Raw genomic sequence first — 51,588 nt, 5'->3', positions numbered from 1 at the left:
AAAGTGGAGTCTGAACGCGAACGGGTAAGAAAAACTGGTTCCAAGCAATATCTTAGTGCGATTCGATAAAAATTACACTCAAGACTCTTGCGAACATGAATCAGGTTTTGTTAACCATATCACGTCAGGGTTCGAATCAGTTGTTTAAGGCGTTATTCCGCGGCGCTGCATTAGCGCGCCGACCTGACGCCCAGAGCGGCGATAGAGGGGACTGGCATGCGCGTTTTGTTAATTGAGGACGATAGCGCGACTGCGCAGTCCATCGAATTGATGCTCAAATCAGAGAGCTTCAATGTCTATACGACGGACCTTGGAGAAGAGGGTGTCGATCTCGGCAAACTCTACGACTACGATATAATTCTCCTTGATCTCAACTTGCCGGATATGTCCGGCTACGACGTGCTCAAGCAGTTGCGCGTCTCCAAGATCAAGACCCCCATTTTGATCCTGTCCGGCCTCGCCGGTACAGAAGATAAGGTCAAGGGTCTCGGCGTTGGCGCCGACGACTACATGACCAAGCCATTCCACAAGGACGAACTGGTCGCCCGCATCCACGCGATCGTCCGCCGCTCCAAGGGCCACGCCCAGTCGGTCATCAACACCGGCGATCTCTGCGTTAATCTCGACACCAAAACGGTGGAAGTCGGCGGACAGCGTGTTCACCTGACGGGTAAGGAATACCAGATGCTGGAGCTTCTCTCGCTCCGCAAGGGTACCACCCTCACCAAGGAAATGTTCCTCAACCACCTCTACGGTGGCATGGACGAACCCGAACTCAAGATCATCGACGTGTTCATCTGCAAGCTGCGCAAGAAGCTGAGCGTTGCGACCGGCGGCAAGAACTACATCGAAACCGTCTGGGGCCGCGGCTATGTGCTGCGCGAACCCGACGAGCAGGAATATTCCGAGATCGCATAAGCTTCTCGGCTCCCAATACCGTCACACCGAACCCCGTGCAGCCTCTCCTGCGCGGGGTTCTGGTTTTTGGGGCATCAGTTGCCGGATTCTTGCAGCACCGCCACGGCATCGATAATGCCGTCGGACTGGCGAAATGTGAGTTCCTGCCAGATCTGGGACTGCGCGTTAGCGGGATCGGGCGCCAGGTTGATCGAGCGCATCCAGCCGTAGTCGTCGGGTTGGCTGGTGCCGTAATTGGGAATGATCACGTCCATGGGCAGACCGATGCCCATGATCCCGAGTTCGACTGCCACCGCGGCAGGCCAGTCCGTGCATTGCGCCGAGGCGGGCGCAGTATCGCGGGCGTCAAGGCCAATACCCGTCACCTTACCATCGCCCATTTCGCCATCCGAATAGAGCCAAAGCGTTTCCGCGCCGCGGCTGAAGCAGGCCCAGGTTGCCGCTTCGCCAGCCTCGCCCCAATCGTGCGAAGCGCCGCCAAGCGCTGCCGCAATCTCGGCGATCGGCGTTTGTTCTAGCACGATACATGCTCGCCGACGGTGACCTGGTAGACCTGTTGGACCTTGCCCCATGGTTCGGGGGCATCAGGGCCGCTCCGCGACACGGAGTCGATCCAGGTTCCGGCAATCGGCGAATCCTCGGCGAAAGCAGGCACGATTGCGGTGGTGAGCAGCAAGCAGGTAACGGCGATATGCATGAAAGTCCCTCCGGTTTTCGATGCGCCAAATAAGCCATGCCGGATGAACCAAAGCTGACGGGTTTCTAATCTGGAAAGTTTCTTTTCGGTGCCCTGTCGAAACTGCCCCGCCTCATTCGTTGTGTCAGCAGAAGCGCCGGACAGACTGGCGCCGCCACCGAGGAAACCGCCATGCGCAAGCTCTTTGCCCCGCTCGTCGTCGCCAGCATGCTGGCCGTCACCGCCGCCCATGCCGAAACCGTCCCGGTCAATGGCATGAACATCTATTACGAGATCAGCGGCGAGGGCGATCCCCTGGTCGTGCTGCCCGGCGCCTATATGACCATTCCCGATATGGGTGCGATCATCCCTATGCTGGCCAAGACCCACAAGGTCATCGCCATGGAATTCCAGGGCCATGGCCGCACCGAGGATATCGATCGCCCCATCACCTATGAAAACCTGGCCGATGACGTCGCCGGGCTGATGGACGCCCTCGATATCCCCAAAGCCGATATCTTCGGCTATTCCATGGGCGCTGGTGCCGCCATCCAGCTGACCATCCGCCATCCCGAAAAGGTCGACCAGCTGGTCAGCGCCTCGGCCGGCTACGACATTTCAGGCATGCAGCCGGCCTACACCGCCTTCATCCCGCAAATGAAGCCGGAAATGTTCATCGGCACGCCGATGGAAGACGCCTGGAAAAAGCTGGCGGTCAATCCGGACGGTTTTCCTGCCTTCGTCGACAAGATGATCGCGCTCGAACACGAGCCGCTGGCCTGGGAAGCCGGCGTCAAGACGATCAAGAGCCCGGTGCTGGTCATTGCTGGCGATAGCGACGTCATCACCCTTGAGCATGAAGTGGCGTTCTTCAAACTGCTCGGGGGTGGCGTGATGGGCGACATGGGCGCGCCCTTGGCCGCTTCCCGCCTCGCCATCCTGCCCGCGACGGCCCATACTGCCGTCATCAACCAGCCCGAACTGCTCCATGCTTTCATCGAGCCGTTCCTGCAGGGTGAAACGCCGAAATCCTTCATGGGCATGTAACCCCAGCCTCAGGAGACAGCGCCATGCGCTTCATGATCCTCGTCAAAGCCTCGCGCGAAAGCGAAGCCGGCATTATGCCGCCGTCCGAACTAATCGCCGCGATGGGGCGCTATAACGAGGCCCTGATCGACGCCGGTATCCTGCTGGCCGGCGATGGCCTGCAGGCCTCCTCCAAAGGCGCCCGCATCAAGCTGGAAGACGGCAAGGTCATCGTCACCGACGGCCCCTTCGCCGAAACCAAGGAGCTGCTGGCGGGCTTCTGGCTGATCCAGGTCAAGGATAAGTCCGAAGCCCTCGAATGGTGCAAGCGCATCCCCCTGGCGGAGGGCGAGGAGGTGGAGTTGCGCCTGGTGTTCGAGGCCTTCGATTTCCCAGCCGACAGCGTCACCAAGGAGCATCTGGAGGCGGAACAGGCCTGGCGCGATGCCAATGAGAAGCCGATCACGCGCTAACGCATGCCCGCGCGAACAAAAAAGGCCGCCCCTTGGGGCGGCCTTTCGCATTCTGTGGCTGGATCGCTTAGGCGTCGGCGCCGGCCTGGTGGCGGGCAGCGTCCTTGACGGCGTCCTGCACCTTTTCGAAGGCGCGCACCTCGATCTGGCGGATACGCTCGCGGCTGACGTCGTATTGCTGGGCCAGCTCTTCGAGCGTCGACGGATTATCCTGCAGGCGGCGAGCCTGGAAGATCGCGCGTTCGCGTTCGTTGAGCACTTCCATAGCGCCGTTCAGCAGCCCCATGCGCTCATTGTATTCTTCGCTGTCGCCCAGGCGCGTTTCGGCGCTCGGCGTATCGTCAACCAGCCAATCCTGCCATTCGGACGAGCCTTCGTCGGCGCGCATCGGCGAGTTGAGCGAGGCATCGCCCGACAGACGGGCGTTCATCGACACGACTTCCTCGGCCGTCACGTTGAGCGTGGTGGCGATCTGCGCGATCTGGTCCGGATGCAGATTGCCATCATCGAGCGCGGCGATCTGACCCTTCACCTTACGCAGGTTGAAGAACAGGCGCTTTTGCGCGGCGGTGGTGCCGATCTTGACCAGCGACCACGAGCGCAGGACATATTCCTGGATCGCAGCGCGGATCCACCACATCGCATAGGTGGCGAGGCGGAAGCCCTTATCGGGCTCGAAGCGTTTGACGGCGTGCATCAGGCCCACATTGCCTTCCGAAATGACTTCGGAAATGGGCAGGCCATAGCCGCGATAGCCCATGGCAATTTTTGCCACGAGGCGGAGATGAGACGTGATCAGGCGCTGGGCAGCGCCCGGATCGGCGTGCTCCTTGTAGCGCTTGGCCAGCATGAATTCTTCATCCGGCTCCAACATCGGGAACTTGCGGATTTCCTGGAGATAGCGGCTGAGCCCGCCTTCGGCGGATAGGACGGGTAGATTAGTCTGGGCCATTAAACGCACCCCTTTCTGGCTCCCCCGCATTCCGCGGGCGGAATGTTTCGCGCCTGTCCGAGAGCGGCACAGGGGACGAAACGGACCTATATGTAGGCAGCAATCCGGCAATTGTAAGGGCTGCCGAACCTCAACAAACGTTACAAATCGGATAAGGTTCCACACCCTCGTGGTTCGAGGCTCGTGAAGAACTCGCACCTCACCATGAGGGCTACTGGGTAGTCGCAATAGTTCAGTAGTCCTCATGGTGAGGCGGGAGCGTAGCGACCCTCGAACCACGAGGGCGTGGCACAATCTATCGCGCAAACGCCTTGTCGAAATCCTCCAGTGCCTCCTCAAGCGCCTCCAGGTCGGGCGGCAATGGGGCTTCGAACATCATTTCCTCGCCTGTCGTCGGGTGCTCGAAGCCGAGTTCGGCGGCGTGCAGTGCCTGGCGGCCCAGCGCCACGATCGGGCCGGCGACTTCGGGAGGCAGGCGGTTGATTTTGGTGGCGTAGCCAGGGGCATAGACCAGGTCAGAGACCAGCGGGTGGCCGATATAGGCCATGTGAACGCGGATCTGATGCGTGCGGCCGGTTTCGAGCTGGCACTGGATGCGGGTGATATCCCAGCCCTCGCCGCCGAAGCGCGCTTCCACGGCGTAATGGGTGATGGCCTCGCGACCGTCCTTGCGCACGGTCTGCTTGAGGCGATTGTTCTGGTCGCGGCCAAGCGGGGCCTGGATGGTGCCCTTGCCGGTTTCGGTCGTGCCCCAGACGAAGGCGATATAGGCGCGGTGCAATGGTCCGGTGCGGCCGTGATCGGCGAACTGGGAGGACAGGTGCTGATGGGCTAGGTCGGTCTTTGCTGCCACCATGACGCCGGAAGTGTCTCGGTCGAGGCGATGCACGATCCCGGGGCGCTTGACGCCGCCGATACCCTGCAGGCTGGCGCCGCAATGGAAGATCAGCGCATTGACCAGCGTGCCGTTCGGGCTGCCGGGGGCGGGATGGACCACCATGCCGACCGGCTTATTGAGGACGATGAGCTGGTCGTCCTCGTACAGGATATCGAGCGGAATATCCTCGCCCTGGGGCTCGGCATCTTCTGGGGGCGGCGCGATAAGAGTGATTGTCTCGCCGGCCTTGACGCGATATTTGGGCTCGCTGACGGTTTCACCGTCAATGGCCACGGCGCCGGTGAGGATCAAGTCCTTGAGGCGGCTGCGGCTGAGAACGTCGTGGGCCTTGGCCAGGACGGCATCGAGCCGCCCGCCGGCCTGTTCGGCATCGACGACGACTTCGACTTCATCACCATCGATTTCCTCAATGGGTAGGTCCTGCATGAGCGATCCTCAAAATTCCGGGCCAAACGGGCCAGACGCGGATGTACCACTATCGCCCGAAGCGAAGGCCATCCTGAAAAAGGCGCGCCGCTCGTTCGCAATATCGATCGGCATCCTGTTGCTGGGCTTTATCGCGATTGGTTTCGCGCTTGTCTATCGCGTAATGCGCGATAGCCCGCCGCCTGAGGTTGCAGCGAGCATCAGCACGCCGGCTGGAGCTGAGGTGATTTCGGCGGTAGTGGCGGATGGCACGGTCAACGTGACCTACCGGATTGGGGGCGTGGTGACGCTGGCGCTGTTCGACCAGAAGACTGGCGAGTTGACCCGCACCGTGGTGATCGGGGCGGCCGCGCCATAGGCTGCGCGTCGTATGGCGGTCTAGCTTTTCACCCACTGTTCTTCCCGCGGGCTTGACCCGCGGGCCATTGGCCGCTTGTGCCACGCTGATAGCGGCCCGCGGATCAAGTCCGCGGGAAGGTCGGTGGGTGGGAGGGTTCGGGCCAGATCGGAACGCCTTAGCGGCCCTGGATTTCGCGCAGCGCGGCCATGCGGTCGGTGACGCTACCGCCTTTGCGTTTGCCCGGCGGGGGCGGCTTGGGCAGTTCCTCGGTGGTTTTGCCATCGGCGGCAAAGCGCTGCACGCGGTCGAACAGGCTTTCCTCGGGGCCCGCCACCACCGGCTTTTCGCTTTCGCTGGCATAGACCAGGCGGCTGACACTGGCAGCGATGTCGTTCAGCCGGTCGCGTAGCTTGGCTTCATCCATGCGATCGGTGTCCCAATCGGCCAGCAATGTCGTCTCGACGCCCGCCACCTTGGTGCGCAGAACTTCGAGTTCATCGTCGAGGTTGAGCTTGTCGGCCAGCAACTGGCTGGGCTGCCCCCCCGCTTTCTCCACTGCCTCGCCGGTTTCGGCCAGAATGGCGTTGAGGCGGTTTTCTGCGCTGGCGAGACGCGCTTCGGCGGCGACGAGGCTATCGGCACTGGCTTTCTTGGAGCCGACGCCGCTGCGCATGGTCTCAAGTTCTTCGTTGCGAACCGATAGTTCGCGCTCGCGCATGCGCAGGCGCTGCGCCAGATCGGTATTGTCGCGCTCCAGTTCCGCCAGGCGGGCACGGATCTCGGCTTCGCGGGCCTCCAGCTCGGTGACCACGACGCCGTGCTGGTCGCGTTCGGCCTTGAGCGCCCCCAGATCAGCACGCTTGCGGTCGACATCGGTAATCTGGTCGGCCATCCGCTTGCGCAGCGTGTCGATGGTCATTTCCAGCTTGCGGGTGCTGAGCGCGAACTCGGCGCGCAACTGGTCCTTGTCGGCGCGGAACTCGGCCATGGTGATGGGGGTGGCAGCCTCGATGCGACGCTTGGTCAGGCGCACGGCGCGTCGCCACACCGCGGGCATGATGATCAGCGCCAACAGGCCCGCAGCGAGCAGGCCGAGCGCGAAATACATGATGTTCTCGATGCCCATCGACCGAACTCCGGAACCGCCCTGCCGCCAAAGCCTTGCGGGTAAACCCTATCTGGCAGCAATGGCGCAAATCCGCCATCCTCAACCCACCAACATTCCTAACGCGTTTGCGCGGGCCAGTCACGATAGCGCTGGGACGCTGGGCCCCGGCTACTGCGTTTTTACGATCAATTGTTGTAGTTTTCGTCCCTCAGAAGGGGTTCCAGGTCGGCTCGGCGGTGAATTTGAGATAGCCGACATTAAAGCCCAGCCGCGCGCCGACACCCGAGCGGATCGGCACCAGCACAATATTGCGGTTCTTGATCACCGTCATGCCCAGCCCGCCGATGATATAGGCGGAGCCATCGACGCCGGCAAAACGACCGTAGATTTCCTGAATCTGGGAGAGGTTGTAGACCAGCATCATCGATTTGGAGCCATCGCCGCCAACATCGAAGCCGAGGCTTGGGCCCTGCCAGAACACCGGGATCTCGCCAGCATTGCGGGTGTAGAGCGTGCCTTGGCCGTAACGGGCGCCGGCGAACAGCGCGCCGCCGGCATCCTCGCCCAGCACATAGCCATTAGGGAGGCCGAACTGGCTCACCGCGCGTTCGATCAGCGAGGCCAGGCCCTGCGCCACCGAACCGAAAAAGGCGCTACCGGTATTGACCAGTTCCTCGCCCGAATAGGTATCGCCGAGCGATCCCTGGGCAAAGGCAGCGGGCGCCGGAGCGAGGATCGCCGTCAGCACGGCAAGAACGAGAGCGAAGCGCTTGAACATGATTGTCCTCCGGGGCAGCACGGTGGTTACGAGGACCTTAAGCTTTGGATTGTAGCTTAAGTGTGGGACGCGCGCACCGATCACTGCTGGCAATCATGAAGCAAATCTATAAACAAATCTTAACCATGCTTGCCTTTGTTCTGCCGCTATTGAGTATGGCTGGACCGGCCCAGGCGCAGTCGATCGTCACCACGATCATCACCGATCCACTGACCGGCGTCGCCATCGACGGCATGGACCCGGTCTCCTATTTCACCGAGCCCGCGCCGCTGCTGGGTCGCGGCGATTATGAATTCTCCTGGAGCGGAGTGGTCTGGCATTTCGCCACCGCCGCCAATCGCGATGTGTTCGCCAGCGCGCCCGAAATCTATGCCCCGCAATTCGGCGGGCATGGCGCCATGAGCGTCGCGCGCGGCTTCGTCTCCGATGCCGATCCGAGCATTTACGCGGTCTACAAGGAGCGGCTCTATATGTTCTATTCGGCCGGCAACCGCGAAGCCTTCCTGCTGGCGCCCGCCGAGGCGGCGACCAAGGCCGAAGCGAACTGGCCTGCCCTGTCCAAGGTATTGGTCCGGCAATAGCTCCGGGCAGTCTCGCGCCAATTTGCGAGCATCACTGCCCGCAGCCAGAAAAATAGGTCTATTTTTACCGATGAGGCTCTAATGTCGGTGTCACTGATTCCCGCGCCTTCCTCGGCGCGCGCTCTTACGGAGACTGCATAGATGGCCGATATCATCGAGCTCAAGGCAACCGATCTCGCGGCCATGTTGTGCTCCCGGGTCTGTCACGACCTGATCAATCCGATCGGGGCGATCGGCAATGGGCTCGAAGTTCTGGCCGACCCCAGCCAGGGCGACATGAGCGAAGGCGCGCGCGACCTGATCGCCAGCGCCGCCAAGCAGAGCCGCGCCAAGCTCGAATTCGCCCGCCTGGCCTATGGAGCCTCCTCGACGGCCGGCACCGATATCGATACGCGCGAATGCGAACGCGTGGCGCGCATCCTGTTCGAGATCGAAAAAGCCGATCTGGAATGGAACGTGCCGCTGATCTTGATGCCCAAGCACAAGGCCAAGCTGTTCATGAACATGCTGCTGATCGCCGCCATGTCGGTGCCGCGCGGCGGCCAGGTAACGGCCAGCATCACCGGCGACGCGGGCAGCGAGAAGTTCGAATTCACCAGCAAGAGCGACCCGGAAAAGCGCCAGAAGACGCTGATCCCCGCCGGTTGCGTCGGGCTGCTGTCGGGCATGCCCGACGAAGGCTCGGTCGATGCCCGCGGCATCCAGCCATTCTATACCGGGCTGCTGGCGCGCATGACTGACATGGACATCACCATCGGCATCGAAAACGAAATGTTCTACCTGACCGCCGTGCCGAAGCCCGTGGCGGTCGCCGCCTGATCACCCGATCAGCAGCTTGACCGCATCGATGATGCTTTGGCGCTGCCGCGCAATATCGGCGGCGCCGGGCGGCTGGTGAGAACCGGTGGCCCACATATTGGCAATCGCGAGCACCATGCTGAGCAGCTCATAGGCTGAAAACCGCGTGGGCAGGCGGCCGGCAGCCTGCTCCGCCTCGATCGCCGTAATCTTGCGAATGTTGGAACTGGCGATCGCTTCGATCGGCGACGCATCGGTGCCGCGCTCGAGCCGGGACCAAGTGGTCAACCGCTGCACCGTGGGGTGCAGCCGGTGATGATCGAACTGGCGCGCGGCATAACCCGGCAGATCGTCTGCGGTGAATGGCACCGCATCGATGGTGAGCACGACTTGCGCATCGTAGACCGCCGCAAACAGGCCGTCCTTGCTGCCGAAATAGCTGTAGATCAAAGACTTATTGGCACCCGCCTCGGCGGCGATGCGATCGACGCGCGCGCCCGCAATGCCACGCGCAGCGAATTCTTCCGTCGCAGCAGCAAGCAGTTTCTTGCGGGTTTCGGTGGCATCTCCGGCCATAGTTCACTTTCCAACTAACTGGTTGGTTGACAACGCTTGTGCAGCTCACTATCTCACGGCTGTACAACCAACCAAATAGTTAGTTGGTAATTTTGTCGCCGTATTGCCAGTGGCAGGACGACGATTGGCAGAGCGCAGGACGCTCAGCAAGGAGAAATACCATGAGCAAAGTCTGGTTCGTAACCGGCAGTTCGCGCGGCTTGGGCCGTGCCATCGTCGAAGCCGCGCTCGCCGCAGGCAACAGGGTGATCGCCACGGCGCGCAAGCCCGAACAATTGGCCGATCTGGTGGCGCGCTATCCCGACACAGTTCGCGCTCTGGCGCTGGACGTAGCGGACAATGAAGCGGTCAAGCGCGTGGTCGCCGAGGCACACGGCCTGTTCGGCCAGTTGGATGCCGTGGTCAACAATGCCGGCTATGGCGATATAGCGGCGATCGAAGACGTCACGGACGCCGATTTCAAGGCGCAGATCGATACCAATTTCTACGGCACCGTCTATGTCACCAAGGCGGCGCTGCCGTTCCTGCGCCAGCAGGGCCATGGCCATATCATCCAGATCACCTCGATCGGCGGGCGGCTGCATTCGATCGGCCTGGCCGGCTACCAGAGCGCCAAGTGGGCGGTCGAAGGCTTCTCGGGCATCTTGGCGCAGGAAGTGGCCCCGCTTGGCATCAAGGTGACGATCGTCGAGCCGGGCGGTTTCCGCACCGATTGGGCGGGCTCATCAATGACCATTCCACCGGTCAGCGCCCCCTATCAGCAGACCGTCGGCGTGCGGGCCGATCTAATGCGGTCGGGCGCCTTCAAGCCTGCTGGTGATCCGGAGAAGGCCGCGCAGGTGCTGCTGCAGGTGGTCGAACTTCCCGAACCACCGCTGCGCCTGATCCTGGGCACGAGCGCCTACGAGATGGTCACCGGGTTCGAAGCCGACAAGGCCGCGGCCGACAAACAGTGGCTGCACCTGATCAACGCGACCGAAGCGCAAGACTGAGATCGGCGCCATTGCACACGCAATGCTAACGTTTCCGTAGGCAGTGGCGGGGCATAATACCTATGCGTCCGCCTCTGCCGAAAGTGCAAGTCCATGAAATCCTGCCTCATCGTCGATGACTCCACCGTCGTCCGCACTGTGGCACGGCGCATCATGGAAGATATGGATTACATCGTCGACGAGGCCGAAGACGGCCAGGAAGCCTTCGACAAGTGCCGCCAGGAAATGCCGGACGCCATCCTGCTCGACTGGAACATGCCCATCATGAGCGGGCTCGAATTCCTCAAGCTGCTGCGCGCTTATGTGGGCGGCGACAAGCCCCGCATCGTCTATTGCACGGTCGAGAACGATATCGGCGCCATCGCCATGGCGCTGCGCGCTGGCGCCAGCGACTACATGATGAAGCCGTTTGATCGCGCGATTTTAGAATCCAAGTTCGAAGCGGCTTAGGATTCGCCCCCGGCTCGACACTCCATCCAACTACCACCCACCGACCTTCCCGCGGGCTTGACCCGCGGGAAGGTCGGTGGGTGGGAGAGATTGAGGCTGACCCCGGCTTTCGGGTGAGGTTCGGCGGTTGGCGATCTGCACCTAATCCGCCAGCAACTCCGCCCGCGCACGCAAAAACGCCTGTTCGCGCTCGTTGTGCGTCAGGCCGGCGGCCTTTTCGAATTCGGCTTTGGCCTCGGCGCGCCGGCCCAGCTTTTCCAAGAGGTCGCCGCGAACCACCGGTAGGAAATGATAGCTCTTGAGCGCCGGCTCGTCCTTGATCGCGTCGATCAGCGCCAGAGCGGGACCGGGGCCTTCCGCCATGGCGACGGCCACCGCACGGTTGAGCTCGATCACCGGCGAGGGCGTGACTTCGGCCAGCCTGCCGTAAAGCGCGGCGATGCGCGGCCAATCGGTGTCTTGGCCCTTGTGCGCCCGCGCATGACAGGCGGCAATGGCGGCCTGGATGGCGTAAGGCCCCTCGGCGCCACCCAGGCGTTCTGCTTCGGCCAAAGCCGCAAGGCCGCGCCGGATCAGCAACTGGTCCCAGCGGGAGCGATCCTGATCGAGCAGCAACACCGGCTCGCCTTGGGCATCGGTGCGGGCTTGGGTGCGCGAAGCCTGGATTTCCATCAGCGCCACCAGCGCATGCACCTCGCTCTCCTCCGGCGTCAGCCGTGCCAGGACGCGGCCCAGCCGCAGCGCCTCGTCGCAGAGCTGCGGGCGCATCCAATCGCTGCCGGCGGTGGCCGAATAGCCCTCGTTGAAAATCAGGTAAACCACGCCTAGCACCGAAGCGAGCCGCTCGGCGCGCTCGGCCCCGCGTGGCACTTCGAACGGCACGCCAGCCTCCGCAATGGTGCGTTTGGCGCGCACGATGCGCTGGCCGATCGTGGGTTCGGCCACGAGGAAGGCCCGGGCGATTTCCTCGGTCGTCAGCCCACCCAACAGCCGCAGCGTCAGCGCCACGCGGGACTCAGGCGGCAGTACCGGATGGCACGAAGTGAAGATCAGCCGCAGCAGATCGTCGCCCACATCATCGTCCAGCGCCTCATGCAGTTGCTCGATGTGGTCGGGCGTGTCGGTCTCGATGCCATGGCCGACGTCGACCAGCTTTTCGGCGGCCATCTTGCGATGGCGGAACATATCGATGGCGCGGCGCTTGGCGGCCTGCATGAGCCAGGCGCCCGGATTGTTGGGAACGCCCGACTGCGGCCAGGTCTTGAGCGCGATCACCAGCGCATCCTGTGCCAACTCCTCGGCGGTGGAAATGTCGCGCACCACCCGCGTCAACCCCGCGATCAGGCGAGGCTGCTCGATTTTCCAGACCGCGGAGATGGCGCGGTGGGTTTCGGCTTCGGCTGCGGTCTGGCTCGTCATTCCAACTCCCCCAGCAAGTCCCATAACCGCTCCTTGCCCAGGATCAGCAGCCATGGCGTCTTGTCCTCCGGCTCAATTTCCACGCGGCCACCCGTCGCCGCATTGGATGTGCCGATCAGCCCGCCCGGCTCCAGCACCAGCCCATCCAGTGGGTAAAACAGCCCCGTCGAGCGCACAAAGCCGACCCGCACCAGTGGATGGATCGATACCCGCTCGCCGGCCGCGGCCTCGAAGCCGCACGGGCCCACCGAGGCGAAGGCCACATCCACCTCATCGACCAGCATCAGCTTGCGCTCGGGCGCGAATTGCAGCACAGCGCTCAGCGCCGCCAGCGTGTGGTCGAGCCGCTTGCCGGTCATGCCCAGCGCCAGCGTCACCGGCGCCCGGGTCGAATAAATCGCCTTCTGGAAGTCCGTGGTGATCTGTTCGGGAATATGAATCACCCGCGTCCGGCTCTCCCAGGCAGCACGATCCGACAGCGAATCAAGGTCGCCGATAATAGCTGCAGGTACCAGCCCGGCCGCGCCGATCGCATCGCCGCCGCCATCGGCGCCCACCAGCATGACGCCGATTTTCGCCAGCGCCCGCAGCAGGGCAGCATCGACGTTACCCCCGCCCACGATGGCGATCGGCCCGTCAAACACCAAAGGCAGCCCGTCCGCTGCGTCCACGGAAGTCTCTTGCACTGTCACAAAGCTCTCATTAAGTGTGGGGCGTCTCGCTGGGGTGTTCCGGAGAAATCCGGAGCTGAGAGTTACCCATTGAACCTGAACCAGGTCATGCTGGCGGAGGAAGTTCGAGATGGCAAGGGGTGCCTTCTCGTACCCACGCCATTGACATATTCCCTTCTCACATGGCCGCAACACCTTGAAGGGAATGACCCATGGTCAAATTCACCCGTCTGGCGCTTGCGGTCCTAACCGGACTGTTCGCCCCCCCCGCCATCGCCCAAGAGGCGCCGGTGCTGACGATCTATACCTATGACGGCTTTGCCGCCGAATGGGGCCCCGGCCCCGGTCTCAAGGCCGGCTTCGAGGCCACCTGCGGCTGCACTGTCAACTGGGTCGCCGCCGACTCGTCCATCGGCACGCTGCGCCGGGTCCAGCTCGAAGGCGACACCACCCAAGCCGACCTGATCGTCGGTCTCGATACGTCGATTGCCGGGGAAGCCCGCGCCACCGGGCTATTCGCCGATCATGGCCTCGATCTCTCCGGCCTCGACCTGCCCGATGCCTGGACCGACAAGCAGTTCGTGCCGTTCGACTACGCCCATTTCGCGTTCGTCTATGACAGCGACACGGTCAAGACGCCGCCAAAGTCGTTCGAAGAGCTCATCGCACTGCCCGACAGCTTCAAGATCGCCATCCAGGACCCGCGCTCGGCCACGCCGGGACTCGGCCTCGTGCTCTGGGTCAAGGCCGCCTATGGCGACCGCGCCGCCGAGATCTGGAAGGGACTGAAGCCCCATATCCTGACGGTGACGCGCGAGTGGAGCGAAAGCTACGACCTGTTCCTCAAGGGCGAAGCGGACATGGCGCTGAGCTATACGACCTCACCGGCCTACCACATCGTCTCCGAGCATGATGACACTATCCACGCCGCGCAGTTTGACGAGGGTCACTACGCCCAGGTTGAAGTTGCCGGCGTACTGAAGTCGTCCAAGCATCAGGAATTGGCTAAGCAGTTCCTCGCTTATCTCAGCTCCGTCGATGGTCAGAAGATCATCCCCAATACTAACTGGATGTTCCCGGTCGTGAACCTAGGCGCTGATCTCGATCCGGCCTTTGCGTCCTTGCCCCAGCCGAGCAAGACCTTGCGCCTGAGCGACGAGGATATTGCGGCGCATTCGAAGGAATGGATCGACGAGATGCTGAAGGCGATTCAGTAGGGCTAGCGTCGATGCGCCAAACCACCCCCCCACCCTGTCCCTCCCCCACAAGGGGGGAGGAGACCCTCCCATTCAATCTTCGTGGCCGCGGCCTCCGGGCGTGCGGCTCCGTCCTCTCCCTCCCCCTCGTGGGGAGGGGTCAGGGGTGGGGGGCGTGGCATACTCGAACTCGTGTGGTCACTCCATGACCTCCCTGCCCCCGCGCCCCCTCCGCATCGCCGCCGCCGCCATCCTCGCGCTCGCCATCGCGGCGCTGATCGCTGTGGTGCTCTATTCCATCTTCACCACTGCCACCGGCGCCTCCGGGTCCGCCTCGCGCCTCGATATCCCCCACCTGGTACGCATGACCACCATCCAGGCGGGCCTCACGACTGTACTCTCGCTTATCGTCGGCATCGCCCTTGCGTGGAGCCTCAATCGCCTGCGCTTTCCAGGCCGAGATCTGGTGGTGGGGCTGTTCTCCTCCGCCATCGTTACTCCCGGCATGATCGTTGCCTTTGGCCTCCTCACCATCTGGGGCCGCAACGGCTGGATCAACCAGGCGGCCGAAGCCCTCACCGGCCACACTCTCGGCAACCCGGCCTTCGGGCTGTCCGGCATCTTGTTCGCCCATGTCATCCTCGATGGCGCCTTCGCGGCCCGCATCCTCTTGGCGCGGCTCGACGCCATCCCACAGTCACGCCTCAAGACCGGTCAGAGCCTGGCGCTCACCGCCCGCCAGCGCTTCGCCATTGTGGATTGGCCGGCCATGGCCGGCACCATCCCCGGCCTTGCCGCCATCATTTTCCTTCTCGCCTTCACCAGCTTTCCCATCGTGCTGCTGCTTGGCGGCGGGCCGGCGAACCAGACGCTGGAAGTCGCCATCTACGCCGCCGTGCGCCAGGATTTCGACCTGCAGGGTGCGGTCATGCTGGCGCTGACGCAGATTGGCGTCTGTTCCATCGTCATCCTCGGCGCCTCGGCACTGGCACCAGTGCCCACGAGCCTCGGCGCCTCCATCGCCCCAAGCTGGCGCGACCCTCTCGCCGCCCGCGCGCTACAAACCGTGGTGCTGATCCTCTGCACGCTCGGCTTCGTGCTGCCCCTGCTGACAGCGCTGATTGGCGGCTTCAGTGCCGGCATTCCCCCTGTCATCGCCACCGCCAGCTTCTGGCACGCCACCGCCGCCAGCCTTGTCATCGGCAGCGTCTCGGCGCTTCTGACCCTGGCGCTCGCGCTGATCCTGACCCTGGGCCGCAGCGCCACCAGCAATGGCGCCGCGCGCACCGCCCTCGGCATTCCCAGCTATGCCTATCTGGCGGTCCCAGCCGTGGTGTTGTCGCTCGGCTTCTTCCTCGCCGTCCGCAATCTCGGCGTCGCGCCGGCTGTTGCGGCGCCGTATGTGGTTATTCTCGGCAATACCATGCTGTCGCTGCCCTTCGCCGTGGCGACGCTCGGCCCGCCGCTCGACGCCATCGCGCGCAGCCGTGGCAAGCTGATCCGCTCGCTCGGTCTCTCCGGCTGGCGCCAGTTCGCGCTGGTGGAATATCCCCTGCTCGGCCGCGATATCGGGGTGGCGCTCGCGCTGGCCTTCTGCTTTTCGCTCGGAGATCTGGGGGTTATCGCGCTGTTCGGCACGCAGGATTTTCAGACGCTACCGCTGCTGATGTTCCGCGCGCTCGGCGCCTACCGGGGCAATGACGCCGCTGCTATCGCCGCGATCCTGCTGGTCGGCACCATCGTGGCCTTTGTCGCCCTGCCCAAATTGTTCGAAAGGCTCGCCTATGTTGCGCGCTGAAGCCCTGAGCTTCGCCTATCCCGGCCAGGCCACGCCGTATGTGTTTTCGTTCGACGCCCTGCCCGGTCAGATCACCGCGATCTCGGGCGCCAGCGGCTCGGGCAAATCCACATTGCTGGATCAGCTCGCTGGATTTCTTGCTCCCAGTTCGGGCACGTTGACGCTCGACGGCATGGATTTTCTGCCGCTGCCGCCGGAACGCCGTCCGGTTTCGCTGCTGCTGCAATCGGAAAGCCTGTTCGAACATTTGAGCGCTGCCCGCAATATCGCGCTCGGCCTGCCGGCCAACACGCCGCGCGCCGTCATCGACCAGCGCGTCGCCCAGGCCCTCGCAGAAGTGGGTCTGACCGATATCGGGCCGCAACGCGCCGCCACTCTGTCAGGTGGGCAGAAGCAGCGCGTCGCGCTCGCTCGCACGCTGCTGCGCGATCGTCCGGTGCTGTTGCTGGATGAACCATTCTCGGCGCTCGACGACGAGACTCGTCAAACCATCCGCGCCTTGGTCAGGACCCTAACCGAGCGGCATGGCTGGCATACGATCCTGGTTAGTCACCACCAAGATGATGTTGCCGCCATTGCCAGCCGGCGCTACCGGCTGGCCGATTATCGGCTGACGCAGGCTTAGGGTGCGGGCGCCGGCGCGGGCTTGGCCCAGGCCGCAAACACCTTGTCGAACAGTGCCTGCGCGGCATCGTCTTTCTCGAGCGTGATGATGGCGTTGCGCCCGGTGCCGTAGATCACCGCTAGGTCCATCCATTTGCGGTGCTCGAGCAGGTCGGTATTGGTCGCCGCATCACTGGGCGAGGCGCTGAGTGCGAACAGGAACGAATTGCCCACCACCCGCGCCGATGCACCCACCAGCGGCGTGCCAGGCACCAGTTCTTCGTTCTTCAGCAACACGCCTGGCAGGCCCGCAATTGTGCCGCCAACGAAGGTGTCGTTGACGCTAAAATCGACTTCCATCAAATGGCTGGCCGGCAGGCTCGGATCGGCATTCTTGCGAATGGTCATCGAGATACCAAGATTGCGCGCCGGAATATTGGCCTTGCCGACCAGGGTCGGCAGCCCGACTTCGTCGACGCCTTCGGTCCAGTCGATGGTGCCCGAGAACGGCACGGCGCCGGTGCGCCCGTCAGGTGAGGCTTCCAGCAGCAGCGATTGGCTGCCGGCCAAAATGGCGGGGTCGACCGATGCGGTCAGGTCCGTGCTCGGCGCCACGGCGGTGTCTTCGTCGGGCAGGCGTTCTTCGCCCTTGACCTCTTCGCCGCCCAATTGCGGCAAGGCGGTCTGGTTGGCGCTGGGCACCACCGGCGTCGGTGTCGGCTCCAGGCGATCCTGGATTTCCAGGCCCTCAAGCGCCGTCGTCGGCTCATCGGTGCCGCTCGTGGTCGCCGTATTGCCGGGACCGGCGGCATTGTCGGCGGTCGGCGCCGGCGCTTCATTGGTATCCAGCGTCGGCGCAGTATTGTCGGTCGCCGGCGCCACCTGGGCGACCTGCAGGGTCGTCGTGGCCCGTCCGAACATCTGGTCGAGATCCACATAGCCCTCGCGCCAGGCCCAGAATCCGCCACCGCCCACACCGGCCAGCAGCAGTACGAACACGACGAGGAAAATCGTCAGCCCGGCGCCACTCCGTCCACCTGAAGGCGCTGCGGCAAAACTCACATCGCTAGCATCGTCATCCGCCTCGACAGTGCCGTTGCGAACGGCAGCGCCGGGCGCCCTGGCCACCGGGTCGGCCAGTGGTGCGGTGACTTCGCCGCGCGCTTCGCGATCCAGCGTTTCGATGGCGCGTTCAATGACGCCCTCGGCCTCGCGCGGATCGGGCTCGACCTCAACTTCACGGACGCTCGACAATGCGGCCTCAACCGGCGGCGCATCGACGACGGCCAACGGCATGGCGACCTGCTGGCGCGCCAATGCCTGGTTGCCCAGGCTCGGCTCCATGCGCGACGTCACCCGTACGGTTTCGGACGAATTGGCTGCCAGGGGCGTCGGTTCGCGGCGCGGCGTAAAGCTGGGCGCCTTGAGAGGACTATCGGCCTGCCGCGCAAGACCACTGGAAATCGAAGAGGTCGGCCCGCTCTTGGCGGCTTCCGCGCGCGCCACGATCGAGGGCAGCGGGCGCTCCTCCCGGACTTCCGGCTTCGGCTCGGCTGGCTTTGCGGTGATGCTCACCACGCTGGCCGAAGCCGAGGCGGCGGCCTGGTTGATGATATCTTCGATGCTGCCAGCCGCCGCGGGAGCTTCGGTCGGCTTGGGCACTTCGACAGATTTCGGCGGTTCTACGGGCTTGGGCGCCTCAACCACCGGGGGTGGCGGCGGGACCACCGCCACTGGTGCGGGCTCTGCTGCCGCCGGTGGCGCCACGGGTTCAGGCGCGGCAGGGCGCGCGCTCATATTGATATCGCGGCTCAGCGAGATCACCGCCTCGCTGGCTTCCTGCTCAACCTGGCGGATGCAATCTTCGAGCTGCAGCCGGTGCTGGGTGATATCGCGCGCCGGCAATGGCGGCGTGATGGCGCGCAATTGCCCGACAAGGGCTGCGCGCGCCTTCTCGTAAACCGCACGTCGTGCGGCCCCGTTATTCTCCGGCAGCGCCGAGATTGCCCGGCGCAACAGCTCTTTGTAGTCCGCCATAGGTTACTTGCTACTCACGATTGCGGATATCTTGTAACAAAAAATCTCAATCTTGGAATGGGTCATGCACCAGAATGGTATCCAGCCGTTCCGGGCTCGTCGACAGCATCGCCACGGGGGCCCCGATCAGCTCTTCAATATAGCGCACATACTTAACCGCCTGCGCGGGAAGTTCGGCCCAACTGCGCGCTCCGGCGGTCGTTTCGGACCAGCCTTCGAGCACCTCGTAAATCGGCTTAACGCGCGCTTGTGCCCCCATTGAGGCAGGCAAATAATCAATCCGTGATCCATCGAGTTCGTACCCGACGCACACCTTAATCTCTTTAAGCCCATCCAGCACGTCCAACTTAGTCAGCGCAATGCCCGAAATGCCCGACGTGCGCACAGTCTGGCGCACCAGCACCGCGTCGAACCAGCCGCAGCGGCGTGGCCGCCCGGTATTGACGCCCACTTCCTTGCCGACGGTGGCCAGATGGCGGCCAACTTCGTCATTGAGTTCGCAAGGGAACGGGCCCTCGCCGACGCGGGTCGTATAGGCCTTGGTGATGCCCAGCACATAGCCAATTGCAGTCGGCCCAAGGCCCGAACCCGCCGCCGCCTGCCCTGCCACGGTGTTGGACGAGGTCACGAACGGATAGGTGCCGTGGTCATTGTCCAGCAAGGCGCCCTGCGCACCTTCGAACAGGATACGGGCGCCCGCCTTGCGCTTTTCATCGAGAATGCGCCACACTTGGTCCATGAAGGGCAGTATCTGGTCGGCAACCGACGTCAGTTCCTCATAGATCGCATCGGCATCGATCTCGATCAGCCCCATGCCGCGACGCAGCGCATTGTGATGCAGCAGCAGCCGCTCGATCTTGGGCATCAGCGTCTCGGGTTCGCTGAGATCGATCAGGCGGATCGCGCGGCGACCCACCTTGTCCTCGTAAGCCGGCCCGATGCCGCGCTTGGTGGTGCCGATCTTGAGCCCTGCATTGGAGTCCTCGCGGATCGAATCGAGTTCGCGATGCAGCGACAGGATCAGCGGGGCGTTATCCGCGATGCGCAGCAGTTCGGGCGTAATCTCGACGCCCTGCGCGCGCAACTTGGCCAGCTCGATCACGAAATGGTGCGGATCGACGACCACGCCATTGCCGATGACCGAGAATTTGCCCTGCACCAGCCCCGAAGGCAGCAGCGCCAGCTTGTAGCTCACCCCGTCGATGACCAGGGTGTGGCCGGCATTGTGACCGCCATGGAAGCGCACGACGACGTCGGCGCGCTCCGAAAGCCAGTCCACGATCTTGCCCTTGCCCTCGTCGCCCCACTGCGAGCCGACGACAACCACATTTGCCATGCGCTTAATTCCCCAAGATCGGCACGGCCATGACGCCTCGACCCCTTTGGGTCGCTTGGCGTATAAGCCGTCACCATCGTTGCTTCGTCCGCTTAGGACATTTGATCGCGGCCGAATAACTGCTAAGTCCGACTGTCCTTACATCACCCGAGCGACGATGACAAAGCCGGTGGCCACCCAAAATCGCGGCATAACCGCCCGGCTGCTCGACCAGCCCTATCTGATGCTGATACTGGCCCCATTATTCTGGGGCGGCAATGGCGTTGCGGCCAAGCTGGCGATCGGCGAGATCGACCCCTTCCTGCTGCTGGCGACGCGCTGCCTGGGCGCCCTTTTGGTCATTCTGCCCTTCGCCTGGCCGCATTTGCGCCGGGACTGGCCCGTGGTGCGGCGCCATTGGCCGCTGCTGATGGCCTATGGAGCAATCGGCTACGCCTTGTTCAATGTCTTTCTATATGTCGGGCTGAAAACCACCACCGTGGTCAATTCATCGATCGAGCAGGCCGCCCTGCCGATGATGATTCTCGGCGCCAATTTTATCGTTTTCCAGGTGCGCGCCCGCGCCTTGCAGGTCGCCGGGGTCATCATCGCCATCAGCGGGGTGATTCTCACCGCCACCCATGGTGATCCCACACGCCTACTCAGGCTCGACATCAATATGGGCGACGCCTATGTCATCGTCGCCTGCCTCACCTACACCATCTATACGCTGGCGCTGAAATACCGCCCCGACGTGCATCTGATGAGCTTTCTCGGCGTCGCCTTCGCGGGCGCCGCCGTCACCGGACTGATCACCTTGCAACTGTTCGGTGGCGGGCTTTCCCAGTTCGCCAATCTCGCCCATGCCTCACCCAAGGTTTGGGGCGTCCTTGCCTATGTGATGATTTTCCCGTCCATGTTCAGCCAGATCTTTTATGCCCGCGGCGTCGAACTGCTCGGCGCCAACCGCGCCGCCCCCAGCCACAATCTGATCCCGGTTTTTGGCACCCTGCTCTCGGTGCTGATCATCGGCGAGCATCTGGAACTCTACCACTACCTCTCCGCCGCCATCATCATCGGCGGCATTGTGCTGGCGGAATGGTCGGCGCGGCAGCCAAAATAGCTGTCGCCCACTACCTTGGGCAGCGGGCGACACGTTTGGTGCAGGACTTGGTATGTCCTATGGGCGGCGCCGAGGGTTAGTTGTCCCCGCCGAACAGGCCACCGAAGTCCTGTCGAGACAGCCACTCAACCACCGTGCGAGCCGGCGGCAGATCCTCGACGGCAATGGCGTTGCCATCGGCATCGACGGCCTGGCCGTTCTCATCCACCAGCGGTGCGCTCACCGAACCGGTCGTGCTCTGCCCGGTCGAGATTGCCGGCAGGTCTTCGAGGGCAATGGCATTGCCATCGGCATCCACCGCCTGGCCATTCTCGTCCACCAGCGGCGCGCTCGCCGAACCGGTCGTGCCCTGTTCGGTCGAGATTGCCGGCAGGTCTTCGAGGGCAATGGCATTGCCATCGGCATCAACCGCCTGGCCATTCGCATCAACCAGCGGTGCGCTCGCCGAACCGGTCGTGCCCTGTTCGGTCGAGACGGCCGGCAGGTCTTCGAGGGCAATGGCATTGCCATCGATATCGACCGCCTGGCCATTCGCATCGACCAGCGGTGCGCTCGCCGAACCGGTCGTGCTCTGCTCGGTCGAGACCGATTGCTGCGCGCTCTCATGCGGCTGCGCGACGGGACCGGCGCTTTCCTGGGTATGCTCGCTCTCGCCGGTCGGAGCACTCGACTGTGCCTCATGACCGCCGCCGTCATGGCTAGGTCCACCATGGTCATTGGCAAGGCTGGCCTGAGCCAGCGTGAGGGCGAGGCACGAAGCGGCCAGAATGGTAAGGGTCTTCTTTTGCATGGGTCGTCTCCTTTTTTGGTTCGACCCGCTCACCATGCAACATGCCGCCTGACAGGGCCGTGAGCCCGATGTCAGCTTGCCGTCAGCTTGCCGTCAGCTTGCCTGGAGTAGATGATCAGCCATGCGCGCGCGTTCAAAAATCTTGGTTCTGCTTTGCCTGGCCACGGCCCTTGCCGGGCCCTTGCCGGCTCTTGCGCAACCGTCGGGCGGGGGCGGACCCGGCGACGGTGGCTCATCACCTCCCGCCTCACCCGCTGGGCCTGCCGCGCCTGCCGCATCTCCGGCGCGCCCCACCCCCGCGCCGCATGAAACAGCGCTGGAGGCGGTGCAAAGCAGGCGCGCGCTGCCGCTGGGGGAAATCGTGTCCCGCAACGGCATCGTTGACCAGCTCATCGATGCACAGTTCGTTCTGGCGGACGGCCAACTTGTCTACCGCTTCAAACTGTTGTCGGCTTCCGGCCAATTGCGCGTGCTCTATTTTCGCGCCGATACCGGCGCCGCTCTGGAAGGAGAATGACCTGCGCATTCTGGTTGCCGAAGACGATCACCGCATTGCCTCGACCCTCGGCGAGGCGCTGACCGGTGCGGGCTTCATCGTGGAGCGCGAGGCCGATGGCGAGGAAGCCTGGTTCCGCGGCGACACCGAGGCGTTCGACGCCATCATCCTTGACCTCGGATTGCCCACGCTGGACGGCCTCACCGTGCTCAAGCGCTGGCGCCGCGCCCAACGCAACGCGCCGGTGCTGATCCTGACGGCCCGCGGCGACTGGCGCGAGCGCGTGGACGGTATCGAGGCCGGCGCCGACGATTACCTCGTCAAGCCCTTCCGCATCGAGGAACTTCTCGCCCGGCTGCGCGCGCTGATCCGCCGCTCTGCTGGCTTTGCATCCTCGCAGGTCGATGTCGGCGATCTCACCTTCGATTTCACCGCCATGCAGGTCTTCCGCGAAGGCGTAGCTATTCCCATGCCGCCCCAGGAGTATCGCCTTGTGGCCTTCCTTGCCCATCGGCGCGGCCGCGCCGTTTCGCAGCTGGAAATCACCGAACACCTCTATGCCCAGGACTACGAGCGCGATTCCAATGCAGTCGAAGTGCTGGTCGGCCGCGTCCGCAAGCGGCTGGGCAGCCATGTGATCGTGACACGCCGGGGCTTCGGCTACGCCATTGGTGAACCCAACTGACCCCGGTCTCCATTCGCCGTCGGCTCCTGGTGCTGGCCGCCCTGTGGATTGGCCTGGCCTTGCTACTGGCTGCAATAGGCATCGGCTATCTCTTCGTGCGGACGGTCGAGCAAAACGTGCGGATGGAATTGTCGGCAGGAATCAGCCGCATCGCTGCGGTCATCGATACCGACGCGGCGACGCTGGCGCTGTCACAAAGCCCGGGCGATCCGCGTTACGACATCCCGCTGAGCGGCTATTACTGGCAGATCGACCCCATCCAGAGCGGCGCATCGCTCCGTTCGGCCTCCCTGTGGGACGCCGTGCTCGCGCCGCGCATCGGGCCCGGAGAAAACCAGCAATTCGCTCGGCTCGCTGGCCCCAACGGGCAAACCCTGTCGGCCCTGACGCGACAGATCGATCTGCCCGGCGGGGTCAGCTATCTGGTGACTGTGGCGGCGGATCGCGGTGTGATCGATCAATCCATCAAGCAATTCGGCATGGCGCTGCTCGTCGGCCTCGCTTTGCTCGGCGCCAGCCTGATGGGCGCGGCCTATCTGCAGGTGCGCCTGGGCCTTGCCCCGCTCGATAGCGTGCGCATCGGCGTTGCGGCAGTGCGCCGTGGCGACGGCTCAGCCATGCTGGGCGTTTATCCAAGGGAAGTGCAGCCGCTGGTCGCCGAGATCGACGCCCTCCTGGCAAGCCAGGCCAGCTCAGTCGAATTTGCTCGGCACCGCGCCGCCGATCTGGCGCATGGCCTGAAGACCCCCCTGGCCGTCCTCGGCAATCTGGCCGAAACCCTGCGCAGCAACGGCGACGGCGATATAGCCGACAAGGTCGATACCCTTGCCGGCGAGATGCTCGAACGTATCGACTATCAATTGCATCTGTCGCGCCTGCGGCACCGCACCCGGCAGCACGTGCTGCGCGCCTCGCTAGAGACAGCCCTGCAGCGCACCCTGGCAGTGGTCGAACGCACGCCCCAGGGAGAAAAGCTCGCCTGGACCGTCAATGCCGATCCGCTCGACGTGGACATCGACGTGAACGACCTGATTGAACTGCTCGGCGTAGTGCTGGAAAACGCCGCCCGCTGGGCCACAGATTCAATCCTGGTAACTGCCCAACGGGTCGATGACATGGCCGAAGTCACCGTTCGCGATGACGGCCCGGGGCTTGATGACGCCCAGCTATCGGCATTGGGCCAGCGCGGCCGGCGCTTTGACGAAAGCGGCAGCGGTCACGGGCTCGGCCTTGCCATCGCCAGTAACATCGTCGCCCTCAACGGCGGTTCGATGGTTTTCGAGCGCCCCGAAAGCGGCGGACTGCTGGTGCGGTTGCGCTTACCACTGGCCAGCGCAATCCAGGACTGACAACAGCCACAAGACCATGGCGCAGCAAGTTACCAGTCATGCCGGACTGAGACGTACCAAACTCGTCAGGGTTTCGCGGCCGCCCTGAAGCACGTTGAGATCGACGTCGCCATCGATGCCGTTGACCCGGCCGGCATTATGATATTGCCACAGCAGCCAGTTTTCATCGGCCGGGTGCCAGGCTATCCAGCGCGTCCACAATGGCCGCCGCGGCAGATATTTGGCGTAGTCGTCGAAGAACCCGTAGGTAATGTAGAACACCGCCTGCTGCCCGAATGCCGCTTCGACCGGTGCGAGAAACGCATCCAGCTCGGCCCGCACCGCCTCCGGGGAGCGATCAGCATCGCAATTGCCCTCATATTCCAGGTCGACCACCGGTGGCAGCAAATCCTGATCTCGCGGCACCGTCGCCAGAAAATTGGCGGCCTGCTCGGCACCGGGCCGGCACAGTGTGAAATAGTGATAAGCGCCGACCGTCAGCCCCGCCGCCCGCGCATCCCGCAGGTTTTCTGCGAACCGCTCATCGACATAATCGCCGCCTTCGGTGGCCTTGATGATGACAAAGCTCACATCATCCGCCGCCACAAGCGGCCAGTCGATCGCGCCCTGATGGTGCGACACGTCGATCCCCCGAACCGGATATCGCGCCCGGTCCGGAGAATAATTGACGAAATACAGCCACCCCGCGCCCAGGACGACGATGCCCACGAGCAGCACGGCTCCTGCGCCAATCAGCAATCGGCGCAAGATGGTGTTCATCTCAGAACCGCAGCGCGCGAGCTTGTTTGACGCCTTCGAGGCCGGCGATTTCGGCCAGTTGCGGCTCGGTCAGCGTGCCGTCGATCGAGACGAGCGCGATAGCGTCCTGCCCGATCTCGACGCGGCCAAGGTTGAAGTTGGCGATGTTGATGCCAAGCTTGCCGAGCAGCGTCCCCAGACGCCCGATATGGCCCGGCTTGTCCTCGTTGGTCACATACAGCATGGACGGCGTCAGTTCGGCCTCCATGTTGATGCCCTTGACCTGGATGACGCGCGGCTTGCCATTGGCGAACACCGTCCCGGCGACGCCACGTTCCTGCCGCTCGGTCATCACCGTCAGGCGGATATAGTTCTCATAGGCGCCCTGCTGCTCGCGTGTAATGACCTCGACATTGATGCCACGATCCTTGGCGATCTGCGGGGCCGAGACCATGTTGACCTCGCCCATCATTGGCTTGAGCACGCCATTGAGCGCCGCTGCCACCATGGGACGGGTGTTCATCGCCGCGACATTGCCCTCGAACTCGATGCGAATGCCCCTGATCGCCGTTTCGGTGAGCTGGCCCGCAAACGAGCCCAGCACTTCGGCCAGCTTGATGAACGGCGTCAGGATCGGCGCTTCCTCGGCCGAAATCGACGGGAAGTTGAGCGCGTTGGTGATTTCGCCGCTCATCAGATAGGCCGAAATCTGCTCGGCCACCTGCAGCGCCACATTCTCCTGCGCTTCGGTCGTCGCCGCGCCCAGATGGGGCGTGCAGATGACATTGGGCAGCTCGAACAGCGGGCTGTTCTGGGCCGGTTCTTCGAGGAACACGTCGAGCGCCGCGCCGGCAACGTGGCCGGATTTCAGCGCATCGTAGAGCGCCGCTTCATCAATCAGGCCACCACGGGCGCAGTTGATGATGCGCACGCCCTTCTTGGTCTTCGCCAGGGCTTCGGCGCTGATGATGTTGCGGGTCGCGTCGATCAACGGCGTGTGGAGGGTAATGAAATCGGCGCGGGCCAGAAGATCATCCAGCTCGACTTTTTCGACGCCCAGTGTCTGGGCGCGTTCCGGGGTCAGGAACGGATCGAAGGCGATGACCTTCATGCGCAGGCCCAGCGCCCGGTCGGCAACGATCGAGCCGATATTGCCGGCGCCGATCAGGCCCAGGGTCTTGTTGGTGACTTCCACGCCCATGAAGCGGTTCTTTTCCCACTTGCCGGCACGGGTCGAAGCGTCGGCCTCCGGCAGCTGGCGAGCCAGCGCCATCATCAGGGAAATGGCGTGTTCGGCCGTGGTGATGGAATTACCGAATGGCGTATTCATCACGATGATGCCCTTGGCGGTGGCAGCCGGGATATCGACATTGTCGACGCCGATGCCGGCGCGGCCGATGACCTTCAGATTGGTCGCCGCCGCAATGATCTTCTCGGTGATCTTGGAGGCCGAGCGGATGGCAAGACCATCATATTGCCCGATGACTTCGAGCAGCTTTTCCTTGTCCTTGCCCAGATCGGGCAGGTAGTCCACCTCGACGCCATTATCCTTGAAGATCTGGACGGCGGTCGGGCTGAGCTTGTCGGAAACGAGAACCTTGGGCATGAAGCCCTCCTGAACATTGGTTGCGGGAGCAAGATTTGAACCTGCGACCACGCATGAATTTGGGGAAGCAGCCCGCCGGAAGGCGGGCCCGATGATGCCTAGGCCGCAGCCTTCGCCAGCGCAGCCTTCTCTTCGGCGAACGCATAGTCCAGCCAAGGCGTCAGCGCGGCCAATGATGCCGCCTCGATCGTCGAGCCGGCCCAGATGCGCAATCCCGACGGGGCGTCCTTGTAGGCGCCGATGTCATAGGCCACGCCGGCCTTGTCGAGCCGCGACACGATCGCCTTGGCGAACGCCGCCTGCTTGTCGGCATCGAGCGCCGTCACGGCCGGATCGACGATCGAGAAGCACACCGAGGTGTTGGAACGGAACGCCGCGTCCTTGGCCAAAAATTCGACCCAGTCGGTCTTGGCGACCCAATCGGCCAGCACCTTGAAGTTGGCGTCGGCCCGGCCCTGCAGCGCCTTGAGGCCACCCTCGCGCAGGCCCCATTCCATGGCGTCCACTGCGTCTTCGATGCAGATCATCGAGGGCGTGTTGATGGTCGCGGCTTCGAAGACTTCCTCGAGCAGCTTGCCGCCCTTGGTCAGGCGGAAAATCTTGGGCAGCGGGCGGTCGGGCTTGAAGGTTTCCAGCCGCTCGACGGCGCGGGGGCTCAGGATCAGCACGCCATGCGCGCCTTCGCCACCAAGCGCCTTCTGCCAGGAGAAGGTCACCACATCGAGCTTGTCGAATTCCAGCTTCTGCGCAAACGCCGCCGAGGTGGCGTCGCAGATCGTCAGGCCCTTGCGGTCAGCCTTGATCCAGTCGGCGTTCGGCACGCGCACGCCGGACGTCGTGCCGTTCCAGGTGAACACCACGTCGCGGTCGGTATCGACCTGGCTGAGGTCTGGCAATTCGCCATAGCCAGCCTTGACGATGCGCACGTCATCGAGCTTGAGCTGCTTGGACACGTCGGTGACCCAGCCCTCGCCGAAGCTTTCCCAGACCAGCATATCGACGCCGCGCTCGCCCAGCATGCTCCACAGCGCCATTTCGACCGCGCCGGTATCGGATGCAGGCACGATGCCGATGCGGTAATCCGCCGGCACTTCCAGCAGCTCGCGCGTCAAATCGATGGCGCGCTGAATGCGGGCCTTGCCCGGCTTGGAGCGGTGCGAACGACCCACCAGGGCACCAGCAAGCGCCTCAACCGTCCAGCCAGGACGCTTGGCACACGGGCCCGAAGAAAAATTTGCATTAGCCGGTTTCACCGCCGGTGCGGTATGGGGCATATCAGCCATATTCAGCGACCCTCCCAGGTCTATGCGTCTTGCGTTAGGGCAAGATGTCCTGACGCGGGAGATACGCCCGAACCACCCTCCCCGTCAATGCACCTTTTGCCGCATCTGCTACTGCGGCAGGACGCCAATCATCCCAAAAATTCCTTGTAATAACTGGCCAGTCAGTTATTAAAGAAACTGACTGAGAAGTCATTTAGGAAACTGGACATGCCTGACACCGCAAAAGGTCGCGACCTGAAGTTCCGCCGGCGTGCCGAGGCTCGGCCGGACGAGGTGCTGGATGCGGCTCTGGCGCTCTTTATCGAGAAGGGGTTCGCGGCCACGCGCGTCGAGGACATCGCGACGCGGGCGGGCGTCAGCAAGGGCACGGTCTACCTCTATTTTCCCTCCAAGGAATCGCTGCTGGAGGGTCTGGTGCGTCGCGCCATCGTGCCGATCGCCAGTTCCGCCCTCACCACGCTCAAGGACTTTGATGGGGACCCGCGCGCCGTCATCGCCATGGTGATCAAGACCCTGGGGAAGCGGTTCGCCGATCCCAAGATGGTGGCTATTCCCAAGGTCGTGCTGCGCGAGGTGCTGGGCTTTCCTCAGCTTGCCGAAATGTATAGGGCCGAAGTGCTGGATCGCGCTTTGCCGGTGATGGCGGGGGTGATCCGCAAGGGGATCGCTGCCGGTTATCTGAAGCCGGTCGATCCCGAACTCACCATCCGCTCCATCGTGGGGCCGATCATGCTGCATGTGGTGCTGGCCGAAGTCTTCGGCATCATGCCGGCCGGCGGATTGGAGCTGGACCGGCTCATCGATAATCACCTCGCCATTCTCTTCGATGGATTGAGCGCGGCGCCCGCCGGTCAGCAAGCAAAGCCGCGGGGGGAGCCATGAGCGATATCCTTGCCTGGATGACCGGGTTGATCGCGCTTGTCGTCCCCGGTTTCGGCGTGTCCGAGCCGGCGCAATGGAACGGCTATGTGGAGGCCGACTACGTCTATGTCAGCGCACAGGGCCCCGGCCCGATTACCGCCATGCAGGTCCAGGATGGTGGAGCGGTGAATTCCGGCGATGTGCTCTTTGTGCTCGACAGCCGGCAGCAGCAGGCGGCGCTCGATGCCGCCGAGGCCCAGGTCGATGTCGCGCAGGCCAATGTCGACAATCTCGCCACCGGCAGCCGCACGGCCGAAATCGACGTGATCCGCGCCAGCCTCGACAAGGCGCAAGCAGACCTGGTGCTGGCCCGGTCGCAATCGGAGCGCACCGATCAATTGCTGGCTCAGGGCCTGGTGCCGCAGGCCAAGGCCGACCAGGATGGCGCGACGCTCAAGAGCGCCGCAGCGCAGGTTGCCCAGTTGGACGCGCAATTGCGTGTCGCCGAACTCCCGGCGCGCGATCCGCAGCGCGTCGGCGCTGAGGCCTCGCTGCTGGTGGCACAAGCCAATGCGGAGAAGGCCCGCGCCGATCTGGCGGATCGCACAATCGTGGCGCCGGTGGCAGCTCGGGTCGAGCGCGTGTTCTTCGCGCAAGGCGAAATCGTCGCCGCCGGCACGCCTGTGGTGGCGCTGCTGCCCGCCGGGGCGCTCAAGGTCAAGTTCTACCTGCCTGAGGCTGATCGACCCTCGTTCACGCTGGGCCAGCAGCTGCAGGTCAGTTGCGACGGTTGCGCTACGGGGCTGACCGCCACGGTCAGTTACTTCGCCTCCGATCCGCAATTCACGCCCCCGGTGATCTACAGCCGCGACGAGCGCAACCGGCTGACCTTCCTTGTCGAGGCTAGGCTCGATGGTGGCACCCTACCGCCGGGCCAGCCGGTGACGATCGCCAAATGAACGACGAGCCGGTCATCGACGTGCGCGGCCTCACCAAGAATTTCGGCGAGAAGCGCGTGGTCGACCATTTCGACGTCAGAGTGCCGCGCGGCGCCATCTATGGCTTTCTGGGCCCCAATGGCTCGGGCAAGACCACCACCATCCGCATGCTCTGTGGCCTGCTGACCCCCGACGAAGGCGATGGCACGTGCCTCGGCTTCGACGTGCGCAAGCAGGCAGACCAGATCAAGGAGAGGGTCGGCTACATGACCCAGAAATTCTCCTATTACGAGGACCTGTCGATCCGCGAAAATCTCGATTTCGTCGCGCGCATGTACCGGCTGGACCGGCGCCGGGAGCGGGTCGATGCTGCCTTGACCGATCTGGGTCTGGCCGATCGGCAAAAGCAGCTTGCGGGCTCACTCTCGGGCGGCTGGAAGCAGCGGCTGGCGCTTGCCGCCTGCCTGCTGCACGAACCGCAATTGCTGCTGCTCGACGAGCCGACCGCCGGCGTCGATCCCAAGGCGCGGCGCGATTTCTGGGATGAAATCCGCCGGCTTTCAGCCAAGGGTGTCACCGTGCTGGTCTCGACCCATTACATGGACGAGGCAATCCAGTGCGATTTCATCACCTACATCGCCTATGGCAAGAAGCTGATCGATGGAAGGGCAGCCGACATTCCCGGCATGGTCGGGCTCATCACCTATCGGGTCTCCGGCCCCGATATTTCGGAGCTTGAAGCCCGCCTCAGGCAGGAAGATGGCGTCGTGCAGGTGGCACGCTTCGGCTCGGTCCTGCACGTATCGGGCACCGATCGCAGTAAGCTCGACGCCGTCGCCGCCGCCTATCGCCAAGACGGCACGCATGAATGGACGGAGAAAACCTCAGAGCTCGAAGAAGCCTTTATCTACCTGATGGCGGGGGCGCGGGACAATTTCGCCCGCGACGCGGCATGAGATTTTCCTTTGCCCGCTTCTTTGCCGTCCTCGCCAAGGAATTCATCCAGATGCGGCGCGACCGCGTCACCTTCGCCATGATGATCGGGCTGCCGATCATGCAATTGCTGCTCTTCGGCTTCATCATCAATTCAGACGCGCGCCACATGCCAACGTTGATCGAAATGAGCGATGACGGGCCGCTGACCCGAGCGATCATTTCGGGCATGCGAGTGTCGGACTATTTCGACATAAAGGGCGCCGTGAATGGCGCCGCTGCGGGCGAGCGGGCCCTGCGCGAAGGCAGCGCCTCCTTCGTCATCATCTTCCCCGATAATTTCGAGCACGACGTCATCCGTGGCCTCAAGCCGAACCTGCTCGTGGTCGCCGACGCTTCCGATCCGTCGGCGGTGGGCGGCGCAGTGGGTGCACTCAGCGGCATCGTGCAAGCGGCGATGGCGGAAACCTTCTCCGGCCCGCTCGCCAGCCTTACCCCCTCCCCGGCCCCGTTCGGGGTTTCGGTGCAGAAGATGTATAACCCGGAAGGCAAGACCTCGACCAATATCGTGCCGGCCCTCCTCGCCATCATCCTCTCCATGACGCTCGTGATGATGACCGCTGTCGCCATCGTCAAGGAGAGCGAACGGGGCACGATGGAAATGCTGATCGCCACGCCGGTCCGGCCCATGGAAGTCATGCTGGGCAAAATCCTGCCCTATGTGTTCGTCGGCTATGTGCAGACCGCCGTGTTCCTGCTCACCGGCCTCACCCTTTTCGGCGTGCCGTTCGAAGGCTCGTGGTGGGCATTCTTCGTGGGCTTCAACCTGTTCATCATCGTCAATCTGGCGCTGGGCTTCCTGATCTCGGCGGCGTCGCGCTCGCAGATGCAGGCGATGCAGCTCTCGATGTTCACCATCCTGCCATCCGTACTGCTGTCGGGGTTCCTCTTCCCCTTCGCCGCCATGCCGGGCTGGGCCCAGATTCTCGGCAATATCGTCCCCGCCACCCATTTCCTGCGGGTAGTGCGGATCGTGATGCTCAAGGGCGGCGACATCGGCGATGTCGCGGGCGAATTCTGGGCGCTGCTGGCGATCCTCATCGTCATCTCGACCATCGCCATGTTGCGCTACCGTCTCACCCTGGACTGAGCATCCGCCCCGCAGTGCGCCAGGAAGCCCGGGGCCTCAAAGGGGCGGCGCCGTGGTGTGGCGCACAACCAGATGCGTGTCGAGCACCAGCCGCGTGTCGCCAGCCATTCGGCCGTCCATAATGTCCAGCAAGAGGCGGACGCCGGCGCGCCCGGCCTCGTCCGACCGATTCGATACCGTGGTGAGCGAGGGATAGGTGGCTGCGCCCAGCACGTCATCGCATCCCACGAGCGAAAAATGCCGCGGGATCTCGATGCCGCGCTCGGCCATGCCCGTCATGATGCCTTGTGCCGTGAGATCGTCGAACGCCACCGCTGCAGTTACCTTGCTCTCGATCAGTTGCGGGACGACCGCACGGCCGGTGTCATAGCTGGGTATGGCGGGACTGATGATCTCGACGGTCATGTCATACTTGCGGGCGGCCAGGCGCACGGCATTGCGCCGCTGCCGGTTTGCCCAGGAGTTTTGCGGCCCGCTGACATAGGCGATCCGCTTGTGACCCAGATCGGCGAGGTGGCTCATCGCGTCGCGCACGCCCGTGGCGCTGTCGATGAGAACGCGCGGCACGCCCGGGACATCGAGATTGATGAGGGCCAGTGGCCGGCGCCGCGCGTGCACCTGGATGCGCTCGGCATTGAGGCGCGAAGACACCAGCAGCAGGCCCTCCACCTGCGATATGAACCGGTCGATCAACTTGTCCTCCTGGCGCGCATCCTCGTCGGAATTGCCCAGGAAGACGCAGAAATCGGCCGTATCGGCTTCCATCTGCGCCGCACGGATCAGGGGCGGGAAGAAGGGGTTGGCGACATCCGACACCAGAAGGGCCAGATTGCCATGCCGCCCCGTGCTCAGCGCCCGCGCCGTGTGGTTGGGGACGTAGCCGAAGTCCTCGGCAATCTTGATGATGCGCTCGACCGTTTCCGCTGTCAGGCGGTATGGTTGCGTGAAGGCTCGCGAGACCGTCGACTTGGACACGCCGGCCGCCTTGGCGACATCCGCCATGGTGTGCGTGAGCTTCTTGTCCGCCTCCGACATGAGTGGTCCTTTCAGGACTTCGTTTCCGCTGTTTATCCTGCGAATGCCGCCGCAACGCAATCGACCATCTCTTGACATGCAACCGGTTGCATAAGATAAGCGAAATGGTCATTCTCAGGCCGGCCAAGCCGGTCAGTTCAGAAAGCCTAGACTATGGACGGCATTCGCCTCGATCCCCAGCGCCCCGGGCGCAGGGTCGACAATCTCACGATCAAAAGCTTCCGCGACCGGCGCGAAATGGGCCGGGCCGCAGCGCGTGATATCGCCGAGGAATTGCGGGAGCGGCTGGCGAGGCAGCATTCGGCGCGCCTGATCTTCGCTGCGGCACCCAGCCAGTCCGATGTGCTGGTGGCGCTGGTGAGCGAGCCCGGTATCGACTGGGCCCGCGTCACCGCATTCCATATGGATGAGTATATCGGGCTTCCCGAGGGCGCGCCCGAGAGTTTCGCCGCCTGGCTCGATACCCACGTGTTCTCCAGGGTGCCGCTGGCGGCAGCCAATCGCATCGTTCCGGGTGCCGATCCAGCCGGGATTGCGAATGCCTACGCGACCCTGCTGGCCAAAGCGCCGATCGACATTGTGCTGCTGGGCATCGGTGTCAACGGACACGTGGCTTTCAACGATCCGCCGGTGGCTGACTTCGAGGATCCGCTGGACGTCAAACCCGTCGATCTTGATCTGCAATGCCGCCAGCAGCAGGTGGACGACGATTGTTTCGCCACGCTCGACGACGTGCCCGTACGCGCAATCACCCTGACGGTGCCCAGGCTGTTGCGCGCCGAACGGCTCTTCTGCATTGTGCCCACGCGGGCCAAGCGTGCGGCGGTCGATGCAGCGCTGAATGGTCCCATCTCGACCGCGTGCCCGGCCTCCATCCTGCGCCGACATGCGGACTGCACGCTCTACCTGGATGCCGATTCTGACCCCGAGGCCTGATGCCATGACTGCGCTGTCCGGAGGCCCCTCGATGGACGATTTCGATGACGTCACCGCGCTCATGGGCGTGAGGACGCTGTGAGCCAACACGTTCGGGGTAAGCTCGTCACCGGCGAGACCGTCGAAATCCGGGTCCGCGACGGCCTCATTGACGCGATCGAACCTTGGCAGGGCCACACAGACCATTTCGTCGGAGCAGGTCTCGTCGATCTGCAGGTCAATGGCTATTTCGGCCTCGATCTCAACCACGCTCCGCTGCCGCCAGAGCGCGTCATCGCCCTGGCGCACAAGCTATTCGAACACGGCGTCACCACCTGGTTGCCGACGCTGATTACGGCCTCGCGCGACGATCTGGTGCAAGGCTTGCGCGCCATTTCGCTCGCCCGGCAGGCCAGTCCGCTCGTTGCGCATGCCATTGTGGGCATTCATGTCGAAGGGCCGTTCATCTCGCCCACGGACGGCGCGCGCGGCGCTCATCCCCTTGAGCATGTGCGGGAGCCCGACCTCGAAGAAGTCCGTAGCTGGCAGGAAGTTTCGAGTGGCCTGGTTCGGTTGGTGACACTGTCGCCGCAATCGGACCGCGCCATCGCTTTCGTGGCGGACCTGGTGGCGATGGGGATTCATGTCGCTATCGGCCATACCGATGCCACGCCCGGCCAGATCCATGCTGCTGCCCAGGCGGGTGCCAGCTTGTCGACGCATCTGGGCAATGGGGCGCCCGCCAACCTGCCACGGCATCCCAACTTCATCTGGGCACAGCTGGCCGATGACCGCCTGACGGCTAGCTTTATCGCCGACGGCCACCACCTGCCGGCCGATACGCTCAAGGCGATGCTGCGCGCCAAGGGTCTCGAGCGCTCCATCCTCGTATCGGATGTCGCCGCCGTTGGTGGGCTCGAACCCGGCATCTACGATCAGCCGATCGGCGGCCGGGTCCAGCTCTGGCCGGATGGGCGCCTTGGCGTGGCCGGCACACCCTATCTGGCCGGCGCGGCACTGACGCTGGACCACTGCATTGCGCGGGCGGTACGCACCAGTGGTTTGCGCCTGTACGACATTTATCCCCTGGCCACCAGCCGGCCCGGCCGGTTCGTGGGCGGGCGAGGATCGCTGGCAGTCGGCATGCCGGCCGATCTCGTTACCTTCCGCTGGCAGGAGGGTCGCGACGCGCTTGAAGTGCTTTCCACCATGGTGCGCGGCGAGCGGGTCTGGCAGCGCTAGTCAGCCTTGCCGGCCCGCGCGATTTAGCGCAGGCGCGGACTAGATCCTGTTGCCCGTGGCGCTGTCGAAGGCGTGGATGCGGCCAGGATTGACGCCGCAGGCAAACTGATCGCCGACGCGCAGGGGCGTATCCCCCTCGACCAGTGCAGTAACCAGCGTTCCTCCGACATCGAAATAGACCAGCGTCTGGGCCCCGGTCGGTTCGGTCATAGTGATCGAGCCGGTGAGCGGGCCGCCGGCCTGCATGGTCAAGTGCTCCGGCCGCAGGCCAAGGGTGACCTGCCGGGCCGTTGCGGCATGCGAAGACCCGGCTGGCAGTGGCAGGCGGGCCCCGCCACCGAGCCTGGCGACCTTCTGGCCGCCTTCTTCGACGATCTCGCCTTGTAGGAAATTCATCGCCGGCGAGCCGATGAAGCCGGCCACGAACATATTGCATGGATTGCTGTAGAGTTCGAGCGGCGTGCCCTGCTGCTCGATTACGCCCTTGTTGAGGACGACGAGACGGTCGGCCAGCGTCATGGCCTCGATCTGGTCATGCGTGACATAGACCGATGTGGTCTGCACGCTCTGGTGCAACAGCTTGATCTCGGCGCGCATCGCCACGCGCAGCTTGGCATCGAGGTTGGACAACGGCTCGTCGAACAGAAAAACCTTGGGACGGCGCACGATGGCGCGCCCCATCGCTACGCGCTGGCGCTGGCCGCCCGAGAGCTGGCCTGGCTTGCGATCGAGCAAGGCATCGAGATGCAGCATGCGCGCGACCTCGCCCACCCGCGCGTCGATCTCCTCCTTGGGCCGCTTGGCCAGCTTGAGGCTGAACCCCATATTGTCGCGGACCGTCTTGTGCGGATAGAGCGCGTAGGACTGGAACACCATGGCGATGTTGCGATCCTTGGGCCCCAGCTCGTCGATCTGGCGCCCTTCGATCCAGATTTCGCCGGTGTCGATTTCTTCAAGACCCGCAATGGCGCGAAGAAGTGTCGACTTGCCGCATCCCGAAGGCCCCACCAGCGCCACAAATTCTCCCGTCTCTATCTCCAGGTTCAGGTCGGGGATGACGGTCGTGGGGCCGAAGCTTTTGCGGATATTCTTGAGTACGAGAAATGCCATGTTTATTCCCCTGCGGTGCTCGGCCGGCCTTCTGCGATGGACCGTGAGTTGACGATGTGGACTGCCGCGGGCTAGCCGCGGCAGCGATGCGGTTCATCCCTTGACGGCACCCGCCATCATTCCGCCAGCGAGGCGCCCCTGGACGATCAGGAACAGGATCACGACGGGAACGGAGATCAGCGTGGCGCCGGCCATGATGCCCGCCCAGTCCGTCGCCGACAGCTCGCTGCTGAACGATTGGAGCCAGAGCGGCAAGGTGGCATTGCCGGGCCTCGTCATCACGATGAGGGCAAGGGTGTATTCGTTCCAGGCATGCAGGAACGAGAAGACCGAGGCGGTGACGATGCCCGGCCCGAGCAGCGGCAGCGTCACGTGGAAGAAGGCCGCGGTGCGGCTGCAACCATCGATCATCGCGGCCTCCTCAAGTTCGGCCGGGATGCCGTGGATGAAGCCGCGCAACAGCCATACCGTGAACGGCACGATCATGCCGACATAAAGGATCGACAGGCCCGCAACGGTATTCAGCAAGCCCCAGCCGTCGAGCATCCTGAATTGCGAGATGAACAATGCCTCGGCGGGGATCATCTGCACGATAAGCACGAGCAGGATGATGAGGCCGCCGCCCCGGAACCGGAACCGGAACCGGCTGACCGCAACGGCCGCCAGGAACCCGAAAATCACCGCGACGAAAACCACGATCAGGGTCACGCCCGCGCTCATGGTCAGCGCCGACCAGAAGGCCCGGTCGGCCAGGATGCCGGCGAAGCTTTCCACTGACAGCGGAGCCGGGAACAGGCGCGGCGTGCGGCTGAACAGTTCCTTGTTGGTCGAGAACGCCGCGTTCATCATCCAATAGATGGGAAAGATCATGACCAGCGTGGCGAGAACCGCAACGCCATTCCAGATCCACTGCTGCTGGGCGCCCCGGCTGCGCTTGCGAACCTTGGCCTGCGCCGGGGCGGCGGTTGTAACGGCAGTCGAAGCATACGTCTCCGAACTCATGCGGAGCTCCCCTTCTGCTGCGCGAACATGCGCGCGATATAGGGCCAGGTCAGCAGCAGGGTCAGCAGCAGCACCACGGTCGCGAGGGCCGAAGCGGAGCCGTACTGGCCCTGGCCGATGCCGAGCCGAAAAATGTAAGTGCCCAGAAGGTTGGTCTCGTCCACCGAAACGCCCGCCTGCTGCAGCACGTAGAGCTGGGTGAAAACGCGCAGGTCCCACACGATCTGCAGCAGTCCCACGATCATGATGGCGGGTGTGATGAGCGGCAGCGTGACCTCCCAGAAGCGCATGAGCGGCCCGGCGCCATCGAGTTCGGCAGCTTCCAGCACTTCCCGGGAGACCTGGGTGAGGGCCGAATAGATCATGAAGACGATCAGTGGCAGGCTGCCCCAGATCACCGTTATGCCCGCAATGGTGAACACGCCCATCGGCGTCGAGGTCCACGGAAAACCCGCCATGCCGGTCAGGCCGATATGGGAGAGCACCCAGTTGATCAGCCCGTAGCGGGCATCGAAAAGCCACTGCCAGATCACCATGGTCACGAGGACCGGCGTCGCCCAGACGAGCAAAAGCGACACCTGCAGCATGATCCGCGCCCAGTTGCTCAATTTGGTGAGCAGGATCGCCAAGAGGCCACCCAGCAGCATGGACAGCGATGCGCAGACCGCGCAGAACACCACCGAGCGCGCGAAGACCAGCCACATGGTCGGATTGCCGAGAATCTCGATATAATTGCCCAATCCGATCCATTCGGGCTCAGCGCCGAACTGCTGCGCCATACCGAACTTCTGGAACGACATGAGGAACTGCTGGATGAGCGGCCAGCCCAGCGCGACCATCACCGCTGCGATGAGCGGAGCCACCAGGAGATAGGGGGCAAGTGCCCCCCGTCGACGGCGGCGCCGTGGACGGGGGGGAGCGTTCAGGACGAGATCGGCATCCGCCAAGGTCGTGCCCATCAGTCGGTGTTCAGGACTTTTTCGATGCCGGCGCCGATCCGGGCGGTGACATCGTCGATGTTCTCGCCCTTGGCGACACCGGTATAGAGATCGATCGGCAGGTTATTGCCCTCCACGATCGCCCAGTTCTTCGCAGCCGGCGTGAGGCCCGAAGTCTGCGCGATCTGCTGCTGGAGCTGCGCCGGCACCAGCCCATCCGGAATGGCGTCCGCAAAGGTCGTATTGCCGGGGACCCAGCCACCGTCCTGGGCCAGCTGCGTCATGAACTCCTTGCTCATGATCAGCGTCAAAGCCTTCTTTGCCAGTTCCTGATGCGAGGAGTTCGCCGCGATCGCCACGTTGGAGCCGCCCAGGAACTGATGGCTCTGGCCACCTGCCTCGACCGGGGGCAGAGCCATGGTGCCGGTCACGGCCTTCAGCTCATCGGAAATGTTTTGCTGCGCGAATGCACGGAACGAGAAGATCGCCACTTCGCCATTGTTATAGGGCACCCAGGGATGGGTGGCGGTTTCGCGCGCATCCAGGGCACCCAGCGAGGAGTTCGTCCACAGCTTCTGCAACTGCTCGAGGGCCGCATGAGCGCCGGGTTCGGTCAGCCCGCTCACCCATTTGCCATCGACCTGGCGGGCGTAGTTGGCGTCATGCGAAAACAACCAGCTTTCCAAGCCATGCGTGTCGACCACGGGGAAGTAGATACCCTTGAAGCCCTCGGTCCCATCGGGATTGGCGGCCTCCACGGTGGCAGCGGCGGCGACCAGCTCATCGAGCGTGGCGGGCACTTTAATACCGGCCTTCTCGAACAAGTCCTTGCGGTAGAACACCACGCTGGTTCCGGCATAGAGCGGGTAGGCATAGATTTTGCCATCGACGGTGCCGGCCGTGACGAAGCTCGGGATCAGGCTGTCGCCGCCAAGCTGGTCGTACATGTCCGTGAGGTCGGCCAGGGCGCCGACACTGGCGAAGGTCGTCGACTTGGTATTGCCGATCTCGACGATGTCGGGGGTCTCCGACTTGCTGGCCAGGGACGTCAGCAGCCGCGAGACGATATCGGTCCAAGGCTGGACCTCGACCGTGAGCGTGGACCCCGGATTTTCCGCCGCGAACTCGCTCGAAAGCCATGCAGCGGCCTTGTCCGACACCGAGTCCTGCATGAACCAGACACGCAGGTCTGCCGTCTCCTGCGCGTGGGCGCCGGTGACGAAGCCCGACACCGAAAGCGCCGCCACAAGCGCCGCCCCTGCGGCGAATACATTGCGTCTTGCCATATTATTCTCCCTTTGTCCTGCCGCGCACCGACGCGGTGAGCTGCGCCTTCCCCCACACGGTCGGCATGCCATTCGTAGCGTGCAATCGGTTGCATGACAATAGCGTCAAAAGTCGGATCGATGTCGCCCGGCGGCGATCCTCACTCGGGCGGCCCCGCTTTTGCTGATCCACCGGCGCAACGAACGGCAATGAATCGCCTAGAATCTCGACCTGGCTACAGAAGAGGACCAGCGAGAGGCGGTTTCATACCATCTGCGCGACTTGACTTGGATTCCTTCGCCGTACTAAGACTGCAACCGGTTGCACAGTTCGCGCGGCGCTAATAGCTTGGCGCGGCAAGCGTTGTCTTCGGCGATGATCCGCACAGGATCACCACGATAGGGTTCATTACACAAGTGAGGCGGGGACCAGATGGTCGCTGATTGGGATACCGGCTTCGAACTCGAAAGCACCAGGCACCGCGAAGAGAATCTGTACCGGCTGGTCCTCATGCCGGATCTGTACGGCATTGCCGAGAAAGTATAGGCGAGCTTCCAGATGGTCAAAATTGCAGTTCTCGGCGCCGCCCACGCCCATGTCGATTATGTCCTCGGCGAATTGAGGCGCGACGACCGGCGCGATTTCACGCTAGTGGGGATACAGGACGCCGATCTTGCCGTCGCCCAACGCTATGCGGCCGACTTTGGCGTGCCGGCGGTCGAGTGCGTCGAGGACCTGCTGTCGAAAAACCCGGATGTCGTGGTGATCGCTGGGATCTATGGCAGCCACGGTCGCGACGTCGTCGCCGCCCTGCGCGTCGGCGCCCATGTTCTGGCCGACAAGCCGCTCTGCACCTCCCTCGAAGAACTAGACGCTATCGCCGACGCCGCTGCAGAGGCGAGGCGCACCGTCAGTGTCATGTTCGAAAAGCGCGGTTATCCCGAGACCCTCGCGGCCGCCGCGGTGGTCAATTCCGGGGAGCTTGGCGAGATTGTCGGCGTAGCCGGATCGGGCCCGCATAAGCTCAACCGGGACCAACGCCCGGCCTGGTTTTTCCAGCGCGCGCAGTATGGCGGCATCCTCGCCGATCTGTCGGTGCATGATTTCGACGCGGCGCTGCAATTCGCCCCCGCCGATACCGGCATGGTGCAGGGCGCCGTCTCCGGCCTGTTGGAGGGCGCGGAAGATTTCCCGCGTTATGGCGTCGCTACCCTGGTGACCCCACGCACCATCATCACCTGCGAGGTGAGCTGGCTCACGCCCCAGGCGTCGGATGTGCATGGCGACTATCGCCTTCGCCTCGTCGGCACCGAGGGATCCGCCGAAATCTTCTGGGCGCGGGGGCGTGTCGAGGTGACGACGCATAAGCGTGGCACCCGCGTCCTCGATCTGCCGCCCGGGCGCCGGCCAGCGCAGGACGCGCTGGATGCGTTTGCCCAAGGCGTCACACCCCCCGTCGACACAGCCCAGTCGCTGACCGCCACGCGCCTCGCGCTGCTGGCGCAGGCCTCCGCGGACGAAAATGGCCGCCCGCACCGGTGGACGCGCGCGAATTCCACGAACTCTGAAATTGCCCGAGGGAAGCATCCATGAACCAGCCACTCCGCATAGCAATCATCGGCGCCGGCGTGATCGGCGCCGTACACGCCCGCCTGATTTCCGGTCTGGGAGATCGCGCGACACTCGCCGCCGTCGTCGACATCGATCCGACCCGCGCCAAAACGCTGGCCGACCGCTATGGCGTGCCGGCCTACGCGTCGGCGGCCGAGGCCTACACGGCACAGCGCCTCGATCTTGCATCGGTTTGCGTGCCGAGCGCCTATCACTCACCGGTTGCAGTCGAGGCGCTCGAAGCCGGCCTCAATGTCATCATCGAAAAGCCCGTTGACGTCACGCTCGACGCGGCCGATCGGATAATCGCTGCCGAGAAAAAGAGCGGGCGCACTGTCTCGGTGATCAGCCAGCGGCGGTTCCAGCCCGTTGCATCCTATATCCACGAGGCCATCGCCCGCGGTGAACTGGGCCGCGTCACGTCGGGCACGGTGGAATCGGCCTTTTTCCGCTCGCAGGCCTATTACGACTCCGGGGACTGGCGCGGCACCATCGCTATCGATGGCGGTGGCGCGCTGATGAACCAGGGCATCCATGCGCTCGACCTGCTGATCTGGATGCTTGGCACGCCCGTATCGGTCGTCGCCCATACCCGCTGCCTCGCCCACCAGAACATCGAGGTCGAAGACGTCGCCGGTGCGCTGATTTCCTTCGAGAGCGGAGCCGTAGGCGTGCTCCTCGCCAGCACCGCGGCCTATCCCGGCCTGCCGGTGCGCCTGGCTGTGCACGGCGCAGGCGGGACTGCCGTTATGGAAAACGACCGTCTCGCCTACTTCAGCTCGACCACCGCGACAGCACCCGAGGCGGCGACTCTGACCGAGCGCGATGTGCCTGAAGGATGGAGCGAAGTCGATATGGCGCACCAGCGGCAATATCGCGATGTGCTCGAGGCGATCACCCAGGGCCGTCGCCCCGGGGTTACGACTGCGGAAGGCCGTCGCGCGCTGCAGACGGTATTGGCGGTCTATGAATCCGCGCGGACGGGCCAGCCCGTCGCGCTTTCGAACTGAGTGAGGTGACAAACATGAGCTACCGCATCGGCATCGTCGGCATCGAGAACAGCCACGCCCATGAGATCATCCGCTACCTCAACGTCGTCCAGCCGGCCGAGCTACCCATGCGGGTGACCGCACTGGTTGCCGGCACGCCCGAGCGCAATCGGGAGCTGGCGGAACTGGGCGGCATCGATACCATTGCCGTCTCCGCCCAGGAGCTTCTGGGCAAGGTGGACGCACTGATCGTGACCTCCCGCGACGGTGCGCTGCACCGCGACCTTGCCGTGCCCTTTTTGGAAAACGGCACGCCGGTCTGGGTCGACAAGCCCCTGGCGGCAAGCGTCACCGATGCCCGCGACATCATCGCCGCCGCCAAACGCGGAAACGCCCTGCTGACCTCGTCCTCCGCCCTGCGCTGGGTGAGCGACACGCAGGAGGTTGCCGACCAGCTCGGCACTATCGGCGATTTGCAAACTGTCACGCTCACCGGCCCCGCGGACCCCAAGTCCGAATATAGCGGTATTTTCTTTTACGGCATTCACCTCGCCGATGTGGCCCAACGCATGGTTCCAGGCATGCCGAACGACATCGACGTACAGGTGACACCCGGGGCCGTGATTGCGCGCTACCGCGCGGGCGACGTGCTGGTGACGCTCGAATTCATCCAGCCCGACACGACCGGACGCGTGCCCTTCCGGGTCACCGCGGTCGGGAGCCACGGTGTAATCAGCCGCGACATCGTATTGGGCGAGGATTACGTCCAGCCTGGAGTGAACGCCTTCGCGACAATGCTTGCTCAGCGTAAGCCTCCACTCTCCGACGACGCCCTCCTCGCCCCGATCGTCCTATTGGAGCATGTAAGGCTCGCGGAGGCGCAGGCGCGACGCCGCGAGACCTGATGCCGGTAGGGGATCGCCGTCGCTATTGATCGATCTGGGGCTCGACGAGTTTTGCGAGCTTGCGCAGGGATTCCTGCCAGCCGAGATAGCAGGCCTCGGCGGGGATCGCGTCCGGCACGTCCAGTTGCTCGATGTTGAGCTCGGTGCCGACAGACACGGCCTTCAAGTCCACCGTGACCTTCATCTCACCCGGCAGGTTGGGGTCATCGAACTTATCGATGTAGACGAGGCGCTTACCCGGAACGAGTTCCAGATAGGTGCCGCCAAAGGAATGGCTGTCACCCGTGGTGAAATTGCGGAACGACATTCTGTAATTGCCACCGACCTTCGCATCCAATTCATGGACGGTGGCGGTAAACCCATAGGGTGGAAGCCAGCTCGCCAGCGCATCAGGTTCGAGGAAGGCGCGATAAAGCTTCTCGGGCTTGGCGGCGATGACGCGGTGCAGGCGGATCGTGCTGGGCATGGATTGCTCCTGTGGTTCACTCGGGTTCTTCGATTGTCTCCTGGTGGGCGGCCTTCGGTCGCCCGATACTATAACGACGAACGGGCACCTGAGGATACGACAGCGCAGCGGAGCAAAACCGGAGCGCCGGCTCGATCCGCTATCGCCTCGGATATTCGGTGGCCCGCTCACGCTGGCTTTGCCGTGTCAACGGGCCTTAGCTGAGCCTGTCCATATGCGCCCGCGCCAGGCGCAGGCACTCTTGGAATGCCTCGAGATCCTGTAGCCGCCGATCGGGCGATACCTCGCGCCGAACCAGCACGCAGCCCAGTGCTTCGATGCCGCCGTCGAGCATCAGGTTGTCGACCATGCCGTGGTCTTCCAGCATCAGGCCATCACGGCCGCGCATGACGCCGCCGGCGTCCTTGCGGGTCGCACCGTGATAGAAATCCTCGGAGAGACGTTCGAAATAACCGCGCGTGGTATTGGTATAGCCAAAGGCCGGCTTGCGCAGCGCGCACATGAACCCGACCTCGAAGGCGGTGCCGATATCGGCGGAAATGCCGCGGAACGGGGTCAAGTTGGCGATCACCAGATCGGCGTCGCGCATCATGGCCTCATTGGCCGCGCTGATCTGGCAACCGAAGGCGAAGGGCGTCACGCCGGTCGGATCGAGCGCATCCTCGGCCATGGTGCTGGGGAAAAACCCGTGCTCCAGTGCCATTCTTCCCTTGAGCGCCATCTGCTCACTGCCATTGGGCAGGAACACTTCCGGGCCGGCGATATAGACCTTGTGGGTGGGCGTCATACCAGCTTCCCGTCGGCCAAAGCCGCCATGATCCAGTCTCGGTATTTATGATCCTTGTCGTTGATCTCGGGGATCACCTTGGAGGCTTCCGACATGAAGAAGTAATAGTCGCGGCCCATTTCCTGGCCCCGGCGGGTGTGCATGTCGAGCGCCACATCGGGGATTTCCGCCGCGCGCTCGCCCAGCTCCACCACGCGCTTGGCCCAATTGGTCATGTCGTCGCTGGTGCGATCCTTTTTGGAGGTCGTCAGCACGCGAATAGCGTGGACGGCGAAGAGGAAGCGGTCGCCGGTCGGGCGCGGATAGCGCTTGTGCTGCTGGTAGAGTGTTTCCACCAGCAGCGGGGCGTCGAGATTGCCGAAGCCGATATCCTCAACCGCGATAACGCAAAGGCGCGACCACAGCATTTCTTCCATTTCGGGGCTGGTGATGAACATCTCCCAGCCGAGCAGCAGCACGTTTTCGGTCATGCCGCGGCGCGTGCACTTTTGCAGCGCGGAAATCACCTCGTCGGCGGCGAAGCCGTTTTCGGTGGTGGTCCGCTGCCAGGGATCGGGGGGTTGCTGCACTTTGACCATGAGAATGGCTCCTGAGATAAAAGAGGTTATTGCCAGCGCGCTGCGACGCGCCGCTCGGCGGCCATGACCAGCCCGAAGCAGATCACGGCGGTGATGGTAGCGATAATCGAGGTGCCGAAGGCGCGCTCCATGGCGAAGCGTCCGGACGCCTCGCGGAACATGAAGCCCAGCCCCGATGTGCCCATCAGCAATTCGGCGAGAATAGCCGCAAGGATCGCTTCGGGCGCGGTGAGGCGCAGTGCGATCATCAGATTGGGCACGGCGGCAGGCAGCACCAGCCGCAGGAAGCGCTGGATGCGGCTGGCGCCGAACACCTTGAACAGATCGTCGCTGCCCGGGGGCAAGGCCCGCAGCCCTGCCCCGACAAAGACGAACGTTGGGAAGAATGCTGCGATAGCCACAATGGCGATCTCCGTGCGCATGTCGTAGCCCAAGAGGCGAGCGATGATCGGAATCAGCGCCACCACGGGCACGCAGGAAAAGATCAGCCCGAGCGGGGTCAAGAGCCCGTTGAGCAGGCGCGACGCCCAAGCCACCAGCGCCAGGAGAATGCCGCCGGCGAGGCCGAGGATCAGCCCAAGCAGCGCCACGATAAAGGTCTGCGCGGCGTTGGTCGCGTAGAGGCCGGGCGCCGAGGCAAGATCGAGGAAAACGCTGACCGGGCTGGGCAGCACGATGGCGTTCAGCCCCGAAATATTGACCCAGGCCTCCCACAGCACGAGGATGGCGATGACGCCCCAATAATTGGACAGGAAGGTGCCAAGGCCTTTGATCACGCCGCTCATTGGTAGCGTCCATAGGTGAGGCGTTCGACCAGACTCATCAGGCCGAACAGCGCGAGTGAAGAAGCGGTGACGATCAGCACCGCACTCCACAGCAGCGGAATCTGGAAATTCTGCATCGCCGAAACCATCAGCAGACCCAGCCCGCGCGAGGCGCCAAACCATTCGCCAACGATGGCGCCGATGAAGGCGACAGGAATGGCCAGCTTCATGCCCGAGACAATTGCCGGCAGTGCCGCGGGCAATTCCAGCCGCATAAAGCGGGTGACGGGGCTGGCGCCGAGCGCGGTGAAGACATCACGATGCGTCGCCGACGCCGCGTTGAGGCCGGACGTGGTGGCCACATAGATCATGTAGAACACGCCGAGCGCCGCAATCGAGGGCGGCGTGGCGTCACGATTGGCGGCGACCATGAACAGCGGCGCCAGGGCGACCAGTGGAATGGCGTGGATCACGGCGATCAGCCGATCGAGACCCGGCTTGAGGACGGCGACCACACGGCCGAGCATGGCTAGCGCAATGCCCGCGACGACGCCAAGCCCATAGCCGGTGATGACGGCGCTGAAGCTGGCCGTGATGGCGCGGCCGAACAGCGTCTGCTTGGACGGATCGGTGATGAAGGCCAGAACGTCGGTCAGGGGCGGCCAGGTGAGCCCGGCCAGCCGATAGACGCCGATAACCTGCCACATGCCAAGGAACAGACCGATCCCGACCAGCCCGAGCATGAAGCGCTGCAACCCGTCGGATCGCGCCGTCATTCCGCCTCGCCCTCCGGTTCCAGCGCCAGGGTGAGCTCGTCCACCAGTTGGTGGAACGCTGGGTCGCGCATCACCGAAGGCTTGCGCGGCCGCTCGAACGGCACGGTAATATCGCGGATGATGCGCCCCGGGCGGCCACTCATGACGATGACGCGATCCGCAAGGAACAGCGCCTCGTCCACCGAATGGGTGACCAGCAGTGTCGTGATCCGCTGCGCGCTCCAGATGCGCTGCAGCTCCACGTTCATCTGCCGCCGCGTCACCGCATCGAGCGCGCCGAATGGTTCGTCGAGCAGCAAAACTTCGGGTTGCAGCGCCAAAGCGCGGGCAATCGAAGCGCGTTGGCGCATGCCGCCCGAGAGCTGGCGCGGGCGAGCCTTTTCGAAGCCCGAAAGACCAACCAGCCGGATCAACTCCTCGACCCGCGCCGTATCGACTTTCTTGCCGGCGACCTGGAACGGCAGCGCCACATTGGCACGGACATCAAGCCAGGGCAGCAGCGCATGATCCTGGAAGGCGACGCCCAGCCGGTGCGAACGGCTCAGCGCTTGCGGATCGGCGCCTTCGATGCTGACGCGACCGCTGCTGGGCGCTTCCAGCGCCGCAACCAGCCGCAGGATTGTGCTCTTGCCGCACCCGGATGGGCCGAGCAGGGCGACAAACTCCCCCTTGCCGATGGAAAGATCGATATCCGACAGGGCGGTAAATTGCTTGCCGCCATCCAGCGCAAAGCTTTTGCCGACATGCTCGAGCCGAATGGCTGGGACCGTCATAAGCATTCCAGTTACATGCAGAAAAAGGGTGGGGTGAAGGGGACTAGTCCCCTTCAAAACCCCCTTTATTTGATCGCGGCGAGCGCTTCCTCAAGCGGCCCCAGATCGACGATCTGCTCGGTTGGCGGCATGGTGGTGATGCCGGCCGACTTGGCAATTTCGGCGATGGTGGTCTGCACCACGGCGGTGTCGAACCAGAACGGACCGGGTGCGCCCGCAGCCTGAATCAGCGGCTGTCCGAGTTCGTTCTGTCGGATCTGCTGGGCCAGTTCGAGGCCGAAATCGGCGCCGTATTTGTCGACGATCAACTGGGCGGCGACCTTGGGGTCCTTGCCGTTCTCGATCCAGCCACGCACCAGGGCCTTGAGATAACCCACGACCAGCGGGCGGTTCTCGGCGACGTATTTCTTGTCGGCGATGATGATGCCCGCCGGGGTGGCATAGCCCAAGTCCGCCATCAACGTGACGAAGAAATCCGTATCGCGCTTGAGGCCCATATTCTCCAGCGTGATCGGCTGGTTGGTGGCGAAGGCGAAATAGGCGTCGCCATCGCCCGCGACCAGCGGCTCGGGCGAGAAGCCCGTCGGCACCAGCGTATAGTCAAGCGGCAGGCCGGCCTTGTTGAGGATGAAGTCCACGGTATTCTTGTCGGCCGGCATCTGGTTGAGAATGCGGATGCCAACCAAGTCCTTGGGCTCCTTGACCGGATGCTGGGCCAGCGAGATCAACGCGGCCGGGCTGATCGGGAAGGCGGAGCCGAGCACGACGAAGTCATTGCCCTTGTTTACCGCCTCAAGGAACGGAATCCAGTCGCCGCCGGCAAATTGCGCATCGCCGGCCGAGAGCGACACCAGCACGCCCGGAGCGTTCGGACCGCCCGGAGTGTAGTGGATATCGATGCCTTCTTCGGCGAAATAGCCGTTTTCGATGGCGATCCACAGGCCGGCATATTCGGCATTAGGGATCCAGCCCAGTGCGGTGGTGACCGGCGTCAGCGTCTGACCAACAGCCCAGCCAGGAATGCTCATGGCTAGGCCGGCACCGGCTATGCTGATCAGCATGTCCCGGCGAGTGAGGGAAAAGGATGGCAGCTTCGTCATTTGCGGGTACGCTCCTTGCCTACGAAATCGGGACATTCGCCGTGGGTGCCGGCGCCGTTTCCCTGGATATGTTATTTTTGTTACAAGCAACGTTATCAGATGTAACAATACATTCAATCGGCAATGAGGATGATTTTGGCAAAAAATTATAGCCGCCTAAAAAATGGGCTCCCCGCACAAACTCTAGTGGCCGAACGGATCGCGACGCACTATCCCAAGCTGTCGGCGGCGTTGCGGCAGTTCGCCGATTTCGTGCTGGCCGAGCCCCTGCAACTGGCGCGAATGAGCATCCATGAGGCGGTGGAAACGGTGGGGGTTTCGGTGGCCACTGCCAATCGCTTCGCCACCACCATCGGCTTTGCCGGTTATGCGGATTTCCGCAACGAGCTGATCCGCGGATTTGAGAAGCTGTTCGCGCCGGTTGAAAGGCTCAAGCAGAAGCTGGCCGAAGGCGCGAGTACCCAGGACGTGATGATCGCCTCGCTGCGCGAGGACATTGCCAATATCGAAGCCACCATCGCCAAGCTGACCCCCGACAAGACCGAGCGGGCGGTGGAGATGATCGTCAAGGCCAAGCGCATCTTCATCGTCGGCTTCGAGAATGCCGCCAGCCTCGCCAATATCCTGGCCGTGGGGATCGAGCTGACGGGGGGCAACGCGCGCACCATCGAAAATGGCGGAGGCACGGTCGGCGCCGCCCGGCAATTGTTCAAATTCGGCCCCGACGACCTGGTGATCGCCATCGCCTTCTCGCTCTATATGCGCGACACCGTGGTGGTCACCCGCCACGCCAAGCGCCACGGCATTCCGGTGCTGGCCATCACCGATCACCTCAATTCGCCGCTGGCGGCGGCCGGAGACCTGACTCTGTTTGTCGAGGCCTACCACGAATACAATCCACCGTCGGACACCGCGATCCTGGCGTTAATCGAGGCGCTGGTGGCAGCAGTTGCCAGTCGTGTACCCAATGCGGTGGAGGTGGTGGAGAGCTTCGCAGCTTTCTCCTATCCTTGGATGATGAGCACCGATCCGGATTGGTCGCCACTGAAGGGGTGAGCCTGTCCCCTCTCAGCGCGTTTCGACAAATTTCTCGAAAATGCCATTGAGTCCGGACGCGCTCTGGCCCAGCGGCCCGAACGATCCGCCCTTGATAGCCGTGGCCGCCGCAATGGTCGCCGCCCAGCCGACCGACGCCAGCGAGCCACCGACGCTCAGGCGCCGCACGCCAAGATCGCCCATCTCGGCCACGGTCCAGGCTGGGTCCCAGACCAGTACATTGAGAGGCTTGGGCGCCACGGCCCGCACCATGGTGACGATGGCCTCCTTGCTGGCGACGCCGGGCGCATAAAGACAATCGGCACCCGCATCGGCGAACGCCACCAGCTTGTCGATGGCCGGCGTCAACGCCTCCGAGTTGATCAGCAAGCCTTCCGTACGAGCGACCAAAAGCACATCCTTGCCCGACTGGTCGATCGCCAACCGCGCGGCCTTGAGCCGTTCAAGCGCCGTCGTCATGTCATAAAGCCCGCCATTGTCCACATCCCGATCCTCGATCGATAATCCCGCGATCCCGGTCGCGATGACCAGCCGCACATTGTCGGCCACGCCTTCGATAGTGTTCGAAAAACCCGCCTCGAAGTCAGCATTGACCGGTAGATCGACCGCCGCGCTCATCGCCTGTAAATGCGCAAGCACATCGTCCCGCGTTGTCGCGTAATCCGGCCGCCCCATCGTCCAGGCATAACCGCTACTGGTCGACGCCAGCGCGCTGAACCCCAGATGCTGCAGCATGCGCGCACTACCCACATCCCACGGATTCGGCAGCACAAAGCATCCCTCGCGATGCAACGCCCGGAACGCTGCCCGCTTCTCTTCGGTCGTACGGCTCATTGAGACTCTCCGGTAGGATTCGGCACTATCGGGATTTTATCCTCTCGCACAGCTTCCCGCCATTTGAGAGATCGCCGGCAGTGCCTCTCGCTTTATGCCTGGTCAAACATTGGCAACGATGCGCAAAAGGCTTACGGCACTGAAAGCGGCAACCAGCACCCGCCGCGCGAGCCGCATGGAAACCCGTCTATGAGCGATCCGGTTCATAATCCCCTGTCCGGACCGGACGCCGAATTCGCCGCCTTGCTGACGAGCATCCGCGCCTGCCGCATCTGCCGCGACACGCCCCGCTTCGGCCAGCCACTGCCGCACGAGCCGCGCCCGGTGATTCAGGCGTCGCCCCAGGCACGGATCTGCATTGTCGGCCAGGCGCCCGGCGCGCGAGTACACGCGTCAGGCCGTCCATTCACCGACGCCTCCGGCGATCGCCTGCGGGACTGGCTCGGCATCGGCGAAGCCGATTTCTACGATGCGGAAAAGGTCGCGCTTATTCCCATGGGCTTCTGCTTTCCCGGAAACGACACCAAGGGCGGCGACCTGCCGCCGCGGCGCGAATGCGCGCCGGCATGGCATGACACCGTCTTTGCCCATTTGCCGAATATTGAGCTGATGCTGCTCGTCGGCCAATATGCGCAACGCTCACGCCTCGACCGTACGGACACCTCCGGCGGGTTGACGCGCACCGTGCAGGAATGGCGGCAAATCTATCACCGCCCCGGACCACCCCGAACCATCCCTTTGCCGCACCCATCCTGGCGCAATAGCGGCTGGCTCAAGCAGAATGCCTGGTTCGAAGCCGAACTCCTGCCGGTCCTGCGCGCCGATATCGCAGGACTTCTCGGCTAAGCGCGCGCCATCTCTCCGGCGTCCAGCGCTTCCCGAAGCTCGCGATAGGCGCTGACCAGCCGAGCCAGCGGGAAGGCACGGTTCAGGCCGCTGGGATTGGGCAGCACCCACACGACCGCGCCTCCGAACCGTTCACTCTGCCGCCCCCAGAGCACATCCTTTTTGCCAGAGATCGCCCCATATGCAGCCTTGCCGAGGAAGGCCAGCACTATAGGCCGATAGGTCTCGATCTTGGCTCGCTGGCCTCCGTCCTCCTGCTCCTGGCTCCTGCGGCTGGCCTCTTCGCTCCGTTTGAGAGCCTCCGTCCGATGGCCGAGCGGGTGTGCTGGGGGGCCGGGTTGTTTCCCGGGAGCGCGGCAGCGGCTGAGGAGGCTGTCGCTTTCCCTTGCCTGTTCCAAGGTGGAATGCGTTGGCAAGAATCGTCCGGAAAACGCAAAAACCCCCAGTCATTACTGACTGGGGGTTTTGTGTTTCGACATTGATTATGAGACTTCATACGTTTTTGGCAGACCTTGCAGCGACCTACTCTCCCAAGCCTTGAGACTTAGTACCATTGGCGCAGAGGAATTTGACGGTCGAGTTCGGGATGGGATCGGGTCTTGGGCTCCTCGC

The 51,588-nt window shown here is 63.5% G+C and carries 54 protein-coding genes, 1 rRNA gene, 1 pseudogene and 1 riboswitch; of the genes and pseudogenes, 26 read left to right on the top strand and 30 right to left on the bottom strand.

The window, feature by feature from the left end; translation table 11 throughout:
* Nucleotides 1-216 precede the first annotated feature (216 nt).
* Nucleotides 217-918, top strand: a complete 702-nt coding sequence (ctrA, locus tag JWR51_RS13085) for a response regulator transcription factor CtrA (RefSeq protein WP_299748052.1) — start codon at nucleotides 217-219, stop codon at nucleotides 916-918.
* A gap of 74 nt (nucleotides 919-992) precedes the next feature.
* On the opposite strand, the gene JWR51_RS13080 is transcribed toward ctrA, so the two are convergent.
* Together JWR51_RS13080 and JWR51_RS13075 are read right to left on the bottom strand one after the other, a co-directional pair.
* Nucleotides 993-1,439, bottom strand: a complete 447-nt coding sequence (locus JWR51_RS13080) for a hypothetical protein (RefSeq protein ID WP_299748050.1) — start codon at nucleotides 1,437-1,439, stop codon at nucleotides 993-995.
* A complete protein-coding gene (locus tag JWR51_RS13075; protein WP_299748048.1) occupies nucleotides 1,433-1,615 on the bottom strand; it encodes a hypothetical protein in 183 nt (60 codons plus the stop codon). Before JWR51_RS13075 ends, JWR51_RS13080 begins: the two co-directional genes overlap by 7 nt.
* A 207-nt stretch (nucleotides 1,616-1,822) precedes the next feature.
* Between JWR51_RS13075 and JWR51_RS13070 the strand changes: the two genes are divergently transcribed.
* Together JWR51_RS13070 and JWR51_RS13065 are read left to right on the top strand one after the other, a co-directional pair.
* Complete coding sequence (locus JWR51_RS13070; RefSeq protein WP_366525585.1) at nucleotides 1,823-2,641, top strand: alpha/beta hydrolase; 819 nt, start codon at nucleotides 1,823-1,825, stop codon at nucleotides 2,639-2,641.
* Between the two features lie 23 nt (nucleotides 2,642-2,664).
* A complete protein-coding gene (locus JWR51_RS13065) occupies nucleotides 2,665-3,093 on the top strand; it encodes a YciI family protein (protein ID WP_299748045.1) in 429 nt (142 codons plus the stop codon).
* A 67-nt stretch (nucleotides 3,094-3,160) separates the two neighbouring features.
* Here JWR51_RS13065 and rpoH read toward each other — a convergent pair whose 3' ends face one another.
* Both rpoH and JWR51_RS13055 read right to left on the bottom strand, forming a co-directional pair.
* On the bottom strand, nucleotides 3,161-4,045 hold the full coding sequence (gene rpoH / locus JWR51_RS13060; RefSeq protein ID WP_299748043.1) for an RNA polymerase sigma factor RpoH: 885 nt from the start codon (nucleotides 4,043-4,045) through the stop codon (nucleotides 3,161-3,163).
* Between the two features lie 295 nt (nucleotides 4,046-4,340).
* The gene (locus JWR51_RS13055; protein WP_299748041.1) at nucleotides 4,341-5,369 is read right to left on the bottom strand and encodes an RluA family pseudouridine synthase; all 1,029 of its coding nucleotides are present in this window, start codon (nucleotides 5,367-5,369) and stop codon (nucleotides 4,341-4,343) included.
* On the opposite strand from JWR51_RS13055, the gene JWR51_RS13050 reads away from it, so the two are divergent.
* A complete protein-coding gene (locus JWR51_RS13050) occupies nucleotides 5,368-5,727 on the top strand; it encodes a DUF6476 family protein (protein WP_299748039.1) in 360 nt (119 codons plus the stop codon). The two genes, JWR51_RS13055 and JWR51_RS13050, sit on opposite strands and share 2 nt — an antisense overlap.
* A 157-nt stretch (nucleotides 5,728-5,884) precedes the next feature.
* On the opposite strand, the gene JWR51_RS13045 is transcribed toward JWR51_RS13050, so the two are convergent.
* A complete protein-coding gene (locus JWR51_RS13045; RefSeq protein WP_299748037.1) occupies nucleotides 5,885-6,835 on the bottom strand; it encodes a hypothetical protein in 951 nt (316 codons plus the stop codon).
* A gap of 190 nt (nucleotides 6,836-7,025) precedes the next feature.
* Nucleotides 7,026-7,595: a DUF1134 domain-containing protein gene (locus tag JWR51_RS13040; RefSeq protein WP_299748035.1), complete on the bottom strand. Its 570-nt coding sequence runs from the start codon at nucleotides 7,593-7,595 to the stop codon at nucleotides 7,026-7,028.
* A 125-nt stretch (nucleotides 7,596-7,720) separates the two neighbouring features.
* On the opposite strand from JWR51_RS13040, the gene JWR51_RS13035 reads away from it, so the two are divergent.
* Both JWR51_RS13035 and chpT read left to right on the top strand, forming a co-directional pair.
* Nucleotides 7,721-8,176, top strand: a complete 456-nt coding sequence (locus JWR51_RS13035) for a YHS domain-containing (seleno)protein (RefSeq protein ID WP_299748033.1) — start codon at nucleotides 7,721-7,723, stop codon at nucleotides 8,174-8,176.
* A 141-nt stretch (nucleotides 8,177-8,317) separates the two neighbouring features.
* Entirely contained in the window at nucleotides 8,318-8,995 is a 678-nt protein-coding gene (gene chpT, locus JWR51_RS13030) for a histidine phosphotransferase ChpT (protein WP_299748031.1), read from the top strand.
* Here the strand turns inward: chpT and JWR51_RS13025 are convergent, their stop codons facing one another.
* Nucleotides 8,996-9,550 carry a TetR family transcriptional regulator gene (locus JWR51_RS13025; RefSeq protein ID WP_299748029.1) on the bottom strand — a complete coding sequence of 185 codons (555 nt, stop codon included), beginning with the start codon at nucleotides 9,548-9,550 and terminating at the stop codon, nucleotides 8,996-8,998. It lies immediately after the preceding gene.
* Between the two features lie 161 nt (nucleotides 9,551-9,711).
* Here JWR51_RS13025 and JWR51_RS13020 point away from each other — a divergent pair, with 161 nt between their 5' ends.
* On the top strand, nucleotides 9,712-10,542 hold the full coding sequence (locus tag JWR51_RS13020; protein WP_299748027.1) for an SDR family NAD(P)-dependent oxidoreductase: 831 nt from the start codon (nucleotides 9,712-9,714) through the stop codon (nucleotides 10,540-10,542).
* Between the two features lie 93 nt (nucleotides 10,543-10,635).
* Nucleotides 10,636-10,992, top strand: coding sequence for a response regulator (locus JWR51_RS13015; RefSeq protein WP_299725034.1), 357 nt, complete (start codon nucleotides 10,636-10,638; stop codon nucleotides 10,990-10,992).
* A 141-nt stretch (nucleotides 10,993-11,133) separates the two neighbouring features.
* Here JWR51_RS13015 and JWR51_RS13010 read toward each other — a convergent pair whose 3' ends face one another.
* Nucleotides 11,134-12,411, bottom strand: a complete 1,278-nt coding sequence (locus JWR51_RS13010; protein WP_299748025.1) for an RNA polymerase sigma factor — start codon at nucleotides 12,409-12,411, stop codon at nucleotides 11,134-11,136.
* Nucleotides 12,408-13,082, bottom strand: coding sequence for a thiamine diphosphokinase (locus JWR51_RS13005; protein WP_299748023.1), 675 nt, complete (start codon nucleotides 13,080-13,082; stop codon nucleotides 12,408-12,410). Before JWR51_RS13005 ends, JWR51_RS13010 begins: the two co-directional genes overlap by 4 nt.
* Before the next feature lie 41 nt (nucleotides 13,083-13,123).
* Nucleotides 13,124-13,222, top strand: a riboswitch (TPP riboswitch).
* A 72-nt stretch (nucleotides 13,223-13,294) separates the two neighbouring features.
* Here JWR51_RS13005 and thiB point away from each other — a divergent pair.
* From thiB to JWR51_RS12990, 3 genes are all read left to right on the top strand, one after another.
* Nucleotides 13,295-14,299: a thiamine ABC transporter substrate binding subunit gene (gene thiB, locus JWR51_RS13000; protein WP_299748021.1), complete on the top strand. Its 1,005-nt coding sequence runs from the start codon at nucleotides 13,295-13,297 to the stop codon at nucleotides 14,297-14,299.
* 184 nt (nucleotides 14,300-14,483) lie between these two features.
* Nucleotides 14,484-16,076 carry a hypothetical protein gene (locus tag JWR51_RS12995; RefSeq protein ID WP_299748019.1) on the top strand — a complete coding sequence of 531 codons (1,593 nt, stop codon included), beginning with the start codon at nucleotides 14,484-14,486 and terminating at the stop codon, nucleotides 16,074-16,076.
* Nucleotides 16,063-16,701, top strand: a complete 639-nt coding sequence (locus JWR51_RS12990) for an ATP-binding cassette domain-containing protein (RefSeq protein ID WP_299748017.1) — start codon at nucleotides 16,063-16,065, stop codon at nucleotides 16,699-16,701. Before JWR51_RS12995 ends, JWR51_RS12990 begins: the two co-directional genes overlap by 14 nt.
* Here JWR51_RS12990 and JWR51_RS12985 read toward each other — a convergent pair.
* Together JWR51_RS12985 and JWR51_RS12980 are read right to left on the bottom strand one after the other, a co-directional pair.
* Nucleotides 16,698-18,716 carry a hypothetical protein gene (locus tag JWR51_RS12985; protein ID WP_299748015.1) on the bottom strand — a complete coding sequence of 673 codons (2,019 nt, stop codon included), beginning with the start codon at nucleotides 18,714-18,716 and terminating at the stop codon, nucleotides 16,698-16,700. The two genes, JWR51_RS12990 and JWR51_RS12985, sit on opposite strands and share 4 nt — an antisense overlap.
* A 46-nt stretch (nucleotides 18,717-18,762) precedes the next feature.
* Nucleotides 18,763-20,052: an adenylosuccinate synthase gene (locus tag JWR51_RS12980; protein ID WP_299748013.1), complete on the bottom strand. Its 1,290-nt coding sequence runs from the start codon at nucleotides 20,050-20,052 to the stop codon at nucleotides 18,763-18,765.
* A gap of 157 nt (nucleotides 20,053-20,209) precedes the next feature.
* On the opposite strand from JWR51_RS12980, the gene JWR51_RS12975 reads away from it, so the two are divergent.
* Nucleotides 20,210-21,154, top strand: a complete 945-nt coding sequence (locus tag JWR51_RS12975; protein WP_299748011.1) for a DMT family transporter — start codon at nucleotides 20,210-20,212, stop codon at nucleotides 21,152-21,154.
* A gap of 76 nt (nucleotides 21,155-21,230) precedes the next feature.
* On the opposite strand, the gene JWR51_RS12970 is transcribed toward JWR51_RS12975, so the two are convergent.
* Nucleotides 21,231-21,944 (bottom strand): hypothetical protein, encoded by a 714-nt coding sequence (locus JWR51_RS12970; protein ID WP_299748009.1) that lies wholly within the window; start codon nucleotides 21,942-21,944, stop codon nucleotides 21,231-21,233.
* A 121-nt stretch (nucleotides 21,945-22,065) separates the two neighbouring features.
* On the opposite strand from JWR51_RS12970, the gene JWR51_RS12965 reads away from it, so the two are divergent.
* From JWR51_RS12965 to JWR51_RS12955, 3 genes are read left to right on the top strand one after another with little or no spacing between them, the layout of a single operon-like run.
* Nucleotides 22,066-22,461 (top strand): hypothetical protein, encoded by a 396-nt coding sequence (locus tag JWR51_RS12965; RefSeq protein ID WP_299748007.1) that lies wholly within the window; start codon nucleotides 22,066-22,068, stop codon nucleotides 22,459-22,461.
* Between the two features lies 1 nt (nucleotide 22,462).
* Complete coding sequence (locus JWR51_RS12960; RefSeq protein ID WP_299748058.1) at nucleotides 22,463-23,125, top strand: response regulator transcription factor; 663 nt, start codon at nucleotides 22,463-22,465, stop codon at nucleotides 23,123-23,125.
* Between the two features lie 29 nt (nucleotides 23,126-23,154).
* A complete protein-coding gene (locus JWR51_RS12955; protein ID WP_299748005.1) occupies nucleotides 23,155-24,474 on the top strand; it encodes a HAMP domain-containing sensor histidine kinase in 1,320 nt (439 codons plus the stop codon).
* A 36-nt stretch (nucleotides 24,475-24,510) separates the two neighbouring features.
* Here the strand turns inward: JWR51_RS12955 and JWR51_RS12950 are convergent, their stop codons facing one another.
* The 3 genes from JWR51_RS12950 to JWR51_RS12940 all read right to left on the bottom strand — a co-directional run bounded on the left by JWR51_RS12950 (nucleotide 24,511) and on the right by JWR51_RS12940 (nucleotide 28,092).
* Entirely contained in the window at nucleotides 24,511-25,233 is a 723-nt protein-coding gene (locus tag JWR51_RS12950) for a GH25 family lysozyme (protein ID WP_299748003.1), read from the bottom strand.
* A 1-nt stretch (nucleotide 25,234) separates the two neighbouring features.
* The gene (serA, locus tag JWR51_RS12945) at nucleotides 25,235-26,818 is read right to left on the bottom strand and encodes a phosphoglycerate dehydrogenase (protein WP_299748001.1); all 1,584 of its coding nucleotides are present in this window, start codon (nucleotides 26,816-26,818) and stop codon (nucleotides 25,235-25,237) included.
* 98 nt (nucleotides 26,819-26,916) lie between these two features.
* Nucleotides 26,917-28,092, bottom strand: coding sequence for a phosphoserine transaminase (locus JWR51_RS12940; protein ID WP_299748056.1), 1,176 nt, complete (start codon nucleotides 28,090-28,092; stop codon nucleotides 26,917-26,919).
* Nucleotides 28,093-28,308: 216 nt separating this feature from the next.
* Between JWR51_RS12940 and JWR51_RS12935 the strand changes: the two genes are divergently transcribed.
* Genes JWR51_RS12935 through JWR51_RS12920 form a run of 4 tightly spaced genes read left to right on the top strand, consistent with a single transcriptional unit; the run spans nucleotide 28,309 to nucleotide 31,983 of the window.
* Nucleotides 28,309-28,983, top strand: a complete 675-nt coding sequence (locus JWR51_RS12935; protein ID WP_299747999.1) for a TetR/AcrR family transcriptional regulator — start codon at nucleotides 28,309-28,311, stop codon at nucleotides 28,981-28,983.
* Nucleotides 28,980-29,921 carry an HlyD family efflux transporter periplasmic adaptor subunit gene (locus JWR51_RS12930; protein WP_299747997.1) on the top strand — a complete coding sequence of 314 codons (942 nt, stop codon included), beginning with the start codon at nucleotides 28,980-28,982 and terminating at the stop codon, nucleotides 29,919-29,921. Before JWR51_RS12935 ends, JWR51_RS12930 begins: the two co-directional genes overlap by 4 nt.
* Nucleotides 29,918-30,856 (top strand): ABC transporter ATP-binding protein, encoded by a 939-nt coding sequence (locus tag JWR51_RS12925; protein ID WP_299747995.1) that lies wholly within the window; start codon nucleotides 29,918-29,920, stop codon nucleotides 30,854-30,856. Before JWR51_RS12930 ends, JWR51_RS12925 begins: the two co-directional genes overlap by 4 nt.
* The gene (locus JWR51_RS12920; protein ID WP_299747993.1) at nucleotides 30,853-31,983 is read left to right on the top strand and encodes an ABC transporter permease; all 1,131 of its coding nucleotides are present in this window, start codon (nucleotides 30,853-30,855) and stop codon (nucleotides 31,981-31,983) included. The genes JWR51_RS12925 and JWR51_RS12920 overlap by 4 nt, the downstream gene beginning before the upstream one ends.
* A 36-nt stretch (nucleotides 31,984-32,019) precedes the next feature.
* Here JWR51_RS12920 and JWR51_RS12915 read toward each other — a convergent pair whose 3' ends face one another.
* Nucleotides 32,020-33,018 (bottom strand): LacI family DNA-binding transcriptional regulator, encoded by a 999-nt coding sequence (locus JWR51_RS12915; RefSeq protein ID WP_299747991.1) that lies wholly within the window; start codon nucleotides 33,016-33,018, stop codon nucleotides 32,020-32,022.
* Between the two features lie 153 nt (nucleotides 33,019-33,171).
* Here JWR51_RS12915 and JWR51_RS12910 point away from each other — a divergent pair, with 153 nt between their 5' ends.
* Both JWR51_RS12910 and JWR51_RS12905 read left to right on the top strand, forming a co-directional pair.
* Nucleotides 33,172-33,954 carry a glucosamine-6-phosphate deaminase gene (locus JWR51_RS12910; RefSeq protein WP_366525581.1) on the top strand — a complete coding sequence of 261 codons (783 nt, stop codon included), beginning with the start codon at nucleotides 33,172-33,174 and terminating at the stop codon, nucleotides 33,952-33,954.
* 78 nt (nucleotides 33,955-34,032) lie between these two features.
* The gene (locus JWR51_RS12905; RefSeq protein ID WP_299747989.1) at nucleotides 34,033-35,175 is read left to right on the top strand and encodes an amidohydrolase family protein; all 1,143 of its coding nucleotides are present in this window, start codon (nucleotides 34,033-34,035) and stop codon (nucleotides 35,173-35,175) included.
* A 39-nt stretch (nucleotides 35,176-35,214) separates the two neighbouring features.
* Here JWR51_RS12905 and ugpC read toward each other — a convergent pair whose 3' ends face one another.
* From ugpC to JWR51_RS12885, 4 genes are all read right to left on the bottom strand, one after another.
* The gene (gene ugpC / locus JWR51_RS12900; RefSeq protein ID WP_299747987.1) at nucleotides 35,215-36,285 is read right to left on the bottom strand and encodes a sn-glycerol-3-phosphate ABC transporter ATP-binding protein UgpC; all 1,071 of its coding nucleotides are present in this window, start codon (nucleotides 36,283-36,285) and stop codon (nucleotides 35,215-35,217) included.
* Between the two features lie 93 nt (nucleotides 36,286-36,378).
* Nucleotides 36,379-37,287: a carbohydrate ABC transporter permease gene (locus JWR51_RS12895; RefSeq protein WP_299747985.1), complete on the bottom strand. Its 909-nt coding sequence runs from the start codon at nucleotides 37,285-37,287 to the stop codon at nucleotides 36,379-36,381.
* Nucleotides 37,284-38,246, bottom strand: coding sequence for a sugar ABC transporter permease (locus tag JWR51_RS12890; protein WP_299747983.1), 963 nt, complete (start codon nucleotides 38,244-38,246; stop codon nucleotides 37,284-37,286). The genes JWR51_RS12895 and JWR51_RS12890 overlap by 4 nt, the downstream gene beginning before the upstream one ends.
* Entirely contained in the window at nucleotides 38,246-39,511 is a 1,266-nt protein-coding gene (locus tag JWR51_RS12885) for an extracellular solute-binding protein (protein ID WP_299747981.1), read from the bottom strand. The genes JWR51_RS12890 and JWR51_RS12885 overlap by 1 nt, the downstream gene beginning before the upstream one ends.
* Before the next feature lie 538 nt (nucleotides 39,512-40,049).
* Between JWR51_RS12885 and JWR51_RS12880 the strand changes: the two genes are divergently transcribed.
* From JWR51_RS12880 to JWR51_RS12870, 3 genes are read left to right on the top strand one after another with little or no spacing between them, the layout of a single operon-like run.
* The gene (locus JWR51_RS12880) at nucleotides 40,050-41,084 is read left to right on the top strand and encodes a Gfo/Idh/MocA family oxidoreductase (protein WP_299747979.1); all 1,035 of its coding nucleotides are present in this window, start codon (nucleotides 40,050-40,052) and stop codon (nucleotides 41,082-41,084) included.
* Nucleotides 41,081-42,112: a Gfo/Idh/MocA family oxidoreductase gene (locus JWR51_RS12875; RefSeq protein ID WP_299747978.1), complete on the top strand. Its 1,032-nt coding sequence runs from the start codon at nucleotides 41,081-41,083 to the stop codon at nucleotides 42,110-42,112. Before JWR51_RS12880 ends, JWR51_RS12875 begins: the two co-directional genes overlap by 4 nt.
* Nucleotides 42,113-42,126: 14 nt before the next feature.
* Entirely contained in the window at nucleotides 42,127-42,996 is an 870-nt protein-coding gene (locus tag JWR51_RS12870) for a Gfo/Idh/MocA family oxidoreductase (protein WP_299747976.1), read from the top strand.
* Between the two features lie 22 nt (nucleotides 42,997-43,018).
* On the opposite strand, the gene JWR51_RS12865 is transcribed toward JWR51_RS12870, so the two are convergent.
* From JWR51_RS12865 to JWR51_RS12835, 7 genes are all read right to left on the bottom strand, one after another.
* Nucleotides 43,019-43,462, bottom strand: a complete 444-nt coding sequence (locus JWR51_RS12865) for an SRPBCC family protein (RefSeq protein WP_299747974.1) — start codon at nucleotides 43,460-43,462, stop codon at nucleotides 43,019-43,021.
* A 196-nt stretch (nucleotides 43,463-43,658) separates the two neighbouring features.
* Nucleotides 43,659-44,249, bottom strand: coding sequence for a nucleoside 2-deoxyribosyltransferase (locus tag JWR51_RS12860; RefSeq protein WP_299747972.1), 591 nt, complete (start codon nucleotides 44,247-44,249; stop codon nucleotides 43,659-43,661).
* On the bottom strand, nucleotides 44,246-44,827 hold the full coding sequence (locus JWR51_RS12855) for an AAA family ATPase (protein ID WP_299747970.1): 582 nt from the start codon (nucleotides 44,825-44,827) through the stop codon (nucleotides 44,246-44,248). The genes JWR51_RS12860 and JWR51_RS12855 overlap by 4 nt, the downstream gene beginning before the upstream one ends.
* A gap of 26 nt (nucleotides 44,828-44,853) precedes the next feature.
* Nucleotides 44,854-45,612 carry an ABC transporter permease subunit gene (locus tag JWR51_RS12850; protein WP_299747968.1) on the bottom strand — a complete coding sequence of 253 codons (759 nt, stop codon included), beginning with the start codon at nucleotides 45,610-45,612 and terminating at the stop codon, nucleotides 44,854-44,856.
* Nucleotides 45,609-46,367 carry an ABC transporter permease subunit gene (locus JWR51_RS12845; RefSeq protein WP_299747966.1) on the bottom strand — a complete coding sequence of 253 codons (759 nt, stop codon included), beginning with the start codon at nucleotides 46,365-46,367 and terminating at the stop codon, nucleotides 45,609-45,611. Before JWR51_RS12845 ends, JWR51_RS12850 begins: the two co-directional genes overlap by 4 nt.
* A complete protein-coding gene (locus tag JWR51_RS12840; RefSeq protein ID WP_299747964.1) occupies nucleotides 46,364-47,140 on the bottom strand; it encodes an ABC transporter ATP-binding protein in 777 nt (258 codons plus the stop codon). Before JWR51_RS12840 ends, JWR51_RS12845 begins: the two co-directional genes overlap by 4 nt.
* 65 nt (nucleotides 47,141-47,205) lie before the next feature.
* Nucleotides 47,206-48,240 carry an ABC transporter substrate-binding protein gene (locus JWR51_RS12835; protein ID WP_299747962.1) on the bottom strand — a complete coding sequence of 345 codons (1,035 nt, stop codon included), beginning with the start codon at nucleotides 48,238-48,240 and terminating at the stop codon, nucleotides 47,206-47,208.
* Nucleotides 48,241-48,426: 186 nt separating this feature from the next.
* Between JWR51_RS12835 and JWR51_RS12830 the strand changes: the two genes are divergently transcribed.
* The gene (locus JWR51_RS12830; protein ID WP_299747960.1) at nucleotides 48,427-49,296 is read left to right on the top strand and encodes a MurR/RpiR family transcriptional regulator; all 870 of its coding nucleotides are present in this window, start codon (nucleotides 48,427-48,429) and stop codon (nucleotides 49,294-49,296) included.
* Nucleotides 49,297-49,308: 12 nt separating this feature from the next.
* Here JWR51_RS12830 and JWR51_RS12825 read toward each other — a convergent pair whose 3' ends face one another.
* Nucleotides 49,309-50,130, bottom strand: a complete 822-nt coding sequence (locus tag JWR51_RS12825) for an isocitrate lyase/phosphoenolpyruvate mutase family protein (protein ID WP_299747958.1) — start codon at nucleotides 50,128-50,130, stop codon at nucleotides 49,309-49,311.
* Between the two features lie 189 nt (nucleotides 50,131-50,319).
* Here JWR51_RS12825 and JWR51_RS12820 point away from each other — a divergent pair, with 189 nt between their 5' ends.
* Nucleotides 50,320-50,976: a uracil-DNA glycosylase family protein gene (locus JWR51_RS12820; RefSeq protein WP_299747956.1), complete on the top strand. Its 657-nt coding sequence runs from the start codon at nucleotides 50,320-50,322 to the stop codon at nucleotides 50,974-50,976.
* On the opposite strand, the pseudogene JWR51_RS12815 reads toward JWR51_RS12820, so the two are convergent.
* Nucleotides 50,973-51,182: pseudogene (locus JWR51_RS12815) on the bottom strand (hypothetical protein); the annotation flags it as partial. The gene JWR51_RS12820 and the pseudogene JWR51_RS12815 overlap by 4 nt on opposite strands.
* Nucleotides 51,183-51,485: 303 nt before the next feature.
* Nucleotides 51,486-51,588 (bottom strand): 5S ribosomal RNA (gene rrf / locus JWR51_RS12810); the annotation flags it as partial.

Origin of the sequence: Devosia sp. (assembly GCF_028290625.1) — a bacterium.
In the GTDB taxonomy this organism is placed as follows: Bacteria; Pseudomonadota; Alphaproteobacteria; order Rhizobiales; family Devosiaceae; genus Devosia.
The sequence above is the reverse complement of the archived record's forward strand: the minus strand, read 5'-3'. Positions and strand labels throughout refer to the sequence as shown.

Excerpts from the sequence above, each read along its gene's own strand:
- JWR51_RS12925 (WP_299747995.1), top strand. The coding sequence starts at position 29,918 with ATGAACGACGAGCCGGTCATCGACGTGCGCGGCCTCACCAAGAATTTC.
- JWR51_RS13020 (WP_299748027.1), top strand. The coding sequence starts at position 9,712 with ATGAGCAAAGTCTGGTTCGTAACCGGCAGTTCGCGCGGCTTGGGCCGT.
- JWR51_RS12850 (WP_299747968.1), bottom strand. The coding sequence starts at position 45,612 with ATGAGCGGCGTGATCAAAGGCCTTGGCACCTTCCTGTCCAATTATTGG.
- rpoH (WP_299748043.1), bottom strand. The coding sequence starts at position 4,045 with ATGGCCCAGACTAATCTACCCGTCCTATCCGCCGAAGGCGGGCTCAGC.
- serA (WP_299748001.1), bottom strand. The coding sequence starts at position 26,818 with ATGCCCAAGGTTCTCGTTTCCGACAAGCTCAGCCCGACCGCCGTCCAG.
- JWR51_RS12860 (WP_299747972.1), bottom strand. The coding sequence starts at position 44,249 with ATGACGCCCACCCACAAGGTCTATATCGCCGGCCCGGAAGTGTTCCTG.
- JWR51_RS12870 (WP_299747976.1), top strand. The coding sequence starts at position 42,127 with ATGAGCTACCGCATCGGCATCGTCGGCATCGAGAACAGCCACGCCCAT.
- JWR51_RS12845 (WP_299747966.1), bottom strand. The coding sequence starts at position 46,367 with ATGACGGCGCGATCCGACGGGTTGCAGCGCTTCATGCTCGGGCTGGTC.
- JWR51_RS13065 (WP_299748045.1), top strand. The coding sequence starts at position 2,665 with ATGCGCTTCATGATCCTCGTCAAAGCCTCGCGCGAAAGCGAAGCCGGC.
- JWR51_RS12865 (WP_299747974.1), bottom strand. The coding sequence starts at position 43,462 with ATGCCCAGCACGATCCGCCTGCACCGCGTCATCGCCGCCAAGCCCGAG.
- JWR51_RS12885 (WP_299747981.1), bottom strand. The coding sequence starts at position 39,511 with ATGGCAAGACGCAATGTATTCGCCGCAGGGGCGGCGCTTGTGGCGGCG.
- JWR51_RS12880 (WP_299747979.1), top strand. The coding sequence starts at position 40,050 with ATGGTCAAAATTGCAGTTCTCGGCGCCGCCCACGCCCATGTCGATTAT.
- JWR51_RS13010 (WP_299748025.1), bottom strand. The coding sequence starts at position 12,411 with ATGACGAGCCAGACCGCAGCCGAAGCCGAAACCCACCGCGCCATCTCC.
- JWR51_RS12935 (WP_299747999.1), top strand. The coding sequence starts at position 28,309 with ATGCCTGACACCGCAAAAGGTCGCGACCTGAAGTTCCGCCGGCGTGCC.
- JWR51_RS13070 (WP_366525585.1), top strand. The coding sequence starts at position 1,823 with ATGCTGGCCGTCACCGCCGCCCATGCCGAAACCGTCCCGGTCAATGGC.
- JWR51_RS12895 (WP_299747985.1), bottom strand. The coding sequence starts at position 37,287 with ATGAGTTCGGAGACGTATGCTTCGACTGCCGTTACAACCGCCGCCCCG.
- JWR51_RS12890 (WP_299747983.1), bottom strand. The coding sequence starts at position 38,246 with ATGGGCACGACCTTGGCGGATGCCGATCTCGTCCTGAACGCTCCCCCC.
- chpT (WP_299748031.1), top strand. The coding sequence starts at position 8,318 with ATGGCCGATATCATCGAGCTCAAGGCAACCGATCTCGCGGCCATGTTG.
- JWR51_RS13015 (WP_299725034.1), top strand. The coding sequence starts at position 10,636 with ATGAAATCCTGCCTCATCGTCGATGACTCCACCGTCGTCCGCACTGTG.
- JWR51_RS13075 (WP_299748048.1), bottom strand. The coding sequence starts at position 1,615 with ATGCATATCGCCGTTACCTGCTTGCTGCTCACCACCGCAATCGTGCCT.
- JWR51_RS12940 (WP_299748056.1), bottom strand. The coding sequence starts at position 28,092 with ATGCCCCATACCGCACCGGCGGTGAAACCGGCTAATGCAAATTTTTCT.
- ugpC (WP_299747987.1), bottom strand. The coding sequence starts at position 36,285 with ATGGCATTTCTCGTACTCAAGAATATCCGCAAAAGCTTCGGCCCCACG.
- JWR51_RS12930 (WP_299747997.1), top strand. The coding sequence starts at position 28,980 with ATGAGCGATATCCTTGCCTGGATGACCGGGTTGATCGCGCTTGTCGTC.
- ctrA (WP_299748052.1), top strand. The coding sequence starts at position 217 with ATGCGCGTTTTGTTAATTGAGGACGATAGCGCGACTGCGCAGTCCATC.
- JWR51_RS12835 (WP_299747962.1), bottom strand. The coding sequence starts at position 48,240 with ATGACGAAGCTGCCATCCTTTTCCCTCACTCGCCGGGACATGCTGATC.
- JWR51_RS12980 (WP_299748013.1), bottom strand. The coding sequence starts at position 20,052 with ATGGCAAATGTGGTTGTCGTCGGCTCGCAGTGGGGCGACGAGGGCAAG.
- JWR51_RS12985 (WP_299748015.1), bottom strand. The coding sequence starts at position 18,716 with ATGGCGGACTACAAAGAGCTGTTGCGCCGGGCAATCTCGGCGCTGCCG.
- JWR51_RS13050 (WP_299748039.1), top strand. The coding sequence starts at position 5,368 with ATGAGCGATCCTCAAAATTCCGGGCCAAACGGGCCAGACGCGGATGTA.
- JWR51_RS12840 (WP_299747964.1), bottom strand. The coding sequence starts at position 47,140 with ATGACGGTCCCAGCCATTCGGCTCGAGCATGTCGGCAAAAGCTTTGCG.
- JWR51_RS12970 (WP_299748009.1), bottom strand. The coding sequence starts at position 21,944 with ATGCAAAAGAAGACCCTTACCATTCTGGCCGCTTCGTGCCTCGCCCTC.
- JWR51_RS12910 (WP_366525581.1), top strand. The coding sequence starts at position 33,172 with ATGGACGGCATTCGCCTCGATCCCCAGCGCCCCGGGCGCAGGGTCGAC.
- JWR51_RS12875 (WP_299747978.1), top strand. The coding sequence starts at position 41,081 with ATGAACCAGCCACTCCGCATAGCAATCATCGGCGCCGGCGTGATCGGC.
- thiB (WP_299748021.1), top strand. The coding sequence starts at position 13,295 with ATGGTCAAATTCACCCGTCTGGCGCTTGCGGTCCTAACCGGACTGTTC.
- JWR51_RS12920 (WP_299747993.1), top strand. The coding sequence starts at position 30,853 with ATGAGATTTTCCTTTGCCCGCTTCTTTGCCGTCCTCGCCAAGGAATTC.
- JWR51_RS12975 (WP_299748011.1), top strand. The coding sequence starts at position 20,210 with ATGACAAAGCCGGTGGCCACCCAAAATCGCGGCATAACCGCCCGGCTG.
- JWR51_RS13040 (WP_299748035.1), bottom strand. The coding sequence starts at position 7,595 with ATGTTCAAGCGCTTCGCTCTCGTTCTTGCCGTGCTGACGGCGATCCTC.
- JWR51_RS12990 (WP_299748017.1), top strand. The coding sequence starts at position 16,063 with ATGTTGCGCGCTGAAGCCCTGAGCTTCGCCTATCCCGGCCAGGCCACG.
- JWR51_RS12995 (WP_299748019.1), top strand. The coding sequence starts at position 14,484 with ATGACCTCCCTGCCCCCGCGCCCCCTCCGCATCGCCGCCGCCGCCATC.
- JWR51_RS13045 (WP_299748037.1), bottom strand. The coding sequence starts at position 6,835 with ATGGGCATCGAGAACATCATGTATTTCGCGCTCGGCCTGCTCGCTGCG.
- JWR51_RS13055 (WP_299748041.1), bottom strand. The coding sequence starts at position 5,369 with ATGCAGGACCTACCCATTGAGGAAATCGATGGTGATGAAGTCGAAGTC.
- JWR51_RS13025 (WP_299748029.1), bottom strand. The coding sequence starts at position 9,550 with ATGGCCGGAGATGCCACCGAAACCCGCAAGAAACTGCTTGCTGCTGCG.
- JWR51_RS13035 (WP_299748033.1), top strand. The coding sequence starts at position 7,721 with ATGCTTGCCTTTGTTCTGCCGCTATTGAGTATGGCTGGACCGGCCCAG.
- JWR51_RS12825 (WP_299747958.1), bottom strand. The coding sequence starts at position 50,130 with ATGAGCCGTACGACCGAAGAGAAGCGGGCAGCGTTCCGGGCGTTGCAT.
- JWR51_RS12965 (WP_299748007.1), top strand. The coding sequence starts at position 22,066 with ATGCGCGCGCGTTCAAAAATCTTGGTTCTGCTTTGCCTGGCCACGGCC.
- JWR51_RS12855 (WP_299747970.1), bottom strand. The coding sequence starts at position 44,827 with ATGGTCAAAGTGCAGCAACCCCCCGATCCCTGGCAGCGGACCACCACC.
- JWR51_RS12950 (WP_299748003.1), bottom strand. The coding sequence starts at position 25,233 with ATGAACACCATCTTGCGCCGATTGCTGATTGGCGCAGGAGCCGTGCTG.
- JWR51_RS12820 (WP_299747956.1), top strand. The coding sequence starts at position 50,320 with ATGAGCGATCCGGTTCATAATCCCCTGTCCGGACCGGACGCCGAATTC.
- JWR51_RS12915 (WP_299747991.1), bottom strand. The coding sequence starts at position 33,018 with ATGTCGGAGGCGGACAAGAAGCTCACGCACACCATGGCGGATGTCGCC.